General features: G+C 41.6%; 71 protein-coding genes and 5 pseudogenes (2 of these 76 only partly in view). 66 read left to right on the top strand and 10 right to left on the bottom strand.

Annotated features, from left to right (window positions below; translation table 11 throughout):
* The 5 genes from rpsL to BM049_RS03575 form a co-directional block, all read left to right on the top strand.
* Positions 1-394, top strand: the 3' portion of a protein-coding gene (rpsL, locus tag BM049_RS03595; RefSeq protein WP_091528689.1) for a 30S ribosomal protein S12. Its footprint begins 17 nt before the window's first position; 394 of the gene's 411 nt are visible here — the last part of the coding sequence; its start codon lies beyond the left edge, outside the window; its stop codon occupies positions 392-394.
* A 282-nt stretch (positions 395-676) separates the two neighbouring features.
* Positions 677-1,147, top strand: a complete 471-nt coding sequence (rpsG, locus tag BM049_RS03590) for a 30S ribosomal protein S7 (protein ID WP_091528687.1) — start codon at positions 677-679, stop codon at positions 1,145-1,147.
* 118 nt (positions 1,148-1,265) lie between these two features.
* The gene (fusA, locus tag BM049_RS03585) at positions 1,266-3,353 is read left to right on the top strand and encodes an elongation factor G (RefSeq protein ID WP_091528685.1); all 2,088 of its coding nucleotides are present in this window, start codon (positions 1,266-1,268) and stop codon (positions 3,351-3,353) included.
* 191 nt (positions 3,354-3,544) lie between these two features.
* Positions 3,545-4,729 (top strand): elongation factor Tu, encoded by a 1,185-nt coding sequence (gene tuf, locus BM049_RS03580; protein WP_091528684.1) that lies wholly within the window; start codon positions 3,545-3,547, stop codon positions 4,727-4,729.
* 188 nt (positions 4,730-4,917) lie between these two features.
* Positions 4,918-5,793, top strand: coding sequence for a DMT family transporter (locus tag BM049_RS03575; RefSeq protein ID WP_091528682.1), 876 nt, complete (start codon positions 4,918-4,920; stop codon positions 5,791-5,793).
* A 289-nt stretch (positions 5,794-6,082) separates the two neighbouring features.
* Here the strand turns inward: BM049_RS03575 and BM049_RS03570 are convergent, their stop codons facing one another.
* Genes BM049_RS03570 through BM049_RS03560 form a run of 3 tightly spaced genes read right to left on the bottom strand, consistent with a single transcriptional unit; the run spans position 6,083 to position 10,465 of the window.
* Positions 6,083-8,479 carry a transglutaminase domain-containing protein gene (locus tag BM049_RS03570; protein ID WP_143079445.1) on the bottom strand — a complete coding sequence of 799 codons (2,397 nt, stop codon included), beginning with the start codon at positions 8,477-8,479 and terminating at the stop codon, positions 6,083-6,085.
* Positions 8,439-9,503, bottom strand: coding sequence for a DUF58 domain-containing protein (locus BM049_RS03565; protein ID WP_091528681.1), 1,065 nt, complete (start codon positions 9,501-9,503; stop codon positions 8,439-8,441). The genes BM049_RS03570 and BM049_RS03565 overlap by 41 nt, the downstream gene beginning before the upstream one ends.
* Positions 9,500-10,465 carry an AAA family ATPase gene (locus BM049_RS03560; protein ID WP_091528679.1) on the bottom strand — a complete coding sequence of 322 codons (966 nt, stop codon included), beginning with the start codon at positions 10,463-10,465 and terminating at the stop codon, positions 9,500-9,502. Before BM049_RS03560 ends, BM049_RS03565 begins: the two co-directional genes overlap by 4 nt.
* 597 nt (positions 10,466-11,062) lie before the next feature.
* Here BM049_RS03560 and rpsJ point away from each other — a divergent pair.
* From rpsJ to BM049_RS03320, 48 genes and pseudogenes are all read left to right on the top strand, one after another.
* The gene (gene rpsJ, locus BM049_RS03555) at positions 11,063-11,371 is read left to right on the top strand and encodes a 30S ribosomal protein S10 (protein WP_091488850.1); all 309 of its coding nucleotides are present in this window, start codon (positions 11,063-11,065) and stop codon (positions 11,369-11,371) included.
* Between the two features lie 39 nt (positions 11,372-11,410).
* Positions 11,411-12,046: a 50S ribosomal protein L3 gene (gene rplC, locus BM049_RS03550; protein ID WP_091528678.1), complete on the top strand. Its 636-nt coding sequence runs from the start codon at positions 11,411-11,413 to the stop codon at positions 12,044-12,046.
* Positions 12,047-12,072: 26 nt separating this feature from the next.
* On the top strand, positions 12,073-12,696 hold the full coding sequence (gene rplD, locus BM049_RS03545) for a 50S ribosomal protein L4 (protein WP_091528676.1): 624 nt from the start codon (positions 12,073-12,075) through the stop codon (positions 12,694-12,696).
* The gene (gene rplW, locus BM049_RS03540; protein WP_091528675.1) at positions 12,696-12,986 is read left to right on the top strand and encodes a 50S ribosomal protein L23; all 291 of its coding nucleotides are present in this window, start codon (positions 12,696-12,698) and stop codon (positions 12,984-12,986) included. The genes rplD and rplW overlap by 1 nt, the downstream gene beginning before the upstream one ends.
* 54 nt (positions 12,987-13,040) lie before the next feature.
* Positions 13,041-13,880, top strand: a complete 840-nt coding sequence (gene rplB / locus BM049_RS03535) for a 50S ribosomal protein L2 (protein ID WP_091528673.1) — start codon at positions 13,041-13,043, stop codon at positions 13,878-13,880.
* A 61-nt stretch (positions 13,881-13,941) separates the two neighbouring features.
* Entirely contained in the window at positions 13,942-14,217 is a 276-nt protein-coding gene (rpsS, locus tag BM049_RS03530) for a 30S ribosomal protein S19 (protein WP_091488859.1), read from the top strand.
* 21 nt (positions 14,218-14,238) lie between these two features.
* The gene (gene rplV / locus BM049_RS03525) at positions 14,239-14,595 is read left to right on the top strand and encodes a 50S ribosomal protein L22 (protein ID WP_091528672.1); all 357 of its coding nucleotides are present in this window, start codon (positions 14,239-14,241) and stop codon (positions 14,593-14,595) included.
* A gap of 3 nt (positions 14,596-14,598) precedes the next feature.
* Positions 14,599-15,255: a 30S ribosomal protein S3 gene (gene rpsC / locus BM049_RS03520; protein ID WP_091528670.1), complete on the top strand. Its 657-nt coding sequence runs from the start codon at positions 14,599-14,601 to the stop codon at positions 15,253-15,255.
* Between the two features lie 3 nt (positions 15,256-15,258).
* Positions 15,259-15,690: a 50S ribosomal protein L16 gene (gene rplP, locus BM049_RS03515; RefSeq protein WP_091488864.1), complete on the top strand. Its 432-nt coding sequence runs from the start codon at positions 15,259-15,261 to the stop codon at positions 15,688-15,690.
* Entirely contained in the window at positions 15,680-15,871 is a 192-nt protein-coding gene (gene rpmC, locus BM049_RS03510; RefSeq protein WP_091488866.1) for a 50S ribosomal protein L29, read from the top strand. The genes rplP and rpmC overlap by 11 nt, the downstream gene beginning before the upstream one ends.
* 41 nt (positions 15,872-15,912) lie before the next feature.
* Positions 15,913-16,176, top strand: a complete 264-nt coding sequence (rpsQ, locus tag BM049_RS03505; RefSeq protein ID WP_091528668.1) for a 30S ribosomal protein S17 — start codon at positions 15,913-15,915, stop codon at positions 16,174-16,176.
* A gap of 75 nt (positions 16,177-16,251) precedes the next feature.
* Positions 16,252-16,620, top strand: a complete 369-nt coding sequence (gene rplN, locus BM049_RS03500) for a 50S ribosomal protein L14 (RefSeq protein WP_091488870.1) — start codon at positions 16,252-16,254, stop codon at positions 16,618-16,620.
* Positions 16,621-16,654: 34 nt separating this feature from the next.
* Complete coding sequence (rplX, locus tag BM049_RS03495; protein WP_091528666.1) at positions 16,655-16,960, top strand: 50S ribosomal protein L24; 306 nt, start codon at positions 16,655-16,657, stop codon at positions 16,958-16,960.
* Between the two features lie 29 nt (positions 16,961-16,989).
* On the top strand, positions 16,990-17,529 hold the full coding sequence (gene rplE, locus BM049_RS03490; RefSeq protein WP_091528665.1) for a 50S ribosomal protein L5: 540 nt from the start codon (positions 16,990-16,992) through the stop codon (positions 17,527-17,529).
* Positions 17,530-17,562: 33 nt separating this feature from the next.
* Positions 17,563-17,748, top strand: a complete 186-nt coding sequence (locus BM049_RS03485) for a type Z 30S ribosomal protein S14 (protein WP_091528663.1) — start codon at positions 17,563-17,565, stop codon at positions 17,746-17,748.
* A 37-nt stretch (positions 17,749-17,785) separates the two neighbouring features.
* Complete coding sequence (gene rpsH, locus BM049_RS03480) at positions 17,786-18,184, top strand: 30S ribosomal protein S8 (protein ID WP_091488877.1); 399 nt, start codon at positions 17,786-17,788, stop codon at positions 18,182-18,184.
* A gap of 32 nt (positions 18,185-18,216) precedes the next feature.
* Entirely contained in the window at positions 18,217-18,753 is a 537-nt protein-coding gene (rplF, locus tag BM049_RS03475) for a 50S ribosomal protein L6 (RefSeq protein WP_091528662.1), read from the top strand.
* A 101-nt stretch (positions 18,754-18,854) separates the two neighbouring features.
* Complete coding sequence (rplR, locus tag BM049_RS03470; protein ID WP_091528734.1) at positions 18,855-19,220, top strand: 50S ribosomal protein L18; 366 nt, start codon at positions 18,855-18,857, stop codon at positions 19,218-19,220.
* 22 nt (positions 19,221-19,242) lie between these two features.
* A complete protein-coding gene (rpsE, locus tag BM049_RS03465) occupies positions 19,243-19,746 on the top strand; it encodes a 30S ribosomal protein S5 (protein WP_091528660.1) in 504 nt (167 codons plus the stop codon).
* Between the two features lie 14 nt (positions 19,747-19,760).
* Complete coding sequence (gene rpmD, locus BM049_RS03460) at positions 19,761-19,940, top strand: 50S ribosomal protein L30 (protein ID WP_091528658.1); 180 nt, start codon at positions 19,761-19,763, stop codon at positions 19,938-19,940.
* 37 nt (positions 19,941-19,977) lie between these two features.
* The gene (gene rplO / locus BM049_RS03455; protein WP_091488884.1) at positions 19,978-20,418 is read left to right on the top strand and encodes a 50S ribosomal protein L15; all 441 of its coding nucleotides are present in this window, start codon (positions 19,978-19,980) and stop codon (positions 20,416-20,418) included.
* A gap of 2 nt (positions 20,419-20,420) precedes the next feature.
* The gene (gene secY, locus BM049_RS03450) at positions 20,421-21,719 is read left to right on the top strand and encodes a preprotein translocase subunit SecY (protein WP_091528657.1); all 1,299 of its coding nucleotides are present in this window, start codon (positions 20,421-20,423) and stop codon (positions 21,717-21,719) included.
* A 121-nt stretch (positions 21,720-21,840) separates the two neighbouring features.
* Complete coding sequence (locus BM049_RS03445) at positions 21,841-22,485, top strand: adenylate kinase (protein WP_091528655.1); 645 nt, start codon at positions 21,841-21,843, stop codon at positions 22,483-22,485.
* 174 nt (positions 22,486-22,659) lie between these two features.
* On the top strand, positions 22,660-22,878 hold the full coding sequence (gene infA, locus BM049_RS03440) for a translation initiation factor IF-1 (RefSeq protein WP_034299926.1): 219 nt from the start codon (positions 22,660-22,662) through the stop codon (positions 22,876-22,878).
* A 36-nt stretch (positions 22,879-22,914) separates the two neighbouring features.
* The gene (rpmJ, locus tag BM049_RS03435) at positions 22,915-23,028 is read left to right on the top strand and encodes a 50S ribosomal protein L36 (RefSeq protein WP_034299928.1); all 114 of its coding nucleotides are present in this window, start codon (positions 22,915-22,917) and stop codon (positions 23,026-23,028) included.
* A 25-nt stretch (positions 23,029-23,053) separates the two neighbouring features.
* Positions 23,054-23,419 carry a 30S ribosomal protein S13 gene (rpsM, locus tag BM049_RS03430; RefSeq protein WP_091488895.1) on the top strand — a complete coding sequence of 122 codons (366 nt, stop codon included), beginning with the start codon at positions 23,054-23,056 and terminating at the stop codon, positions 23,417-23,419.
* Between the two features lie 29 nt (positions 23,420-23,448).
* Positions 23,449-23,847 (top strand): 30S ribosomal protein S11, encoded by a 399-nt coding sequence (rpsK, locus tag BM049_RS03425; protein WP_091488897.1) that lies wholly within the window; start codon positions 23,449-23,451, stop codon positions 23,845-23,847.
* Positions 23,848-23,916: 69 nt separating this feature from the next.
* Positions 23,917-24,861: a DNA-directed RNA polymerase subunit alpha gene (locus BM049_RS03420; protein WP_091528653.1), complete on the top strand. Its 945-nt coding sequence runs from the start codon at positions 23,917-23,919 to the stop codon at positions 24,859-24,861.
* Between the two features lie 27 nt (positions 24,862-24,888).
* Entirely contained in the window at positions 24,889-25,305 is a 417-nt protein-coding gene (rplQ, locus tag BM049_RS03415; RefSeq protein ID WP_091488900.1) for a 50S ribosomal protein L17, read from the top strand.
* Positions 25,306-25,674: 369 nt separating this feature from the next.
* Positions 25,675-26,514 (top strand): energy-coupling factor ABC transporter ATP-binding protein, encoded by an 840-nt coding sequence (locus tag BM049_RS03410; RefSeq protein ID WP_091528652.1) that lies wholly within the window; start codon positions 25,675-25,677, stop codon positions 26,512-26,514.
* On the top strand, positions 26,490-27,365 hold the full coding sequence (locus BM049_RS03405; protein WP_091528650.1) for an energy-coupling factor ABC transporter ATP-binding protein: 876 nt from the start codon (positions 26,490-26,492) through the stop codon (positions 27,363-27,365). Before BM049_RS03410 ends, BM049_RS03405 begins: the two co-directional genes overlap by 25 nt.
* Complete coding sequence (locus BM049_RS03400; protein ID WP_091528649.1) at positions 27,362-28,159, top strand: energy-coupling factor transporter transmembrane component T family protein; 798 nt, start codon at positions 27,362-27,364, stop codon at positions 28,157-28,159. Before BM049_RS03405 ends, BM049_RS03400 begins: the two co-directional genes overlap by 4 nt.
* A gap of 154 nt (positions 28,160-28,313) precedes the next feature.
* Positions 28,314-28,745 (top strand): hypothetical protein, encoded by a 432-nt coding sequence (locus tag BM049_RS03395; protein WP_091528647.1) that lies wholly within the window; start codon positions 28,314-28,316, stop codon positions 28,743-28,745.
* A 99-nt stretch (positions 28,746-28,844) separates the two neighbouring features.
* Complete coding sequence (gene truA, locus BM049_RS03390; RefSeq protein ID WP_091528645.1) at positions 28,845-29,630, top strand: tRNA pseudouridine(38-40) synthase TruA; 786 nt, start codon at positions 28,845-28,847, stop codon at positions 29,628-29,630.
* 3 nt (positions 29,631-29,633) lie between these two features.
* On the top strand, positions 29,634-30,377 hold the full coding sequence (locus BM049_RS03385; RefSeq protein WP_091528643.1) for a nucleoside/nucleotide kinase family protein: 744 nt from the start codon (positions 29,634-29,636) through the stop codon (positions 30,375-30,377).
* A 218-nt stretch (positions 30,378-30,595) separates the two neighbouring features.
* The gene (locus BM049_RS03380) at positions 30,596-31,213 is read left to right on the top strand and encodes a class I SAM-dependent methyltransferase (RefSeq protein WP_091528642.1); all 618 of its coding nucleotides are present in this window, start codon (positions 30,596-30,598) and stop codon (positions 31,211-31,213) included.
* A gap of 336 nt (positions 31,214-31,549) precedes the next feature.
* Entirely contained in the window at positions 31,550-32,818 is a 1,269-nt protein-coding gene (locus BM049_RS03375) for a M23 family metallopeptidase (protein ID WP_091528640.1), read from the top strand.
* Between the two features lie 334 nt (positions 32,819-33,152).
* Complete coding sequence (locus tag BM049_RS03370) at positions 33,153-33,494, top strand: hypothetical protein (protein ID WP_091528638.1); 342 nt, start codon at positions 33,153-33,155, stop codon at positions 33,492-33,494.
* Positions 33,495-33,791: 297 nt separating this feature from the next.
* Positions 33,792-35,168: a peptidoglycan DD-metalloendopeptidase family protein gene (locus BM049_RS03365; protein ID WP_177188576.1), complete on the top strand. Its 1,377-nt coding sequence runs from the start codon at positions 33,792-33,794 to the stop codon at positions 35,166-35,168.
* A 183-nt stretch (positions 35,169-35,351) separates the two neighbouring features.
* Complete coding sequence (locus tag BM049_RS03360) at positions 35,352-35,900, top strand: hypothetical protein (RefSeq protein ID WP_091528635.1); 549 nt, start codon at positions 35,352-35,354, stop codon at positions 35,898-35,900.
* An 89-nt stretch (positions 35,901-35,989) separates the two neighbouring features.
* Positions 35,990-36,835 (top strand): prolipoprotein diacylglyceryl transferase, encoded by an 846-nt coding sequence (gene lgt, locus BM049_RS03355; protein WP_091528633.1) that lies wholly within the window; start codon positions 35,990-35,992, stop codon positions 36,833-36,835.
* A gap of 16 nt (positions 36,836-36,851) precedes the next feature.
* A complete protein-coding gene (locus tag BM049_RS03350; protein ID WP_091528632.1) occupies positions 36,852-37,061 on the top strand; it encodes an adhesion protein in 210 nt (69 codons plus the stop codon).
* Positions 37,062-37,108: 47 nt separating this feature from the next.
* Positions 37,109-37,684, top strand: a pseudogene (locus BM049_RS03345) (TIGR01906 family membrane protein); the annotation flags it as partial.
* A gap of 166 nt (positions 37,685-37,850) precedes the next feature.
* Positions 37,851-37,982 carry a glyceraldehyde 3-phosphate dehydrogenase NAD-binding domain-containing protein gene (locus BM049_RS12015; protein ID WP_245750960.1) on the top strand — a complete coding sequence of 44 codons (132 nt, stop codon included), beginning with the start codon at positions 37,851-37,853 and terminating at the stop codon, positions 37,980-37,982.
* Between the two features lie 391 nt (positions 37,983-38,373).
* Positions 38,374-38,735, top strand: a pseudogene (locus BM049_RS12150) (hypothetical protein).
* A gap of 276 nt (positions 38,736-39,011) precedes the next feature.
* Positions 39,012-39,548: pseudogene (locus BM049_RS12000) on the top strand (adenylate kinase family protein).
* 69 nt (positions 39,549-39,617) lie between these two features.
* Positions 39,618-40,316 carry a response regulator transcription factor gene (locus BM049_RS03325; RefSeq protein WP_072695689.1) on the top strand — a complete coding sequence of 233 codons (699 nt, stop codon included), beginning with the start codon at positions 39,618-39,620 and terminating at the stop codon, positions 40,314-40,316.
* Positions 40,317-40,353: 37 nt separating this feature from the next.
* Entirely contained in the window at positions 40,354-41,673 is a 1,320-nt protein-coding gene (locus BM049_RS03320; protein WP_177188575.1) for a sensor histidine kinase, read from the top strand.
* Between the two features lie 922 nt (positions 41,674-42,595).
* On the opposite strand, the gene BM049_RS12170 is transcribed toward BM049_RS03320, so the two are convergent.
* The 6 genes and pseudogenes from BM049_RS12170 to BM049_RS03290 form a co-directional block, all read right to left on the bottom strand.
* A complete protein-coding gene (locus BM049_RS12170; RefSeq protein ID WP_425426033.1) occupies positions 42,596-42,742 on the bottom strand; it encodes a transposase domain-containing protein in 147 nt (48 codons plus the stop codon).
* A 27-nt stretch (positions 42,743-42,769) separates the two neighbouring features.
* Positions 42,770-44,146 (bottom strand): annotated as a pseudogene (gene tnpC, locus BM049_RS03310) (IS66 family transposase); the annotation flags it as partial.
* Positions 44,147-44,244: 98 nt separating this feature from the next.
* Positions 44,245-44,604 carry an IS66 family insertion sequence element accessory protein TnpB gene (gene tnpB, locus BM049_RS03305; RefSeq protein WP_091528626.1) on the bottom strand — a complete coding sequence of 120 codons (360 nt, stop codon included), beginning with the start codon at positions 44,602-44,604 and terminating at the stop codon, positions 44,245-44,247.
* Entirely contained in the window at positions 44,591-44,791 is a 201-nt protein-coding gene (locus tag BM049_RS03300) for a hypothetical protein (RefSeq protein WP_072695681.1), read from the bottom strand. The genes tnpB and BM049_RS03300 overlap by 14 nt, the downstream gene beginning before the upstream one ends.
* A gap of 97 nt (positions 44,792-44,888) precedes the next feature.
* Positions 44,889-45,380: a DUF305 domain-containing protein gene (locus BM049_RS03295; RefSeq protein WP_091528624.1), complete on the bottom strand. Its 492-nt coding sequence runs from the start codon at positions 45,378-45,380 to the stop codon at positions 44,889-44,891.
* Positions 45,381-45,905, bottom strand: a complete 525-nt coding sequence (locus tag BM049_RS03290) for an O-acetyl-ADP-ribose deacetylase (RefSeq protein WP_091528623.1) — start codon at positions 45,903-45,905, stop codon at positions 45,381-45,383. It lies immediately after the preceding gene.
* Positions 45,906-46,702: 797 nt separating this feature from the next.
* On the opposite strand from BM049_RS03290, the pseudogene BM049_RS03280 reads away from it, so the two are divergent.
* The 8 genes and pseudogenes from BM049_RS03280 to BM049_RS12145 all read left to right on the top strand — a co-directional run bounded on the left by BM049_RS03280 (position 46,703) and on the right by BM049_RS12145 (position 51,786).
* Positions 46,703-47,781, top strand: a pseudogene (locus BM049_RS03280) (IS30 family transposase).
* A gap of 279 nt (positions 47,782-48,060) precedes the next feature.
* Positions 48,061-48,243 carry an SHOCT domain-containing protein gene (locus BM049_RS03275; RefSeq protein ID WP_010620812.1) on the top strand — a complete coding sequence of 61 codons (183 nt, stop codon included), beginning with the start codon at positions 48,061-48,063 and terminating at the stop codon, positions 48,241-48,243.
* A gap of 11 nt (positions 48,244-48,254) precedes the next feature.
* The gene (locus tag BM049_RS03270; protein WP_017866944.1) at positions 48,255-48,518 is read left to right on the top strand and encodes an SHOCT domain-containing protein; all 264 of its coding nucleotides are present in this window, start codon (positions 48,255-48,257) and stop codon (positions 48,516-48,518) included.
* Positions 48,519-48,546: 28 nt separating this feature from the next.
* Complete coding sequence (locus BM049_RS03265) at positions 48,547-48,933, top strand: DUF302 domain-containing protein (RefSeq protein ID WP_010620814.1); 387 nt, start codon at positions 48,547-48,549, stop codon at positions 48,931-48,933.
* 97 nt (positions 48,934-49,030) lie between these two features.
* Positions 49,031-50,515 (top strand): multicopper oxidase family protein, encoded by a 1,485-nt coding sequence (locus tag BM049_RS03260; RefSeq protein ID WP_091528619.1) that lies wholly within the window; start codon positions 49,031-49,033, stop codon positions 50,513-50,515.
* A gap of 29 nt (positions 50,516-50,544) precedes the next feature.
* Positions 50,545-50,772: an SHOCT domain-containing protein gene (locus BM049_RS03255; RefSeq protein WP_068710713.1), complete on the top strand. Its 228-nt coding sequence runs from the start codon at positions 50,545-50,547 to the stop codon at positions 50,770-50,772.
* Positions 50,773-50,864: 92 nt separating this feature from the next.
* Positions 50,865-51,491, top strand: a complete 627-nt coding sequence (locus BM049_RS03250) for a class I SAM-dependent methyltransferase (RefSeq protein WP_068710712.1) — start codon at positions 50,865-50,867, stop codon at positions 51,489-51,491.
* A 103-nt stretch (positions 51,492-51,594) separates the two neighbouring features.
* The gene (locus BM049_RS12145; RefSeq protein WP_091528731.1) at positions 51,595-51,786 is read left to right on the top strand and encodes a hypothetical protein; all 192 of its coding nucleotides are present in this window, start codon (positions 51,595-51,597) and stop codon (positions 51,784-51,786) included.
* Between the two features lie 113 nt (positions 51,787-51,899).
* On the opposite strand, the gene BM049_RS03240 is transcribed toward BM049_RS12145, so the two are convergent.
* Positions 51,900-52,340: an FAD/NAD(P)-binding protein gene (locus tag BM049_RS03240; protein WP_091528618.1), complete on the bottom strand. Its 441-nt coding sequence runs from the start codon at positions 52,338-52,340 to the stop codon at positions 51,900-51,902.
* Positions 52,341-52,726: 386 nt separating this feature from the next.
* On the opposite strand from BM049_RS03240, the gene BM049_RS03235 reads away from it, so the two are divergent.
* From BM049_RS03235 to BM049_RS03215, 5 genes are all read left to right on the top strand, one after another.
* Positions 52,727-52,891, top strand: a complete 165-nt coding sequence (locus BM049_RS03235) for a YdhK family protein (RefSeq protein ID WP_307723344.1) — start codon at positions 52,727-52,729, stop codon at positions 52,889-52,891.
* Positions 52,892-53,308: 417 nt separating this feature from the next.
* Entirely contained in the window at positions 53,309-54,316 is a 1,008-nt protein-coding gene (gap, locus tag BM049_RS03230) for a type I glyceraldehyde-3-phosphate dehydrogenase (protein WP_091489688.1), read from the top strand.
* A 118-nt stretch (positions 54,317-54,434) separates the two neighbouring features.
* Positions 54,435-55,325, top strand: a complete 891-nt coding sequence (locus BM049_RS03225) for a fructose bisphosphate aldolase (RefSeq protein WP_091489687.1) — start codon at positions 54,435-54,437, stop codon at positions 55,323-55,325.
* 561 nt (positions 55,326-55,886) lie between these two features.
* Positions 55,887-56,342: a CopY/TcrY family copper transport repressor gene (locus BM049_RS03220; protein WP_091489684.1), complete on the top strand. Its 456-nt coding sequence runs from the start codon at positions 55,887-55,889 to the stop codon at positions 56,340-56,342.
* Between the two features lie 12 nt (positions 56,343-56,354).
* Positions 56,355-56,821: the beginning of a heavy metal translocating P-type ATPase gene (locus tag BM049_RS03215; RefSeq protein WP_091489681.1), read on the top strand. The gene runs 2,002 nt beyond the window's last position; only the first 467 of its 2,469 coding nucleotides appear in the window; the start codon lies at positions 56,355-56,357; its stop codon lies off the right edge, out of view.

The raw sequence follows: 56,821 nt of genomic DNA, 5'->3' as shown, positions 1-56,821 counted from the left end.
ATTGATCCGTAAACCTCGTAAATCAAAAGTAAGTAAATCTGAATCACCAGCTTTGAATAAAGGTTACAACACTCAAAAACGTAAACAGACAACGGTATATTCTCCACAAAAACGTGGTGTATGTACACGTGTTGGGACAATGACTCCTAAAAAACCTAACTCAGCGTTACGTAAATACGCTCGTGTTCGTTTATCTAACATGATCGAAGTCACTGCGTACATTCCGGGTGAAGGACATAACTTACAAGAACACAGCGTGGTACTTATCCGTGGAGGTCGAGTTAAAGACTTACCGGGTGTACGTTACCATATCGTTCGTGGTGCTCTTGATACTGCTGGAGTATCTGACCGTAAGCAAAGCCGTTCTAAATACGGAACAAAACGCCCAAAATAATATAAAAAGTGAAGTGAGGCGTTTAATTCAACCCGACATTATCGCTTTAAAGCGAGGTCGATGAAATAAATCGACATAACTTATCTGTAATCAGCTGAAGCTGAAACAGCTAAGTCAAATGAGCAGGCTGCAAGCCGCGCAATGGCTTTAAAAGTTAATGGAGCGGTGAATTGCCGAACGAAACTGGATTAAAAAAGTGAAGTGAGGCGTTTAGTCGCCTGATGAAACTGAACTGAAAAATAAAATCTATGAAACTAATATCTCTCGGAAGGAGGAATTTGAATGCCTCGTAAAGGTCCTGTTGCAAAACGTGATGTCTTGCCAGATCCAATGTACAATAGTAAATTGGTTTCCCGTTTGATCAACCGCTTGATGGTTGACGGTAAACGTGGGAAAGCATCTTCGATTTTGTATGATGCATTTGATCAAATTAAAGAACAGACTGGTAATGATCCAATCGAAGTGTTTGAACAAGCACTTAAGAACATCATGCCTGTATTAGAAGTTAAAGCTCGTCGTGTCGGAGGTTCTAACTACCAAGTACCTGTAGAAGTACGTCCTGACCGTCGTACGACTCTAGCACTGCGCTGGTTAGTCAACTATGCCCGTCTTCGTGGTGAAAACACCATGGTCGACCGTTTAGCTAAAGAAATCATGGACGCAGCCAACAACACTGGTGCTGCTGTTCGTAAACGTGAAGAAGTCCACCGTATGGCTGAAGCAAACAAAGCGTTTGCTCACTACCGCTGGTAAGATGATCACTTCTGACTTTCTATCTGATAGGGAGTCAGACAATGATCGTCATTTTGATGTATTATCCGTCTTCATCATCAGGATGAAGTGAATTTATTTAAGAGAGGTGTAATGATTAGTGGCCAAGAGAAAATTTCCTCTAAGACAGACACGTAATATCGGAATCATGGCGCACATCGATGCTGGTAAAACAACAACGACTGAGCGTATCCTTTATTACACTGGCCGAATCCACAAAATTGGTGAAACTCACGAAGGTGCGTCACAAATGGACTGGATGGAGCAAGAACAAGAACGTGGAATCACCATCACGTCAGCTGCGACAACAGCTCAGTGGAATGGCAACCGCGTTAACATCATCGATACACCTGGACACGTAGACTTCACCGTTGAAGTTGAACGTTCACTCCGTGTATTAGATGGTGCCGTTGCTGTACTGGACGCACAGTCTGGTGTAGAACCGCAAACTGAAACAGTATGGCGTCAGGCAACAACTTACGGCGTACCCCGTATTGTTTTTGTAAACAAAATGGATAAAATCGGTGCTGACTTCCTGCATTCAAATGCAACGCTGCATGACCGTCTGCAAGCCAATGCACATCCGATTCAATTGCCTATCGGCGCTGAAGATGACTTCAAAGGAATCATCGACTTAGTAGAAATGAAAGCTTTCATGTACGGAAACGACTTGGGAACTGAAATCAACGAAGTTGAAATCCCGGAAGACTATAAAGAGCTTGCTGATGAATGGCACACAAAACTAGTTGAAGCTGTTGCTGAAATGGACGAAGAGCTCATGATGCAATATCTTGAAGGCGAAGAACTTTCAGTACAACAATTGAAAGACGGAATCCGTAAAGCGACATTGAGTGTAGAATTCTACCCAGTGCTTGTTGGGTCAGCTTTCAAAAACAAAGGTGTTCAATTACTTCTTGACGCTGTTGTTGACTACCTGCCTTCACCACTAGACGTTCGTGCGATCGTTGGTCACGAACAAAGAAACCCTGAAGCTGAAGTTAAAGTCGAAGCCGGCGATGATCAACCATTTGCTGCTTTAGCCTTTAAAGTTATGACTGACCCTTATGTTGGTCGTCTGACATTCTTCCGTGTGTACTCAGGTACATTGGAATCAGGTTCTTATATCCTTAACGCAACAAAAGACTCCCGTGAACGTGTCGGACGTATCCTGCAAATGCACGCGAACTCTCGTCAAGAGATCCCGGAAGTATTCTCTGGTGATATCGCTGCAGCTGTTGGTTTGAAAGATACATCAACAGGGGACACTTTGTGTGATCTGGACCATCCAGTGATCTTAGAATCAATGGAATTCCCTGAACCGGTTATCCAAGTTGCTATCGAACCTAAATCTAAAGCTGACCAGGATAAAATGGGTCTGGCTCTCCAGAAGCTTGCTGAAGAAGATCCAACGTTCCGTGCTGAAACAGACCACGAAACAGGAGAAGTCATCATCGCAGGTATGGGTGAACTGCACTTGGACATCATCGTTGACCGCTTGAAGCGTGAATTCAAGGTTGAAGCTAACGTGGGTGCCCCACAAGTTTCTTACCGTGAAACATTCACGAAGCAAGTCGAGTCTGAAGGTAAGTTCGTTCGTCAGTCCGGTGGTAAAGGTCAATACGGTCACGTATGGATCGAATTCACACCGAACGAAGAAGGAGCAGGCTTTGAATTCGAAGATGCTATCGTTGGTGGTGTTGTTCCACGTGAATACATCCCTGCAGTTAAAGCTGGTTTGGAAGCGTCACTTGACAATGGTGTCTTAGCGGGCTATCCATTAGTTGACGTGAAAGCTAAACTTTATGACGGATCTTACCACGATGTCGACTCAAATGAGACGGCGTTTAAAGTGGCTGCGTCACTGGCACTTAAAAATGCTGCTAAAAAAGCCGGTGCTGTTATCCTTGAACCTCTAATGGCTGTAGAAATCACAGTTCCAGAAGACTACATGGGTGATATCATGGGCCACATCTCAGCTCGTCGCGGTAACATCGAAGGTTCTACTCAACGTGGTAACACAACGATCGTTAAAGGATTCATTCCTTTATCAGAAATGTTCGGTTACGCAACAGCATTACGTTCTGCCACTCAAGGTCGCGGAACATTCACGATGCAGTTCGACCACTATGAGCAAGTGCCTAAGAGCATTGCTGAAGAAATCATCAAGAAAAATGGTGGAGAAGCTTAATTCAGGTTTAGTCCTGAAAGCCGCACTCATACAGAAGGGTTTAACTGGCGGTTTTGTCTGAGTGTGCCTCTGCTATATATATTGATTTTATACTTGTCTATCGGTATAATGAATGAGTGAAAATAGGAATAGAAAAATCTCTTTCTATTTTAAAAAAATTAGAACAAAACCCTAAGGAGGAAATGTTTAAAATGGCTAAACAAAAATTTGACCGTTCAAAACAACACATGAACATTGGTACCATCGGACACGTTGACCATGGTAAAACTACTTTAACAGCTGCTATCACTACTGTATTATCTAAAAAAGGTTATGCAGAAGCAACAGCATACGACAAAATCGACGGAGCTGCAGAAGAAAAAGAACGTGGAATCACGATCTCAACTTCTCACGTAGAGTACGAAACAGATACGCGTCACTACGCACACGTTGACTGCCCAGGTCACGCGGACTACGTTAAAAACATGATCACTGGTGCTGCACAAATGGACGGAGCTATCTTGGTAGTTTCTGCTGCTGACGGCCCAATGCCACAAACACGTGAGCACATCCTGTTATCTCGTCAGGTTGGCGTACCTTACATCGTTGTTTTCTTAAACAAAGTTGATATGGTCGACGACGAAGAGTTACTAGAATTAGTTGAAATGGAAGTTCGTGACTTATTGTCAGAATACGACTTCCCAGGCGACGACATTCCTGTAGTTGCTGGTTCTGCGCTTAAAGCTCTTGAAGGCGACGAAGAATACGAAAACAAAATTCTTGAGTTAATGGAAGAAGTAGACAACTACATTCCTGCTCCAGAACGTGACGCTGACAGACCATTCATGATGCCAGTTGAGGACGTATTCTCAATCACTGGCCGTGGTACAGTTGCAACAGGTCGTGTAGAATCCGGACAAGTTTCTGTCGGTGACGAAGTTGAAGTTGTCGGTATCAAAGATACTGCTAAAACAACTGTTACTGGTGTAGAAATGTTCCGTAAACTGTTAGACTACGCTGAAGCTGGAGACAACATCGGTGCATTATTACGTGGTATGTCACGTGACGATGTTGAACGTGGACAAGTATTAGCTAAACCAGGTTCTATCACACCGCATACAAAATTCAACGCTGAAGTTTATGTTCTTTCTAAAGAAGAGGGCGGACGTCACACTCCATTCTTCTCAAACTATCGTCCACAATTCTTTTTCCGTACAACTGACGTAACTGGTGTTATCGAGTTACCAGAAGGTACAGAAATGGTTATGCCTGGCGACAACACAGAAATGACAGTTTCACTGATCGCTCCTATCGCTGTTGAAGACGGTACTAAGTTCACTATCCGTGAAGGCGGACGTACTGTTGGCGCTGGAGTTGTAACAAACATCATCGAATAATTTCGATCCTGTTTAAGCAATTTAAGCTGAAAGAGCCTGGAAGTTTTCTTCCGGGCTCTTTTTTTACATAAAAAGTGCTTTATTTGGGAGGTCTGTCATTTTGAGTTTTTTCTTATCACAGGCATAATAGTAGTAGAGTATAGTCTTGAAAGAATGTCGATTTATCTGAATATATCTGGAGGGGCATTATGAGAAAGCATGCAGGTGTCAGTTTAGTGATTCTGGCTGGTATATTATGGGGGATCAGCGGTGGACTCGCTGATATTTTAATGACTAGAGGCTGGAGCCCGGTCACGGTCTCTTTTTACAGAGGTGCTGTTGGCTGGTTTTGCTTTGTTATCTGGTTTTTATTTAGGTTTAAGAAGAATATCACTTCTTCTGTAACATTTTATCTATGGTCATTGCTGGCGGGTATTGGTGTGGCCGGTAATTTCTCATTATATTTTGTCAGTATCCAGCACGCAAGTGTACCGGTTGCCGCGACGCTGATGTATACAGCACCCGTATTCGTCCTGACAACCTCGATCATACTGAAGATCGAACGGTCACGCTGGTATAAGTGGGCGGGGATTGCTGTGGTTCTGTTAGGCATCGTATTACTTACTGGGGCTTATGATCTGGAGTCGATCTCGATGAGTCTTGTCGGGACATCCGCCGGGCTAGGCGCGGGGCTTTCTTATGCGCTGTTTATATTCGGATTTAAAAAAGCATCCTCAATCGGTAAGCGTCCGGCTGTTCTGACGTCTGCTTTTCTTACGTTCTCTCTGATTCTCTTTCTATTCATGGATAGAGGAGAAGCGTTCAGTGTTTTGTCATCCAGTGACTTTGGCTGGTTCCTGCTGCTTGGGATCATTGGCGCGGGGCTTTCTTTTACTGTCTATGTGATTGGTCTTCAAAAGACAGCTCCGACGACTGCCTCGATGGTGGCCATGGTCGAACCCGTGACCGCTTCGTTATTTGGCGTCCTGTTTCTGAATAATGCACTCACTATGATTCAAGTGACTGGGATGGCACTTATACTGGTCACCATCACCTTACTCAGTGCAAAGAAATCCAGGGAATGAAGTGCAAAGGGATCAGTCTCAGAAGTCTGCTGAGTTCGCATTAAAGTCAGGGGCTGTTTTATGGAAAGATTTTAAAAGGAAACATACTTTTCTTAGTATGTTTCCTTTTAAAATCTTATGCTAGAAATAGACTGATGATCGACTGCATCGTATTGCAACCACTTCCTGGAGAATTGTTGTCTGAACTGGTCACTAAACAGATATTGGAGCTACTTCCTGAAGTTTGCAGGAGAAGAGCGCGATCATTTTGTTCCACATTCATTCTTTAACGCAGTCAGCTGGTGTCCGCTCATATTTGATGAGAAACTTTGACATCCACGTTGGGAAGTGACGGGTAAATATTCAACAAGTTCACAAGCACTTTTCGTTCGTTATCTGTAAATTGCTGCTGGGAGTTTACGGGGCCATAAAAAGCCCGGTCGGCCAGTTGGCTGAAATCGTCAAGTGTCTGTTTATGACTGGAGGCAAAAGGTTTCCAGTCATTCATATACATTTGAACAGTTTGACCAGGTTCAGGCTTGTGTTTCAAGTAATACAGTCGAAGAATGAGCTGTGAAGCCTGTTTGAGGGAAAGCGTGTTTGTCCTGATCAACAATCTCGGCAGCCAGAGCAGCAGGTGCCATCTGAAGACGGCAATCACACTGCCCGAAATGCCAATAAACAGAAGTGCCGGATATAATATAGCTGACCATCCCTCAGTCAATGACTGATCCGCGGAAGAAGCGGTCTCTTCAGATTCCCTGTTATCCGATTCTGCTTCTGACTCCGTCGATGCTCCATCTGAGCCATCTCCGTTCGGGTCGTCTGTATTCGAGGGGGCGGTATCTGTATCGTCGATTACGAGTATATCTGCGTCATCGTCGAATGAATAGGTTTCCCCTCTGATGCTTGCCACGTCTTCCTGGTTAGTCACTGGATTTGCAAAAGATGGACTGGGTTCAAAAGGGACCCAGCCGTAACTCGGAAAAAAGACTTCCGGCCAGGAGTGGGCATTGCTGTTGTCTACTAAAAAGTAAGGGGCATCATTGTCAGTTTCAATGAGGGATCCGGGGGTGAATCCTTTCGTCCAGCGCGCGGGTATGCCGAGTGAACGCAGCATCACAGTCATTGATGTGGAAAAGTTGTCGCAATAGCCGACCTGAGATTCAAATAAAAAGTGATCCACGTAATCCCCGTCTTCAGGCGTCCTCTCCACATCGAGCAGACTATAGCGGTAACCCCCGTCTTCTTTGAGATACGTTTCGACTGCGCGGACGATCTCATATTCAGAATTGAGGCCGGCAGTTATTTCCTCCGCCAGATCATACACGCGCGATGGCAGGGAGGGAGGAAGCTGCAGTTCGTCTTCGAACCAGTAAGCTATGATTTCGTTGTTTTCCATTGCCTGGACAGATTCATCCTCAGACGATAATTCTTTATAGGTGGCCGCCAGTTCCTCCCGCCAGCCGTCATCCTCACGGAGAGCTTTCTCATCGAACCGGGTAGGAAAGCTTCTGTCGTATCGTAGGAGATAGTCACCGGAGACACCTTCTTCATTTTGAACAGTAAAGTAGTCATTTTTGTCATCTAGTCTTACTGTAAACTCATCTTCTGATGCTGAGTCATAATCGAGTTCAAGCCAGCCATAAGTGTAGGCAAGATAGGACAGGTCATCGATCCATTCCAGTCTTATGGAAGAAATGTCTTCCCGTTCGGGCATATTCTGTCGCTGGGCTGCAGTCAGGCTGCCATTTTCCCAGGCGGTATAAGGGAAGGTGACGGTCTTTTGAGTATCCGCTGCTTCGCTGTCCCAGCCAAAACCGTTATAGGTCGTCCGATGCATCACTTTCCAGTAATTTGGACGTTGAGTGAACGCGCGGAAAACAGGCGAAAAGTCCTGATGCAGTCGTCCCCCAAGTTTGTCTGTACGGATCCCCATGCCCGTACGTCGAAAACCAAGTCCCATTGCATTATTATTGATCCAGTCGAAAAAACCGCGTTGATCCAGTTCTTTCTGATAAGCGTTGGATTTCGTTTCGACCCATTCCTGGCTTGATTTTAGCTGATCAAGACTAAAGTAGGACAAACCGATCAATACCAGGAGCGAAGCAAAGGTAAACAGAAGCGTGTTAGAGACTGTCTGCCAGTGCGAAGCTATATCTATTTGTGATATGGCCACCAGTGAAAAAGCACTACCGACGAGTAAAATCAGATAGGGCAGGATATTCCGGGACGTAAAGGTATGAAGCGTCAGTAAATAGACAAGACCGGTAAAAAAAGCGGGCAGCGGCAAGTTGAAATGGAAAAGCAGGAACGTCAGGGCAGAAATCAGAAAAAAGAGTCCAGTCATCAAAAGGAGTGCTGGCACCTCAGTCAAGTTGGCTGCCAGAAGCGTCTGCCACTGCCTGACGCCAAGTTCCCACTTTTCCGGCAGCCATTCGCTTAAAAGAACACGATCAGTTGTGGGGGGGAAGAGAGAATAGATGAATACAAAAAACAGACCAGTCTGTATAAGGAGATAGAGCCATACCTTTTTTATAAAGACTGAAGACAGGACTGTAAGGACGAAAAATAAGAAGAGGATGTATCTGCCGGCAAGGGCATTGATCGTCATCAGCAGATTCAGTATAGGCAGCAGCATCAAACTGTAAAAAACGGCGATCAGGCTATAACGGATGTACAGGGCTCTGTCCCAGGTCATCTTCATCAGTCTCGCCTCCTTTTATCATAAGCACGGCTTCTTCGTCGATGTATAGGGCTGTTTCGGAAGGAAGGTCAGGAACATGGATGAGACTTGATTTGATGATGATTTTTTTGGAGGGCGTATTCAGTGTGCGCTGCGACAATTGGATGAGCTGCTGGGTATGTTGGGTCGGTTCGATTGTCAGAAAGCCGGCTTCATCCTGGACTGCAGTCAGGGTATTGCTGAATTCACCCACCAGAAAGAGGTTCACATCCTGACTTTCTTTCATTTCTTTTAAAAGGCTGTAACCAACGCTGAGTAATGTTTCGAAACTTTCGGTGTCGAAACCTAAAAAACACAGATCAACAGGGGTTTCTTCTTCCTTCTCGTATTCTTTCACCATCCACTGTCCCCGCTTGAGACTGGTTTTCCAGTCGATGCCCGCGAGCGTATCACGGTTCTGGAAGGAACGGATATCCGTCATATAGTAGTCGTGATGCAGTGAATGCGCTGTTTCTGTCAGATAGGGTGTTAAATGATGCATAAGTCGCTGGCGTTCGGATTTCTTTAAAAGATCCGGATAGACATCGATGTTTATGGGGACGACAAGCGTTGAATGCTTTCTCCATACGCCGAACAACCCGGTTCCCACGATATCCAGTGTCAAAGTTTCATGATGCCCTCTGGGTAGTGAGAGGGACTGAAACTGACTTTTTATTTTTCTGGAAAAGAAGACGGCTGTGGAAGAAGGCCGACGGATATCGTTGAATACCAAGGTGATGTCTATGGAAGATAACAGGAATGGCTGACGGCGTTTATTTTCAATGATAAAGGTGAAGGTGTAAGTATTGTCATCTCTTTTCTTTTTAGTGGTCCGGGTCAAATGATAGGATTGGCGAGTCGAAAGAAAGGAGACGACGAGCCAAAGAGTGAAGGCATAGAAAATAAACCAGGAAGCGGTCGTTGGAAAAACCAGGGTGTAGAGAACGATCAGGCTATAGAGGGATAAGATCGATAAAAGGCGAAAATACTTGTGTCGTTTGTTCATCTCTTTTGCCTGCCTTGTTTGGGAATGACCAGTTCCCTGGTCAGCTGATCGATGAACGCATCGATTTCCTCTTTACTGAGATGGTTTTCAAATAACAGGCGGTGACGGTAGAGAGGCTTCAATATATCTAAGATATCTTGAGGGATGACGTAATCCCTGCCTGCCAGCAGGGCATGTGCCCGGGCCGATGCCAGAGCAAACTGGTTGCCCCTTGGGCTGATGCCCAGGCGGATGGCTGGATGGTTTCGGGTCAGTAAAGCGAGAGAAACGATATATTGCAGCAGGCTTTCATCGACGTATACATGAGTGGCAACTTCCTTCAAGGTGAGAAACTCATCCAGGGTCATCACGGGTTCAAGTTTTTCAACAGCTTTCTGCTGATCCGGGGCGGCAAGCATCTGAACTTCCTGCTCTGTATCGGGGTAACCCAGCGACAGCTGGAAGAGAAAGCGATCCAGTTGGGCTTCAGGCAGGGGGTAGGTCCCTTTATATTCGATCGGATTCTGAGTGGCAAGAACAAAAAATGGCTCAGGTAGAGTATGCGTTTCACCATCTAAGGTGACCTGCTTTTCAGACATGGCTTCAAGCATCGCTGCCTGAGTTCGGGGCGAGGTTCGATTAATTTCATCGGCTAACAAGAGCTGATTGAAGATCGGACCCTTTCTGAAATTGAAAGCTGTCCCCTCGGCATTCGGTACAGAGAAACCGATGATGTCAGAAGGGATCAGATCTGGTGTAAACTGTATACGGGCAAAATCAGCATCCAGACACTTTGCAATCGTACGGATCAGCAGGGTTTTGCCCACGCCGGGTATGTCCTCGAATAAGATGTGGCCGCCTGCCAGCATAGCGACAATGGTCAGACGGGTGACGTCCTTCTTGCCGATGATGATGCTGTCGACGGTATCGATAAGCCTATGCAGCTTTTCGATAGAGAGATGCGTTTTCTGAAATAAAGCCATGTCAGTCCCTCCTTTGAATGAATTTGATTAGCCAATGTCCCGGTGTAATAACAGGACAGTCTTTGTATAGGTTAATTTAATTGTATATAGATTCTGGAAATAACTCAACGATTTAGCAAGACACAGTCGTGGTCCTTAGTGAAATAAAGATGCTAAAGGGTAGTAAAACGGAAAAGAGTCATATCAGGTAGAGTGAGTAAGGAGGAAGGAATATATATAGAAGAAACAGAAAAATAAGAATGGAAACGGAGTATTTTCTGTACGGATACGCGGCACTTGCCGGTGAAAAAGAAGTAAGGTGCTTTTGAAAGTCTAAGAAAGAAAAAGTTGTAGAATTATTTTAAAAAAGAAAGAAAAAGGCTTGATTATGTTTGTTATTGTCTGTATACTTGTAAAGGTGTCTGTGAGTGACGCTCTTTTTTTGAAAAAACGCATGCCGTCAAGGTTTTGCTGGAAATTCAGAAGGCGGTGAAACTCGCGGAGCCGAGGCTAGGAAGCGAGAGGTTGCGACACACCCGGGTGCATTGCCATGGAGGGTGGTTGGATAATTTTCGTGGAGCTAGGTTTATTTCTTAAATAAGCGAAGGAGGGAAAATCATGGCAAAACAAAAAATTCGTATTCGTTTGAAAGCTTACGAACATCGCGTACTTGATCAATCAGCAGACAAAATTGTGGAAACAGCAAAGAGAACTGGGGCAAACGTATCTGGTCCAATCCCATTGCCGACTGAACGTAAATTATTCACTGTGATCCGTTCACCACATAAATATAAAGATTCACGCGAACAATTCGAAATGCGTACACACAAACGTCTGGTGGACATTTTAAACCCAACAGCGAAAACTGTGGATGCATTAACTAAACTTGACTTACCGTCAGGCGTAGACATTGAAATCAAACTATAATAAACGAAAATAAAAAATCATAATAACGGAGGTGTACTCATGACCAAGGGAATCTTAGGAAGAAAAGTTGGAATGACTCAAATTTTCAGCGAAACAGGAGAATTACTACCTGTAACAGTGATCGAAGTTCAGCCTAACGTGGTATTACAAGTTAAAACGACTGAAACGGATGGTTACAACGCTGTTCAATTAGGGTATGAAGATAAACGCGAAGTATTATCTAACAAACCAGCACAAGGTCATGTTAAAAAAGCTAACACGGCTCCTAAGCGCTTCATTAAGGAATTACGAGATGCTGAGCTAGGGGACGTCGAAGTTGGAAACGAAATTAAAGTAGATACATTTGCAGAAGGCGACATCGTTGATGTCACAGGAACGTCTAAAGGTAAAGGATTCCAAGGGGTTATCAAACGTCACGGCCAAAGCCGCGGACCTGAAACTCACGGATCTCGTTATCACCGTCGTCCTGGTTCAATGGGTATGGCTACTCATCCTGGACGCGTATTCAAAGGCAAAAAATTAGCTGGCCGTATGGGTGGAGATCAAGTCACTGTACAAAACCTTGAAATCGTTCGTGTCGATACAGACCGTAACGTATTGTTGATCAAAGGTAATGTACCAGGTGCCAAAAAATCACTTATCCAAATACGAACTGCAGAAAAAATCAACAAGTAATAGAGTAGGAAGGGAGGACTAGCAGAATGCCAACTGTAACGTTATTTAAACAAGACGGAACGCAAAATGGTGATGTAACATTGAACGATGCGATTTTTGGGATCGAACCAAATGAAGCTGTTGTTTTTGATGCCATCACAATGCAGCGTGCGTCATTAAGACAAGGAACACATGCAGTAAAAAACCGTAGTGCAGTACGCGGCGGAGGACGCAAACCATGGCGTCAAAAGGGAACTGGACGTGCGCGTCAAGGTTCTATCCGTTCACCACAATGGCGTGGAGGTGGAACAGTCTTCGGACCGACACCACGTTCATACTCATACAAATTACCAAGAAAAGTACGTCGTTTAGCAATCAAATCTGTCTTGTCTGCAAAAGCAGCAAGCGAGGACATCATCGTATTAGATGGTTTAAGCTTCGACGCACCAAAAACTAAAGAATTCAGAGCTGTGCTTAACAACATCGATGCAAGTAAAAAAGCATTAGTTGTTTTAGAAGATGACAATGAATTTGCAAAACTGTCTGCACGTAATATTCCAGGAGTTAAAGTCGTAGCTCCTAATAATGTATCCGTGCTAGACGTTGTTGCACATGACACACTCATCTTGACGAAGGCTGCTCTGGACAAAGTAGAGGAGGCTCTTCAATAATGGATGCACGAGACGTCATTTTACGCCCGATCATTACCGAAGCTTCTATGTATGCTATGGATGACAAAAAGTACACATTCGAAGTGAATGTTCGCGCTAAGAAAACGCATATCAAAAAGTCTGTCGAAGAACTATTCGATGTAAAAGTCGACAAGGTCAATGTCATCAATACAGCGCCTAAACCAAAGCGTATGGGTCGTTATGAAGGTCACACGAAGAAACGCAAAAAAGCGATCGTGACACTTTCAGCTGATTCAAATGATATTGCATTGTTCGGAGACGAAGAATAAGCATACGTTTAAAATATGATTCATGAAAACTAGTTTAACAAGGAGGGGAATCACGTGGCAATTAAGACATACAAAGCTACCACAAATGGACGTCGTAACATGACAGGGTCTGATTTCGCTGAAATCACAACCAACAAGCCAGAAAAGAGCTTGCTGAGACCAAACCCTAAACGTGCCGGACGTAACAATGCTGGTAAAATCACTGTCCGTCATCAAGGCGGAGGCCACAAGCACAAATATCGTGTGATCGACTTCAAACGTCAAAAAGACGGCGTTCGCGGTATTGTCAAAACTGTTGAATATGATCCAAACCGTTCCGCAAATATCTCATTGGTACAATATGAAGATGGAACAAAAACTTACATTTTATCTCCAAAAGGAATCGAAGTAGGTTCAAGCATCTACTCAGGCCCTGAAGTTGATATCAAAGTAGGTAACGCCTTACCACTGACTAATATCCCTGTTGGTACGTTCGTACACAACATTGAAATGAAACCTGGCAAAGGCGGACAATTAGTTCGTTCAGCTGGTACTTCAGCTCAAGTATTAGGTAAAGAAGGCAAATACGCACTTGTCCGCTTGAGCTCAGGCGAAACACGTCTGATCCTGTCAAGCTGCCGTGCAACTATCGGTTCTGTAGGTAACGAACAGCACGAACTGATCAACATCGGTAAAGCCGGACGTAACCGCTGGAAGGGCAAACGCCCAACAGTACGTGGTTCTGTAATGAACCCTAACGATCACCCACACGGTGGTGGTGAAGGTAGAGCCCCAATCGGCCGCCCAAGCCCAATGTCACCATGGGGTAAACCAACTCTTGGTAAGAAAACCCGTAAAGGTAAGAATCGTTCAGATAAGCTTATCGTACGTCGTCGTAAAACTAAGAAAAAATAAGCATAACACTTAAAGAGTAAAGAGAAATAATACGGGGCAAACCCGAAGAGGAGGGCAATACATGAGCCGTAGTTTGAAAAAAGGACCTTTCGTCGACGATCACTTGATGAAAAAAGTTCGCGAAATGGATGACAACAACAAACGTGTAATCAAAACATGGTCACGTCGTTCAACTATCTTTCCGAACTTTGTAGGTTATACCATTGCCGTATATGATGGAAGAAAGCATGTGCCAGTCTATGTTCAAGAAGACATGGTCGGACACAAACTAGGTGAATTTGCACCAACAAGAACGTATCGCGGACACGGAAAAGACGACCGCACTACGAAACGTTAATAGCGAAGGGAGGATACATTCATGGCAGAAACAGTAACAGCAGCAAAAGCAACTGCTCGCATGGTTCGCATCGCACCACGTAAAACACGTTTGGTCGTCGATACCATCAGAGGGAAAAGTGCTGCAGAAGCTATTTCTATCCTTCGCTTCACTAACAGAGGAGCAGCAGAAGCGGTAGAAAAAGTTTTGATGTCAGCAATTGCAAATGCTGAACACAATTACGATATGGATATCGAAGAATTAGTCGTAAGCGAAGCCTATGTAAATGAAGGAGCAACCTTAAAAAGGTTCCGTCCTCGTGCGAAAGGTGCAGCTTCACGTATAAACAAACGAACAAGCCACATCACAGTCGTGGTATCAGAGAAGAAGGAGGGGTAATCAGTGGGACAAAAAGTAAATCCTCATGGTATGCGTGTCGGTGTCATCCAAGATTGGGACGCTAAATGGTACGCAGAAAAAGATTTTGCAGATAAATTACATGAAGACCTTGCTGTTCGTGAGTACATTGCTGAAAAACTAAGTGATGCCTCTGTTTCTCGTGTAGAAATCGAACGTGCAGCAAACAGAATCAACGTGTCTATTCACACTGCTAAACCAGGAATGGTCATTGGTAAAGGTGGATCAGAGGTTGATGCTTTAAGAAACGGATTAAACAACTTAACTGGCAAGCGAGTTCACGTGAACATCGTCGAGATCAAACGTCCAGATATGGATGCTACATTAGTGGCAAAGAGTATTGCTGAGCAGTTAGAAAACCGTATTTCATTCCGTCGTGCACAAAAACAAGCGATCCAGCGCACAATGCGTTCAGGTGCTAAAGGTGTACGTACAATGGTAGCCGGACGTCTAAACGGTGCAGATATTGCCCGCAGCGAAAGCTTTGCTGAAGGATCAGTTCCTTTGCACACCATCCGTGCCGATATCGATTACGCTAACGAAGAAGCCGATACAACTTACGGTAAAATCGGAGTTAAAGTATGGATCTACAAAGGAGAAGTTCTTCCTGAAGTTAAGGAAGATAAGAAAGGAGGGAAATAATCAATGTTAGTACCAAAACGTGTAAAACACCGTCGCGAATTCCGTGGTAAAATGCGTGGAGAAGCAAAAGGCGGCAAAGAAATAGCTTACGGTCAATACGGATTGCAGGCAATTGACTCTGTATGGATCACAAGCAGACAAATCGAATCAGCTCGTATAGCGATGACTCGTTATATGAAACGTGGTGGGAAAGTATGGATCAAAATTTTCCCTCACAAACCAGTGTCAGCTAAAGCAATTGGTGTTCGTATGGGTTCTGGTAAAGGAGCTCCTGAGAGCTGGGTAGCCCCTGTCAAACGTGGTAAGATCATGTTTGAAATCGGCGGCGTATCTGAAGAAGTCGCTCGCGAAGCCTTGCGTTTAGCTTCACACAAACTACCGGTTAGAACTAGAGTAGTAACTCGTGAAGAAAGTGGTGACTCAAATGAAGGCTAATGAATTAAAAAGCTTATCCACTACTGAATTGATTGAAAAAGAAGCAGAATTCAAAGAAGAGCTATTTAACTTACGCTTTCAATTAGCTACTGGACAATTAGAAAACACCGCTCGTATCGGTGAGGTACGTAAAAACATCGCGCGTGTTAAAACTGTTTTGCGCCAAGCTGAAATGGCATAGTAACTAGATAGTGTAATAGCTTATTCAAAGGAGGCTAGAAAATGGCTGAACGTAATGAACGTAAAGTATATCAGGGCAGAGTGACTTCAGACAAAATGGATAAAACCATCGTTGTTGAGATCGCTACGCAGAAACAGCACCCTAAATACAAAAAACGTATTAAATACTCAACTAAATTTAAAGCACATGATGAAAACAATACTGCTAAAACTGGTGACATTGTTAAAATCATGGAAACTCGACCATTATCTAAAGATAAACGTTTCCGTTTATTAGAAGTGGTTGAAGAATCAGTAGTTTTATAATCTAACATCCGGGGAACCGGGAGCTACACAACGATGAAGTAAACTTTATCGTGAGTTTGAAAGGAGGATCCTAACGTGATTCAAACAGAAAGTCGTATGAAAGTCGCTGACAACTCTGGGGCACGTGAAGTGCTTGTCATTAAAGTTTTAGGTGGATCAGGAGCCAAAACTGCCAACATTGGTGATGAAGTAGTTGTTACTGTAAAACATGCTACACCAGGCGGCGTTGTTAAAAAAGGGGACGTTGCTCGTGCAGTAATCGTTCGTACAAAATCTGGCGCTAGACGTCCAGATGGTTCTTATATTAAATTCGATGAAAATGCTTGTGTAATTATTCGTGAAGACAAAGCACCACGTGGAACACGTATCTTCGGACCAGTTGCTCGTGAATTACGTGAGAATGACTTTATGAGAATTGTTTCGTTAGCTCCGGAAGTTCTATAATTCCGATAAACGTCATAAGGAGGTGCGCTAGAGAATGTTTGTAAAAACTGGAGACAAAGTCAAAGTAATCGCAGGTAAAGATAAAGGCAAAGAAGGCACGATATTAGCTGCTATGCCTAAACAGAACAAAGTTATTGTTGAAGGACTCAATATCATGAAAAAACATACCCGTCCTACAGGTATGGGACAAGAAGGCGGAATTGTTGAGAAAGAAGCACCAATTCACGTATCTAATGTTCAATTGATCGATCCGAAAACAAATGAATCTACTCGAGTAGGTTATAAAGTTGAAGAAGGTAAAAAAGTTCGCTACGCTAAAAAATCTGGCGAAGCACTTTAATCTAAAGTAGGGAAGGAGGGCATTCATTTATGACACGCCTTAAAGAAAAATATAACAGTGATGTACGACCATCATTGGTTGAGAAATTCGAATACAGCTCAGTCATGGAAGCACCAAAAGTTGAAAAGATCGTTATCAACATGGGTGTGGGTGAAGCTGTTTCAAACACTAAGAACTTAGATAAAGCAGTAGAAGAATTAACACTTATTTCTGGACAAAAACCAGTTATCACACGTGCGAAGAAATCTATCGCTGCATTCCGTTTACGTGAAGGTATGCCAATCGGTACGAAAGTAACTCTCCGTGGCGATCGCATGTATGACTTCTTGGATAAATTAGTGACTGTTTCATTACCTCGTGTACGTGATTTCCGTGGAGTAAGCAAAAACGCTTTTGACGGACGTGGAAACTACACGCTAGGTGTTAAAGAGCAGCTGATTTTCCCTGAAGTTAATTACGATGATGTAGACAAAGTCCGCGGTATGGACATTGTTATTGTTACATCAGCTAACACTGACGAAGAAGCACGTGAATTACTTGGACAAATGGGAATGCCGTTCCAGAAATAACCTAAACTACCTATTAGGAGGGTAATTGTAAAAATGGCTAAAAAATCAATGATTGCTAAAAACAAAAAACCAGCCAAGTTTTCGACACGTGAGTATACCCGCTGTGAACGTTGTGGACGCCCACATGCTGTATACCAAAAATTCAGATTATGCCGTATTTGCTTGCGTGAGCTAGCTTATAAAGGTGAAATTCCTGGCTTGAAAAAAGCAAGCTGGTAAACAAAACGAAAACTTGCCGTAAAGGAGGCTACAACGAATGGTCATGACAGATCCTATCGCAGATTTCTTAACTCGTATCCGTAACGCTAATAACGCACGTCATACGAAAGTTGAGATCCCTGCTTCTAACTTGAAAAAAGGTATGGCCGATATCCTGAAATCAGAAGGTTTCATCAAGGATGTTGAATTTGTGGAAGATGACAAACAAGGCATCGTCCGCGTGTTCTTGAAATATGGTCAAAACAACGAACGTGTTATCACCGGTTTGAAACGTATTTCAAAACCAGGTTTACGTGTTTACGTTAACGCAGAAGAAATGCCTAAAGTGTTGAACGGACTAGGTATCGCTCTAGTTTCTACATCCGAAGGTGTTGTAACAGACAAAACAGCTCGTGCTAAAAATATCGGAGGAGAAGTCCTCGCGTACGTTTGGTAATAAGCTGAGAGAGATGAAGGAGGTGCCGGACTTTGAGCCGTATCGGAAAAATGCCGATCACGATTCCTGAAGGTGTGGAAGTGAACATCGACGGAAACGTGATTACAGTTAAAGGGAAAAACGGAGAATTGAGCCGTGAAATCAGCCCTGTTATTGATGTTAAAGTTGAAGATAATCAAATGACATTTGAACGACCTGATGAAACAAAATCTAGTCGTACGATCCACGGAACAACTCGTGCTATTGTGAACAACATGGTCGAAGGTGTTACTGTCGGTTTTGAAAAAGTTCTAGAATTGAATGGTGTTGGTTACCGTGCACAGAAACAAGGTAACAAATTAGTCGTAAACGTCGGACTATCACACCCAGTCGAATTCGAAGAAGTTGAAGGATTAACAGTTGAAGTGCCATCTAACACGGTTGTTTCTATTAAAGGTGCAAGCAAAGAAAAGGTTGGCGCATTAGCTGCTAACATTCGTGCCGTACGCCCACCAGAGCCTTACAAAGGTAAAGGGATTCGCTATAGAGGCGAAAACGTACGTCGTAAAGAAGGTAAAACAGGTAAATAATAAAATGAAAGAGAACTCTATGACGCTCTGTTATAACGTTCTGCTTTCCTTTTGTCAGATGACCTGACTATCTCATAAATATGAGAATTTTGAATAAAGAGGTGACAATTGTGATTACAAAACCAGATAAAAACAAATTACGTAAAAAAAGACATAAACGCATCCGCAGAAATCTTTCTGGTACTGCTGAGCGCCCGCGTTTGAGTGTGTTCCGTTCGAACACAAACATCTACGCTCAATTAATTGATGATGTAGAGGGTGTAACGCTCGCAAGTGCATCTTCCTTAGATACTGACGTTTCAGGCGATTCGAAAGTTGAAGAAGCTGCTGCAGTAGGAACATTGATTGCTGAACGCGCTAAAAACAAAGACATTTCAGTCGTTGTTTTTGACCGTGGCGGATATCAATACCACGGACGTGTCAAAGCATTAGCAGACGCAGCTCGTGAAAACGGACTATCATTCTAAAGAAAAGGAGGAATAACAGTATATGACAACTCATATTGATGCATCTAAATTAGATATTGAAGATCGCGTAGTTGAAATCAACCGTGTAACTAAAGTTGTTAAAGGTGGACGTCGTTTACGTTTTGCTGCTCTAGTCGTAGTAGGAGACAGAAACGGACACGTTGGTTTTGGTACAGGTAAAGCACAAGAAGTGCCAGAAGCGATCCGTAAAGCGATCGAAGCTGCTAAAACCAATTTAGTAGAAGTACCGATCGTTGGTACAACACTGCCACATCGAGTGATCGGACGTCACGGTGGCGGCAACATCATCTTGAAACCAGCTACAGCCGGTTCTGGAGTTTCTGCTGGTGGTCCAGTACGTGCGATTTTAGAATTAGCCGGCGTACAAGACGTTTCTTCTAAATCTGTCGGATCTAGTTCGCCGATCAACATGATCCGTGCAACGATCGACGGAATCAGTCAATTGAAACGTGCAGAAGACGTAGCAAAACTTCGCGGAAAATCTGTAGAAGAATTACTTGGATAAGGAGAGATGACACAATGGCAAACTTGGAAATAACATTAAAACGCAGTTTAATTGGTCGTCCTCAAAAACAACATCAAGTAGTTAAATCATTAGGTCTTAGAAAAACCAACTCTTCAGTTGTGAGACCTGATAATGAAGCAGTCCGAGGAGCAATTAAACACATCGCTCATTTAGTAGACGTTAAAGAAGTCTAATGAGCAAAGAGTCTAACTAAAGGAGGTGCCAAGATTTATGAAACTTCATGAATTAAAACCCGCAGAAGGGTCACGTAAATCACGTAACCGTGTAGGCCGTGGATCTTCTTCTGGTAACGGAAAAACATCCGGTCGTGGACAAAAAGGACAAAAAGCGCGTTCGGGTGGTGGAACACGTTTAGGTTTTGAAGGTGGACAAACACCATTATTCCAAACTTTACCAAAACGTGGATTTACAAACTACAACCGTAAAGAATTCGACATTGTCAATTTAGACACACTAAACCGATTTGAAGAAGGTACAGAAGTTACTCCAGACGTACTTGTCAAAGCAGGAGTAATTAAAAACAAAAAATCCGGTGTTAAGGTTTTGGCGAAAGGAAACATCGATCACAAACTTACTGTGAAAGCTAACAAGTTTTCTTCAGCAGCTAAAGAAGCGATCGAAGCTGCCGGTGGATCAGTAGAGGTGATCTAAGGATGATCGAGCTGATTAAAGGTGTGATCAAAGAAAAAGATGTGCGTAGTCGTGTGCTGTTCACTCTTGGGATCCTGATCGTTTTCCGTCTGGGTACACATTTAACTGTGCCTGGCGTCAACGCGGACTCTCTGGGTGATCTGTCCAGTTCTGGATTATTCAATTTATTAGATACGTTTGGTGGTGGGGCCCTGAGCAGTTATTCAGTCTTTGCTTTAGGTGTTTCACCTTACATTACGGCTTCTATCGTCATTCAGCTTTTGCAGATGGATGTCATTCCTAAATTCAAGGAATGGGCAGACCAGGGCGAAGTCGGGCGACGCAAGTTGAATCAGGCCACACGCTATTTAACGATTTTCTTAGCATTTTTCCAGGCTATCGGTATTTCTTATGGATTCAACGCATTAACAGGTTTAGGACTGGTCCGTAATCCCGGACCGGCAACATATATTACGATTGCGATCATACTGACAGCAGGGACAATGCTTGTCATGTGGCTGGGTGAAATGATCACTGTTCACGGTTTTGGGAACGGCGTATCATTCATCATCTTCTCCGGTATCATCGCACGTTTTCCTCAGGACATTGGACAGTTTTATAACACACAGATCAGAAATGCGGGCGATGAAATCGTCAGTGCATGGGCTCTGGCAATCACCATAATCATTGTGTTTATTTTACTTGTACTACTTGTCACTTATGTCGAAAACGCTAAACGTAATATCCCTGTTCGCTACTCTAAACGTGCCAGCACAACGAAAGACAGTGCTGTTTTACCATTAAAAGTGAACTCGGCTGGCGTTATTCCAGTTATTTTCGCTAGTTCGTTCCTTATGACTCCGCAGATCATCCTCGGCTATTTTGCCCAGGGTAATCAGAATGAAAGCTGGTACCAGGTATTGAACAGTGTGTTCAACCTTCAGGAACCTATGGGTGCTGTGCTTTATACAGTACTGATCGTCTTGTTCACGTATTTCTACGCATTCATTCAGGTCAATCCTGAAAAGGCTGCGGAGAATTTACAGAAACAAAACGGCTACATTCCAAGCATTCGTCCGGGACGGGCCACCGAAGAATATATTGGTTACATGCTTATTCGTTTAAGTACAGTGGGAGCCATTTATTTAGGAACCATTTCATTGCTTCCGATTATAGCTTCTGCTTTATACAATCTGCCAGGTTCTCTAGCATTGGGTGGTACAAGCTTACTCATCGTAGTTGGTGTGGCGCTTGACTCTATGCGACAACTGGAAGGATTGCTGAGCAAGAAGAGTTACCAAGGCTTCATTCAGCGCTCATAAGCGACTTTTAAAAATTGAATTAAGACGATTTGCCCGGATGTCACTATGACAGACGTGGGTAAATCGATCTTTTTTCCATTTATGCTGATGAAGTAAGTGAAGGAATTAAGGAGGAAGCATGATGAATTTGATCCTATTAGGTCTTCCCGGGGCAGGAAAAGGGACGCAGGCTTCACGTATTTCGGAAAGATACAATATTCCGCATATCTCGACCGGAGATATGTTCCGTGCAGCGATGAAAAACAAAACCGCTCTTGGCTTAAAAGCGAAACAGTATATGGATGAAGGCGAACTGGTTCCTGACGATGTAACAAACGGAATAGTTAAGGAACGTCTTCAGCAGGATGATGCAAAAAGAGGTTTTTTACTTGATGGTTATCCGCGTACATTGAATCAGGCTCAAGCACTTCAGCAGGCTCTGGCTTCTACAAACAGAAGACTGGATCACGTGCTGTACATCAAAGTACCGAAAGATATTCTGATGGAACGTTTGACCGGAAGATTCATGTGCTCGAATTGTGGTGCGACCTATCATAAAGTGTATTCTCCACCTAAAGTGGAAGGCACCTGCGATAAGTGCGGCTCACATGATTTCTATCAAAGAGAAGATGACAAACCGGAAACGGTTGAGACTCGTATCAACGTGAATGAAGAGCAAACGGAAAAACTTGCCAAACACTACAGTGATTTAGGTCTCGTTCGAGAAATCGACGGGGAACAAAGTCCGAAACAAGTTTTCCAGGACATTGTGGACATACTAAACTAAGAAGTCCGATGTTTTATGATGAATCCTTGCAATGATCATGTATGCATGATATAATAGTACGAGCGTCAAAAAGTAACAAACCAAGCGATTATTATAGCATAAAATAAAGTGAGGCTTAAGGTCATCACTCTATTCATGCGTACTGAAGTGAGATATCAAAGGAGGAAACCAGGCGTGGCAAAAGACGATGTTATAGAGATTGAAGGAACCGTCCTAGAAACGTTACCAAACGCAATGTTTAAAGTAGAACTTGAAAATGGTCACGAAATTCTAGCACACGTTTCTGGCAAAATTCGTATGAATTACATCCGGATTCTGCCTGGGGATAAGGTAACGGTTGAAATGTCTCCATATGATTTAACACGTGGACGCATTACGTATCGATTTAAATAAACTTAGGACTCCGAAGAAATCAAGGAGGGAAAGTTCATGAAGGTAAGACCATCAGTCAAAAAAATGTGTGACAAGTGTAAAGTGATCCGTCGTAATGGCCGTGTAATGGTTATATGCGAAAATCCTAAACACAAACAACGTCAAGGCTAATTTTTAAAATAGGAGGTGCATAGACATGGCTCGTATAGCAGGTGTAGATATTCCACGTGACAAACATATCGTCATTTCATTAACTTATATTTATGGAATCGGTAAAACTACAGCTCAAGAAATTTTAGCAGCTGCAGGAGTTCCAGAAGAAACTCGTGTCCGTGAATTAACAAACGATCAATTAGATGCAGTCCGTGCTGAAGTAGATAAACGTAAAATCGAAGGAGATCTTCGTCGTGAAGTTCGTCAGAACATCAAACGTTTAATCGAAATTGGATCATACCGTGGCATCCGTCACCGTCGTGGTTTACCAGTACGTGGACAAAACACGAAAAACAACGCGCGTACGCGTAAAGGCAAAGCAGTCGCTATTGCCGGCAAGAAAAAATAATTACCTAAAGTTAGGAGGTCAATCTTCGAATGGCTAAAGTAAAAAGACCCGCTCGTAATCGTAAACGTAGAGTGAAAAAGAATATTGAACATGGAGTAGCACATATCCGTTCAACATTCAACAATACAATCGTAATGATAACAGACGCACACGGGAATGCGATTTCCTGGTCTTCTGCAGGCTCACTAGGTTTCAGAGGATCTCGTAAATCAACTCCTTTTGCTGCTCAAATGGCTGCTGAAGCTGCTGCAAAAGGCGGAATGGAAAACGGTATGAAGACTGTCGAGGTTTCTGTTAAAGGACCTGGATCTGGTCGTGAAGCTGCGATCCGTTCACTACAGGCTACAGGATTAGAAGTCACTGCAATTCGTGACGTAACACCGGTACCACATAACGGTTGCCGTCCTCCAAAACGTCGTCGCGTATAATAGTTACTATTAACGAGATCGTTTTTGGGATAGCGTGGATTAACGTTTTGAAAGGGGTAAACGGATTATATGATCGAAATTGAAAAGCCGGTAATAGAAACAGTTGAGATCAGTGAAGATGGAAAATTCGGTAAGTTTGTCGTCGAACCGCTTGAACGTGGTTACGGGACAACTTTAGGAAATTCCCTGCGTCGAATTCTTTTGTCATCTTTGCCAGGTGCTGCCGTCACAACTTTACAGATCGATGGTGTTCTGCATGAATTCACTGCGATTGATGGTGTGGTTGAAGACGTCACTGCCATCATTTTAAACTTGAAAAAGCTCGCACTTAAATTGTATTCTGAAGAAACAAAAACCATTGAGATCGATATTGAAGGGCCAGCTACTGTTACAGCGGCAGATATTATCTTTGACAGTGATGTTGAGATAATGAACCCTGATTTATATATTTGTACAGTCTCTGAAGGCGGACACTTACATGCTCGCATGGAAGCGCAAAAAGGCAGAGGTTATGTACGTGCTGAACACAACAAACACGATGATATGCCGATTGGTGTAATGCCGGTTGATTCGATATATACCCCGGTCAGCCGAGTAAACTACCACGTCGAAAATACACGTGTTGGAGAAAAAGAACAATATGACAAGTTAACGCTTGACGTCTGGACAGACGGATCGATTTCTCCAGAAGACGGTGTCAGTCTTGCTGCAAAAATCATGACTGAACACTTGAACATTTTTGTTAACCTGACAGAAGAAGCGCGTGAAGCAGAGATAATGGTCGAAAAAGAAGAAACACAAATGGAAAAAATGCTTGAGATGACAATCGAAGAGCTGGATCTGTCTGTGCGCTCTTATAACTGCTTGAAACGTGCCGGAATAAACACTGTTCAGGAATTAACGAATAAAACAGAACCAGAAATGATGAAGGTCCGCAACTTAGGACGTAAATCACTGGAAGAAGTAAAACTAAAACTTGGCGAGCTGGATCTAGGCTTACGCGAAGAAGAATAATTTGTAGTTAAGGGAGGATTTCGACCAATGGCTTATCGTAAATTAGGACGTGTCAGTTCTCAACGTAAAGCAATGCTTCGTGATTTAACATCTGATTTGTTGATCAACGAACGTATTATTACAACTGTGACTCGTGCAAAAGAAGTTTCTTCAATTGCAGACAAAATGATCACATTAGGTAAACGTGGAGATTTACACGCTCGTCGTCAAGCTGCTGCTTTTGTACGTAACGAACTGGCAACTGTATCAGAAACTGAAGACGAAATCGTAGTACAAACGGTATTACAAAAATTATTTAACGACATTGCTCCTCGTTTTGCAGAACGCAATGGAGGATACACTCGTGTCTTGAAAATGGGACCTCGTCGTGGTGACGGTGCTCCAATGGCTGTTTTGGAATTAGTAGAAAAAACAGCAGTTTCAAGCGATGAAGACGCTGAATAATTAGAGTTTAATAGACTATAACCAAAACCACTTTTGGATGTATGATGAGCGTTATGATGATGGAAGAGTTTTTTCCAAGTGTCTAGCTCAGTTTCTCCTGGGGATATCCTCAGGAGGAACACCATATATCGTAAAGTGTTTTTTTATTAGCACGATGTTTCATTACATAGAAGGACCACTCGAACGTATTCATAAAATTTCTGACTGTCTGAATCTAAAAGTTTCATAATTGTAAAGGGATACAAGCCGTTTTACTATTGTTATGCCAGGGTGTTTTTGGTAATCTTGTACTGTTGAGTAACTGTCAAGACACCTTGATGACTACTTAAAAATAAGGCTTGAGACTGAATAAAAAAGTTGAGGTAAATCATGACTGAAATCATACGTTTAGATAATATAACTTATAAATATGATGATGAAGATCAGCGTCCTGCTTTACAGGATGTTTCTTTTTCTGTAAACCGGGGCGAATGGGTCGCTATCATTGGTCCCAACGGTTCCGGAAAATCCACGCTGGCAAAAACCATCAATGGCCTGATCGAACCGGACAGCGGTGAAGTCGAAGTCGGCGGCCTGATGCTCAATGAGAAGAACGTCTGGTCCATCCGTGAAATGGTCGGGATGGTTTTTCAGAATCCCGATAACCAGTTTGTCGGGTCGACGGTCCAGGATGACGTGGCCTTCGGTCTGGAAAATCTTGGTATACCACGAGATGAGATGATCGAACGTGTCAGGAATGCACTGGAAAAAGTTAATATGCTGGAATTCGCTGAACGGGAACCCGCCCGTCTTTCCGGTGGCCAGAAGCAGCGTGTGGCCATAGCCGGTATCGTGGCTTTGCGTCCGGCTATCATGATCCTTGACGAAGCGACGAGTATGCTTGATCCGCAGGGCCGTGAAGAAGTCCTGCGCACGGTCAAGGAAGTAAAAGAAGAAGAGAACCTCTCTGTCTTATCTATCACGCATGATATCGATGAAGCAGCCGCTGCGACACGCATCTTAGTGATGAGGGACGGACAGATGATCCAGGAAGGCTCACCCGAAACGATCTTTTCATACGGCGAGGAACTGGTCGAGATGGGACTGGATCTGCCTTTTCCTGAGCGTCTGAAAGCTTCGCTGAAAAAGCAGGGTCTTGATGTCCCGCACGATTATTTAACTGAAGAAGGGATGGTGGACTGGTTATGGACATCCGTTTCCAAGATGTAGGGTATACCTACCAGAAAGGTACACCATTTGAAAGTAAAGCGATCTATGACATCGACCTGTCCATCAAGGACGGGTCATTTACTGCGATCGTCGGCCATACCGGCAGCGGCAAGTCAACGGTGCTTCAGCATCTGAATGCCTTGAAGAAACCGACTGAAGGCACGGTGACAATCGGCGACCGTGTGATCACGAATCTATCGGATAACAAAGGACTGAAGTCGCTGCGCAAAAAAGTGGGGATCGTTTTTCAGTTTCCTGAAGCTCAGCTGTTTGAAGAAACAGTCGGCAAAGACATTGCTTTTGGACCCAAGAACTTTGGCATGACTGAAGAAGAAGGCCTTGAAAAAGCACGCGAACTGCTGCCTCTGGTCGGTCTGGACGAATCCTTTATGGAACGTTCGCCCTTCGATCTGTCTGGAGGCCAGATGAGACGTGTCGCGATCGCGGGCGTTCTAGCTCTGGAACCTGAGGTGCTGGTTTTAGATGAACCGACAGCCGGGCTGGATCCGCAGGGACGTAAAGAGGTCATGAATATGTTCCACAGTTTATATAAAAACAAAGGTCTGACGATCGTACTGGTCACGCACCAGATGGATGATGTCGCTGAATATGCGGATCACATGATCGTGCTGGAAAAAGGCACGGTCATGAAAGAAGGCCATCCCAGAGAAATCTTCAAAGAAGCCGGTTGGCTGGCAAGCATGCAGCTTGGTGTTCCGTCTACTGTAAAATTCGCTCATGAACTGGAAGAGAAATTCGAGTGGACATTCGATCCACTGCCTCTGACGACGGATGAACTGGCTGCACAGATCATCGAGAAGCTCCCGACTAAAGGGGGTGCATCAGTATGATGGATAAACTGATTTTCGGACGCTACATTCCCGGCGATTCTCTGATCCACAGACTGGATCCGCGGACGAAACTTTTAGGCGCTATCTGGTTCATTATTATCATCTTTCTGGCGAACAACTGGGTATCCTATGTTGTGCTGATCGCTTTTGTGCTGACAGCTGTCAAGCTGTCTGAGATCAATCCGAAGTTCTTTATCAACGGAGTGAAACCGCTGATCTGGCTGATCCTGTTTACGGTCGTCCTCCAGATCCTGTTTACGAGCGGACAGACGATCTGGTTCCGATTCGGACCGGTCGTTATCTCGCAGGAAGGTGTGCTGAACGGGGTCTTCATCTTCTTCCGTTTCGTCCTCATCATTTTCATGTCGACGATCCTGACACTGACGACGATGCCGCTGTCTCTGACAGATGCGATAGAATTCCTGCTGCGTCCGTTTGCAGCCGTCAAAGTACCGGTGCATGAAATCGCACTGATGCTGTCGATCGCTCTGCGATTTGTCCCGACGTTGATGGATGAGACCGAGAAGATCATGAACGCCCAGCGTGCCCGAGGGATCGATTTCGGTGAAGGTAACATTTATGAACAGATGAAATCAATCGTTCCACTGCTGATCCCGCTGTTCGTCAGTTCCTTTAACCGTGCTGAAGAACTCGCTACCGCTATGGAAGCCCGAGGCTACAAAGGCGGCGAAGGACGGACGAAATTCCGTAAACTGGCCTGGGAAGGCCGGGATACAACAGTAATGATTGCTTTTGCTGTACTTTCCGTTGTATTATTTGTATTAAGAACATAAATGAAAGGATAAAGATGAGAATCTTTATCCTTTTTCCGTTATATTGGAAGGGAGATACTCGTCTTTTGACGAGTATCAGCATGATGAAGGGCTTGTTTGGCGCTTAGCGTTTAGCATAATGTCTTGATTAGGCGTGCTCGCCTAATCATTCATCTTGAGTGATGCCTACGCTGCGTTCATTGGACGTACTCAGAAGAGAATTGGTCTGAGTGATGCCAATGATGATCACATTGCGCGTGCTCAGGCAGAAAGCGATTTGAGCGATGCCAATGAGCCCCTCAATGGACGTACTCAGATAGAAAGAGATTTGAGCAATGCCAATGATGCTCTCATTCAGCGTACCCAGGCCACAAACAGCCTGAGTGATGCCAATGATGATCACATTGCGCGTGCTCAGGCAGAAAGAGATTTGAGTAATGCCAATGAGACCCTCAATGAACGTACTCAGATAGAAAGAGATTTGAGCAATGCCAATGATGCTCTCATTCAGCGTACCCAGGCCACAAACAGCCTGAGTGATGCTAATGATGCACTCATTGGACGTGCCCAAAGAATAATCAGCTCGATTAAGCTCAATAAGGTCTAATAAGGTCTGGATTCGGCTTCAGCCGAATCCCACCTATCTAAAAGAACATACTCTACATACATTAAAAGCATCTTTAGCTAACAGAAAAGGAAGATAACGATGACGGGTTTGAGGTACAAGGCAAAAATCATATACGACGGCACCCACTTTTCCGGCTACCAGATACAGCCGGACGAGCGAACGGTCCAGGGGGATCTGGAAAAAGTGCTCACTAAAATCGCTAAAGGAGAAAACGTCCGGGTACACGGCGCGGGTCGGACAGATGCCGGCGTTCATGCTAGAGGACAGATCATTCACTTTGATTTCCCTTTCGACATAGATCCGGTGGGATTAATGACAGGCATGAATTCTGGAACGACGTCGGAAATCACCATTCTGGACATGGAACGTGTCGATGATTCCTTTCATGCACGCTACCTGGCCAAAGGGAAAAAATATACGTATCGCGTCGATAACAACCGGTTTCGCGATCCGTTTTTGAGACACTACAGCCACCATCACCGCTACCCGATGACAAGGGAAAAAGTTGAGCAGGCGCTCAAACAGCTGGTCGGGAGACATGACTTCACCAGTTTCGCCTCCACGCATTCAGACAAAGAAGATAAAGTCCGGACCATCTACCAGGCATCAGTAAAAGTGGACGAAGACACGAACGAGTGGGTGTTTACTTTCGTAGGGAATGGCTTTTTGTACAACATGATCCGTATCCTGATGGGGACACTGCTGCAGGTCGCAGACGGACGACGCGAGCCGGAAGAGATAAAAGAAATCATTGCCGCCAGAGACAGAGAAGCGGCCGGGCCGACATTATCACCTTCAGGCCTGTGTATGGAAACCGTCTACTATGATACAGAAGATATTCCCGGATACCACAAGGAGGGGTAAGCAATGATCCATAGACAATACAACGTCACAGGTCATCTGATCGATGTCTCATTTTCAGAAAAAGAAGTGGACGAGATATTCATCCCACTGCTGGAGAAGCTGGTCGAACTGAAACTGGATAAAAAGGAGCGCGTGATCGTTTATCTGGCTGCACCGCCGGGAGCTGGAAAAACAGCCCTGTCCTTATTCCTCGAAGATCTTTACAAAGAACTGGATCATCTATTCAGTTTTCAGTCGATTGCCATGGATGGCTTTCATCATTATAATGCTTATCTGGAAAACCATACCGTCACAAGAGACGGCCACGAGGAACGTTTGAAGGATTTCAAGGGTATACCTGAATCTTTTGACTTAGCTGCCTTAAAAGAGAAAATAGAGGGTCTCAGAGAGAAGGAATCAGTTGACTGGCCGACATACGACCGGGCACTTCATGACGTCTCAGAGGAAACGATAACCGTGGATGCAGATATCGTCCTCATCGAAGGGAATTATCTGCTGCTGGATAGAGAAGGATGGCATGAGCTGAAAGAGTATGCTGAATATACGGTCTTTATCGATACGACGCTGGATAGACTTGAAAAACGTCTGATCGACAGAAAACAGTTGGGGGGCACAAGTCTGGAAAAAGCCGTCGACCATTACAATAAGACAGATAAAGTCAACGCGGAACTTGTGCTGACTCAGTCGATGGAAGCGGATCTCAATATCTATCTGACTTCTGAAGGCTTCTCCAGATCAGCTGAATAGAGAACAGAATAAAGCGGCGAACGGTGCTTACGTAAACCGGACATCAAAAGGACGTATACGACGGCTAGTGGTCATTCACTTCGTTGTGTACGTTCTTTTCGTTTGATCAGAGATATTTGGGTTATGGGCTGTCAGATCACGTCGTATGTTTTGTAACTGGACGCTGTTTGTATTTAAATAAGAGTAAGAAGACACCGAATCAAAAGGAGGGGCCCTTTATGGGAGCAAAAAACCTGAATGACAAGATAAAAAAGCGCTATGACCGGGTATCCCGTGTCTATGACTCGATGGACAAGATGATGAAAGACAGCTGGCGAAAGGATATGCTGCAGGAAGTTGAAGGAAAGGTTCTGGAAGCAGGGATCGGAACAGGTGCAAATCTGCCGTTTTATCCTCCAGGCATTGAATTGACCGGCATCGATTTCAGCCCGAAAATGCTGCAGCATGCCAGAAACAAACTGGATACACTGACTTTGCCTTATACAGTGACACTCAAAGAAATGGATATCCAGCAGCTGGACTTTCCGGATGATACCTTTGATTATGTCGTCACCACCTGTGTTTTCTGCTCGGTCCCGGACCCGGTGAAAGGCTTGAAAGAGCTGGGCAGAGTCTGCAAACCCGATGGGAAGATTCTGATGCTGGAACATATGCGCAGTGAAAATGAAGCCGTCGGCAAGGCGATGGATCTCTTTAACCCGCTGGCGGTCAATACCTGGGGAGCGAACATCAACAGGAAAACACTGGAAAATATCAGCAAGGCAGGCCTGCGAATCGAACAGAAAGAGAATCTGTTCTCAACCATTGTAAGAAAGATCGTGGTGAAACCAGAGTAGTGAAGTCTGAAAATAAACAAGTCAAGGGCACTCAATCTCTAAAAAAGACTGATGAACTAGCCTTTTTATGAAAACACCGTCCCGGATTTAGATGAGGGGATGGAAGCAAAGGTTTTGAAACCGATTTTTATATACTAACTGTCATGATGATACAATCTTGTAACATCCATTGTTTGTTTTGTTACAGAAACTAAATAAAGTTTCACCCATGTTTATGCTATACTCATACGAGTGGAGAAAATAAAGGTATGAATAACAATGTTTCATATCTGCACCGGTAAGAATATTAGCATAAAATTAACTTAAATCACTTTTATAGAATGGGGAGCTTTCTTTTTGAACAAAAAATTTGTTGTATCATTAATGACGTCGTTAGTGCTGGCAGGACCTTTGTTACGTTTAACAGTAGTGGATGCATCACAAAACTCAGAAGATGCCGTGAGTCAGGAAGATAAGTCTTTTGAAAAGGAAAAAGCAGAGCTTGAAGAAACTATTTCAGACGCCCAGGCAACCATCGATGACCTTGTTATAGATATCAGCAGTCAAGAAGAAGACATTGAAAGTGTCAAAACAGAAATCGAACAGACTCAAAAGGAAATCGCTCAGTTAGAAGAGCAGATGAAACTGCGCAATGAAAAGTTAATGACCAAGGCAAGTTCTAATAAGAATGAAGTCAAGAACTCAACGAATCCGTTCGAACGAATGAAAGATGAGAATAACTCAGCTTCTTCTGATCAGTATATCAAGCTGGCTCAATTAGGAGACCAGAAGATGCTGGATAAAGCTGAAGAACAAGCAAAACGCCAGGAAGAAGAACTGAAGAGCGCCGAAGCGGAACTGAAAGTCAACCGGGACGACATCGTCAGCCAGCGTACGGAGCTGGAAGACAGGATCGTTAAGGTCGCTGAAAAGTTTGACATGTCGGATGATGAAAAAGAGTCATTCGTCAACGAACAGACCATCATAGCTGAACGAACAAGCAGCTTGAATGAAGAGCTGAAAAATGAACAGCAGCGTATTCTCGAAGAAGAACGTGAAAAAGAAGAAGCCGAGCGTTTAGCTGAAGAAAAACGCAAAAAAGAAAAAGAAGCGGAAGAAAAAGCAAAAGCCGAAGCAGAAAAGAAAGCAGAAAAAGAGAAAGCGGCAAAAGAAAAAGCTAAAGTAGAAGTAAAGGCGGAGGTCTCAACGTCTTCATCTGAAGCGGCGAAAGAACCAAAAAGCAGTGGATGGACCCGTCCGGCAAGCGGCAATATGACATCACCTTTTGGCTATCGCACCCATCCGGTAACGGGTGAACGCGATTCCTTCCATGCGGGTATCGATATTGCAGGCAGCGGTTCTGTTGTTGCTTCACGTGCCGGAACAGTGACCCAAGCATCATACTCTGACACGTATGGTTATACAGTGATCGTTGATCATGGTGACGGGTACTCTACCTTATATGCGCACTTGAAAAAAGGTTTAAGTGTGTCGAATGGCCAGAGCGTCTCGCAGGGTCAGCAGGTTGGCATCATGGGAACGACCGGACGTTCAACAGGCGTTCACCTGCACTTTGAAGTCCGCAAAGGCGGAGAAGCTGTCAACCCGATGAACTATTTAAACTAAAGGGACGATAAGCTCTCTCAGTAAACCAATTGAATAGGACTGAAAGAGGAAGAAAACGACCACGTTTTCTTCCTCTTTTTTAATCGCTTTAGAAAATGGAAGTATCTGATTGCCGAATAACTGAAAAGGTGGTTGAGTCCATATTTATTCCTTAGCTTCAAGTCTTATTGTATAGCGGAAAAATAGTGGCTTTTGATTAGGGGTTCCTGTTCAAGAACCATAACAGTCTCTTCTTCAGCATCTGTTTAAAAGTTGTCAGAAATCCATAAAATATCCATAACTAATGGTTATTATTAAACTAGCAAGAAGAGATAACTATAAGGAGATGGGTCAAATGAATATGATTAGTGGAATTCTAGCAGGGGCTTTAGCTTTTTCAGGTGGACTGGGTTTCTCAGATATTGTTAAAGAAGATATGACAAACCAAGAAATAGTCAGTGTAGAGAACAATGTCAGTTATAACCATATGTCAGATGTGATGGATGCGGAAGATTTTAAAGATATGGAAAGATTAATGGAAGACGAGATTATCAACTTCGGACAAATGAAGCCGCATTTGAATGAAGTGCATCCTGAGTTAACTAATCAGCAGCTTAGGGAGCATTACAAGGATATGCATGGAACAGGTGGATCTTCTCAAAGTAATAATTTCAAAGGTATGGACAGCATGCATTAAAGGTTAAATTATAAAAGAAGCCACAAGCAATACTTAGTGGCTTCTTTATATTTGGGAACAGTTGATAAATTTTTACGTATTACTGTTGCATATATATCACACATGTGTTTTTTACAATAATTAATTAATTTTAAAATAATAAGTTAATTTTGTCATATAAATAGCATAAAACTTTGGTAATTTTTATGCTATACTATTTTTTGACAAAGAAAAAAGTAGAAATCACTTAGCCGTAAAGAAAATATAAAAATGTACTATCAACCTAAACAGATATCAAAGGACAAGGAGCTACATATCGTGAAAAAAAAATACATTTTAACATTTATAGCATCAGTAATTCTCGCAGGACCTTTAATGCAGCCGATAGAGGTTGAAGCCTCTCAAAAATTAGAAGAACTGGAAATTCAGCAGCAGGAACTGGAAAGTGAATCACAAAAAATAGGTACTGAGGTCCAGAGCCGTGAAGAAAAAATGGCATCACTTGAAAAAGAAAAAGCTCAACTGGAAAAAGAAGTGACCGCCCTTCAAGCAGATATCGATACTCTAGTTCTGGAAATCAATGAACAGGAAAATGAAATCCAGCGCATCAAAGAAGAAATCGAACGTCTGCAGAAAGAAATCGTTCAACTGCAACAGCAGATCGATAACCGTAATGAACAACTGGAATCACAAGCACGTTCTGTACAGACAAACGCCAGCGCTTCAGACATCGTTGACTTGTTGATGTCAGCGGAAAGCTTATCTGATTTAGTTGGACGCATCAACGTCGTCAATAAACTGGTTACTGCAAATCAGGATATTATGGGAGAACAGATCGCTGACCAGAATGCTTTAGAAGAAAACGAAAAACAAGTTAAAGCTGAACAGGAAGAGATGGAAAAAGTTAAAGCTCAACTGGAAGTCAGCCGAAATAATTTAGTCAACCAGCGTGTTGAGTTAGATGATAAAATCGTTCAGATCGCAGAAAAATATGAGATGAATGCTGAAGAAAGAGAATCATTCATCAATGAACAGGCGATCCTTGCAGAACGTACCAGCACATTAAATGAAGAAATGAAAGCTGAGAAACAGCGCATCATTGAAGAAGAACGTGCTAGACAAGAAGCGATCCGTATCGCTCAGGAAAAAGCACAGAGAGAAGCAGAAGCAAAGGCTAAAGCAGAAGCGGCAGCAAGAGCTAAGGCAGAGGCAAAAACAGCTGCCGCCGCCAAAGCCAACGATAAACCACAAGCTGCAACGTCTTCAAATAATGCAAGTTCGACTGAGGCTTCATCGAATGTGGCTCCAACAAGTAATGGATGGACAAGACCCGCTAGAGGGAGAATATCGTCACCCTATGGCTGGCGAACTCATCCGATTTTTGGCGATCGCCGATTCCATACAGGTGTTGATATCGCAGGAAGTGGCCCGATCATAGCTGCCCGTGCCGGTACTGTAACTACAGCCGGGTATAATGGCGCCCTAGGCTATTACGTCAAGGTAGACCACGGTGATGGCTATACATCAGTGTATTCGCATATGCAGCCTAATCTAAGTGTTGCGCGTGGTCAACGAGTGTCACAAGGTCAACAGCTCGGCATCATGGGGACTACTGGAGATTCTACGGGTGTGCACCTGGATTTCAAAGTGTATAGGAATGGAGAAACCGTTGATCCGATGAACTATATCAATTAGTAATTTCAAAATTTAGTACGTGTCAGTGTAAAATTATGACGTCAGTGGATGAACAGTCGCTGACGTCTTTTTTTGAACAATTAACCAGTGAATAAACAAAAAAATAATATAAACTGCAATCTCCATTTTTTCTCCATAATTCTTTTTTATACTAAAGGTATAGAATAAGAAGAGGTGGAGAAAATGAAAAAAGGAAAAAAATATATCGCAAGTTTACTGGTTATTGGAGGAGTATCTAGTGTTAGTCTATATAACAGTGAACTGAGCAATGTTGCAGCCCATGGGAATCAGGAACAGTCGCCAGATCCATATTGGGACGATCGTGATGAGACAATATGGGATCATATGGAAGGCATGCATGGAAATTCTTTCCGAAACAGAGAGAACAGCATTCCAGATGAGAATGGCAGTGAAAACAACACTAATAAAAGTTACGATACAGAAACCGATAGCTGGAATAACTGGCACAATAGAATGTGGGGATTTAGCGATGAAAATCTAGATAGTAGCGAGGAGAATCGGTCGGAGAATCCCGAGTCATTTTTTGGTGATATGGGAAATCACATGAGAGGTTTTAGTGACTTTTCCTTTAATGGTATGTTCGATTGGATGGAAGAGATGCATAATTCATTTAACTTCAATAGAGGAATCATGGACTGGGATGAGCGGGAGTTAAATAACAATGAAGACAGAGAATTTATGAAGAGATTTAATTTCTTCAATTCAAAATAGTTAGATTAAGTTAAAATGCGAATACAACAAGGATCGATGACTCATCCTGTTGTATTCGTTTCTTTTAAATAGAATAGGAGAATGTTTATATGATAGAATTGTTCAGTATCGGACATTTTAGTATTTCTTTATTGGGCGTGACCAGTGCCCTGGGTATGATTATTGGATTATTGCTTATTCAAAAAGAAGGTGAACGTAAACGGCTGGATAAAGATATGCTGATGGATCTGGGGCTGTATACTGCTTTACTTGGGATTATAGGTGCCAGATTAGGATACATACTGTTCTTTAACCTAGACCATTATCTGGCAAATCCCTTGGACATCTTTAAGATCTCTCAAGGTGGTTTATCGATTCAAGGAGCCATTCTGGTTGCCGGATCGTTTGCATTCTGGTTTATGAAAAAGAAGAAAATGGCTGTCTGGAAAACAGCAGATGCAATCGTTCCAGGGGTTATATTAGGTCAGGCGATAGGCCGTGTCGGCTGTGACGTTTTCGGTGTGCCGATGAGCAGAAACTGGCCATGGGGAGTCATGGTAGGTGGCGAACTGCTGCACCCGGCCCAGCTCTATGAAGTAGCGTTAAACTTTATATTGTTTCTGATCATATGGAGAAGAAGACAGACGGCCAAATTTGACGGCGAATTGTTCTTCATATATGTCATCGGTTTTGCTTTCAACAGGTTTATTGTAGAGTTCTTCAGATCTAACCCTCAGGCAATCGGCAGTTTAAGTATTGCACATGTCTTGAGTTTGCTGATTATTGTTTTAGGCTTGCTGTTATTAATGTTCATGAGAAACAAGCAGGTCAGTCAAATTGAATATACCAGCGAAGCGGGTACATTGAAAAATGCGATAGTCTATGGAATTATAGTGTTAGGCTTTATTGTATCAGTAGTATTCTATTACGGGATTCATTTTATATACAGTCGATAACAAAGGAGAAAAATACATGGAAACAATACTATTTATCGTTGTTATGATTATTGGCCACGTGCTTATGATGTATTTGATGCCTGGTATGCACGGGGGCCATTCTCACAAAAAAGTTAGTGATGCTGATAATACCTTATTAGAAAAAGAGATACTGGAAGAAAAAAATAGAAAGTTAAAAGAAGAATTACATGAGCTGAGATCTAGAGTTGGACATAAGGAAAGGTGAGAAGCATCGTGTTGAGGCAAAGAATTATAAAATCATTGGGATATATCGTGATTTCGCTATTCATTATGTCCGTATCAATAGCTTTTACAATTAATTTTACTCCTTTATATATAGTTGATATTGATTATTTGAACATCACAGATTATGTAAATGTATCTAAAGAACAAATTATATTAAATTATCGAATCTTAATGGATTACTTGAATATGCCTTGGATAACAGATTTGGCAATGCCTGACTTTCCAAGTTCCGAAAGGGGACTGTTTCATTTCTATGAAGTGAAAAGATTATTCATGTTTAATTACCTTATTCTTGCTGCTGCGGGATCAGGGACGTATTTTTTTATGAGGTATATAAAAAGCAGAAATTTATACAAAAGTTTGCTTATATATTTTAAAAATGGGATTTTTCTATCTTTAACAGTTATAGTGGGTATTCTGATTAGCTTTGATAGCTTATTTCTATTATTTCATCAGTCATTTTTCAACAATGATGCGTGGTTGTTCAATCCTGCTACAGATCCCATAATTCTGATTTTACCGGCTGAGTTCTTTATGCACAATTTTTTGTTAGCTTTTGGATTAGTTGAAATCTTACTGATAACTGGCTACGTTTTGACAAAGAGAAAAACAAGAGACATAAGTCTATTGTCGAAAAAGAAAGAGGTAGGAAAACAGGTAGGCTTTGAGAAGGAGATTTCTACTAAAATAAATTGAGTAGGAGATAATTGTAAATAACATAATGTTCAAGATAAGATTATAATAACAATAAAATAATGGAGGAATTAAAATGTCTACAAAAATCGCAGTCAATGGATTTGGACGAGTTGGGAGAACAGTACTGAGAAGATTGTTAGATACAGATTCAGATTTGGAAGTTGTGGCTGTTAATGATTTAAGTGATATTGAAAACTTAGATTAACTGATGGAATTTGACACAACATACGGACGTTTAAAGCATGATGTCCAGGTTCGGGAGAATACTTTGGTTATAAAATGGGCATGAAATCAACTACTATCAGGAATCAGAAGAAGGGAATTTACTGTAGGAAGATTTAGGGGTCGACATAGTAATAGAAGCGACGGGAGTGAATGCAACGGCTGAAAATTCGCAGGAACACATCAAAGCTGGTGCGAAAAAAGTTATACTTACGACTCCGGCTGATAAGGAAACGAAAATCATTGTCTTAGGAGTCATTGAGGATGTCATTACACAAGACGACAAACTCCTTTCTTTCGGTTCGTGTACATCAAATGATTTGGCGCCTGTTACAAAAGTTCTGAATGATAAACTTGGAATCGAAACTGTTTATATGAAGGCGGTTAAGGCATACACGCCTTCGCAGTCATTACACGATAGCCCCGGCTCTAAGGATATGCGCCGGGGTAGAGTAGGAGCCATAAATGCTATTCCTACTTCTACCGGGCGCCCAAGGCGGTCGGGAAGGTCATTCCTTCTATAGAAAACAGTATCGATGGATCAGCAACTCGAGTGCCATTTCCTGATGCTGCAATAGTGGAGTTTTATACTACTCTTAAAAAGAAAGTGATGATTGAAGAAGTGAATAAAGCAATGAACGAAGCCGCCAATTCTTCATTCGAATATTCTGAAAACCGATTGTATCTTCGGACGTTATTGGTACTTCTGCAGGAGGAATATTTGACGCCACGTTAACGGATATTATAAAAAATAAAGATACTCAACTTATTAAAACAGTTTCATGGTATGACATTAAGTATGGTTTTGTTTCCAATCTTGTTCGTTTGATAGAATATGTAGCTGAATTATAGAGAAGCAGACGAAAAAAGAGTTGATGAAAAATATCGGCTCTTTTTAAATCTATTATCATAAAATCCAAAGAGATTTCGGTATTACGGTAAAAAATTAAACTACTGGTGGTTCTATTGCAGGAATATTCAATGTATAATAAGTTTACAAAAGGAGTTCGATATGATTATTATTTTAGTTGGCGCCCCGGGATCGGGTAAAGGGACAGTGGCAGAACGCATTCAAAACAAGTATGAATTTCCCATTGTATCCTCGGGGGAAATATTGCGTAACGAAATGAAACAGGAGACGGCAATTGGAAAACAAGTCTTAAGTTATGTATCTTCAGGGAAATTAGTGCCGGATAGAATAATCACCGCACTTATTAAACAAAAAATAAGCAAACATCAGCATAAATGCTCGGTTGTCTTAGATGGTTATCCTCGCAATTTAAACCAGTCATTAGCTTTGGAGGATATAACCCAGACAAAATAGAGAGTATTCTATCTGGATGTTCCAAAGGATATCTTAAAAGAGCGGCTTATAAATCGTGGAAGAACAGACGACACCGAAAAGGTAATCGAACAGCGTTTTGAAGTTTTCTTAAACGAGACCCGACCGATTTTAGATTACTACAAAAGAAGAGACACATTAGTTAGAATAAGTGGAACATCGTCAGATGAAATCTTTCGAAAAATCGATGCACTTTTATCGAAGTAGAGCAGTGCAGTATAATGTATTGCGGATACATTTCTTTCTGATGAATAGTGGATAAAGGAGACCAGGTGAATGAACATATTAGTTGTTGATGACGAGCAGTCGATTCTGGAAATCGTCCAGGCTTATTTAAATGCTGACGGCCATGATGTTTATATAGCATCTACTGGTGAAAAAGCATTTGAAACATTTTATAATCACAGCATTGACTTTATCATCTTAGATATTATGCTGCCGGATTATACTGGCTGGGAGATTTGTGAGAAAATTAGAGAATCGTCGGATGTACCTATTATCTTGCTGACCGCTAAATCGAATGAATCAGACGTTATCAAGGGACTGAAACTTGGGGCAGATGATTACGTCACGAAGCCTTTTAGTCCTAAAGAACTGCTTGCCAGAATCGTAACAGTAATGAGAAGGATGAAAACAGTCAATAATGAGGATAAACTGACTTTTAATAAAGGTGATCTGGTCATCTTCCCTAATACAATGGAAGTAGTTGCGCATGGAGACAATGTGTTATTAACTCACACAGAATTTGAACTTCTGGAGATCATGGCAAGAGAACCGCGTCACGTCTTTTCTCGTGATCAATTGCTTGAAAAGGTAAAAGGACTGGAAGCCACGGCAATGGACAGAGTGATCGACTCCCATATAAAAAATTTGAGAGCAAAAATCGAGAGAGACCCTAAAATACCGATGTATATTGAAACTGTACACGGCAGCGGTTACCGTTTTGGAGTGAATTATGAAGAGAACCTTATTTAGTCATTTATTCATTTATATTCTAAGTGGAAGTATACTCATGATTTCTTTATTCAGTTTTTTGACCTTTCAACTTACTGAAAACAGATTTGATGATTACTTGAGTGACCGTTTTATAAATGAAAGAGAAACAGTCATCGAAACCATCGAAACAGCATATGACGGTGAAAGTCAGTGGGACCGGGAAATACTTTCTGGCGCTATTCAGAATGCCATGCATTCGCATATGTTTGTGCGGATCGTGGATGCAGACGGTAATGAAATAATCAGTCAGTCCTCACCGATGGGACAGCATATGCGGGGCATGCAAATGATTGAAGTGCTGCCTGGGGAAGACTGGTTTGAAGAAGAAGTAGACTTGTTTTCAGGTGAGAATAATATCGGGACAGCATTTATCACTTACCCGGGTTTTCAGGACTATACTTCTGAAGAAGAAGAGTTCATTGAAGATCTGATCCTTTTGATTGCATTGATGGGTCTGCTAACTTTTGTTATTGCCGGGGTTATGGCCTACCTCATATCCAGACGTTTGAGCAGGCCAATTGCAGCGACCAGCGAACGGACACAGCAAATCGCTCAAGGACGGGATATTGGAGAAGCTGAAACCAAAGATGAAAAAATCAGCGAGCTCTTCCAGCTGCAGCAGAGCGTCAATGTTCTAGCCGCTCGGTTAGCCGAGCAGAAAAGAATTCGGAATCAGATGGTTTCGGATCTGGCTCATGAGGTGAGGACGCCTTTGACTACGCTGCAGGGGAATGTTGAGGCCATGCTGGACGGTGTCTGGGAGGTCACGCCTGAACGGCTAAATAGCCTGAATCGTCAGGTCATACGTCTCGCTCATTTAGTCCAGCTGATTGATCAGCTGGACGATACAGAAAACACAAATAAGCAATTGAATCTCGAAACGTTTGATATCAAAGAACTGCTATCTAATATCTCCATCTCATTTGAACCGCAGGTTAATGAAAAGCAGGTGACTCTAAATCTAAAAGCACAGTCGGAAATGATTGAAGCGGATAGAAATAAGCTGGAACAGGTGATAACAAATCTATTAGCCAATGCAGTTAAATTCACACCCGAAGATGGGGAAATCAGTTTAATATCCAAACGCATCAAGAATGAAATTATAATAATGATTCAGGATAACGGGAAGGGGATACCAGAAGATAAGTTAGACTACATTTTTGAGCGCTTTTATCAAGTAGAACCTTCACGGAACAGTAAACTGCAGGGTCAAGGAATCGGTCTGGCAGTTGTAAAAAGCATTATAGATGCACATCAAGGGGATATTAGAGTTGAGAGTGATGAAGGAAGAGGAACTACCTTTACGGTCGTCCTTCCCGAAAGTCAGAAAATATAAAAAGATTGAACTGATATAGAAAAAGGAAGTAGTTTAAAAAACAAACAGTTCTAGGACAAAGTATACTGTTTATACTGATGGGATGTACAGGTAATACGAATCTAACGGGTTCAAAAGTTAAGATAGATATATTAGAAAAAGACGGTAATGAAGTTATTCTGGATGTGGAACAGGACAAGGCATGCCGGAAGCGGTTGTAGTAATAGAAGAAGTTTATACTATAACGGTTGACGCCGTCGACTGTACATCAAATACTGATGTTGGAAGAGTAACTAATCTTATGCTGGTCATAGAAGTCGAACTAAAAACACCTAAGGATCGAGATCTAACGATCATCGTACAATAGTTGTTGGAATAAAAAGAACTCAATGAGTGCTGATTTCCGGCGTATTAATTTATGTATCTATCTAACTTGTAAAGTAACTATTTAAAGTTGCCAGGATAATAAATTTCTATCTTACCTCTTAAGTATGCAATACCGCATTTTATTGCAAACAGTTCGATAATCAACTAGTAGTTGAGAAGGAGCTATTGTGAAGGTATCTGTTTACTCAAGGCACGTAATGTTCGAGTGTGCTGATAAAACCACTGTAGGGATCTTCAACTAATTTTTTCATCGTAGCTATCTTTGAATAATCCATAGATTTATTCTACCTTCTTTATCATCGATTTTTCAAACGATATCCAGGACGCTACCCTCAACGACAATGATAATTGAACCTGACAGTTCATACTTTCTGTAATATTTAAAACGATCCGGAGGGCGACGTGATGTAAACGTTGCCCTCCGGATCGGTTTTCATTTTTTTTAAAGATGAGAAGTCTTTATTACAAAGTAAGCGATGAATAGCTGAGTACCTACAAATAAAAATCGGACACCTCTATAATGAGAAATGTCCGAAGAGTATAATAGACTGAATGTCTAGCGACATTCCACCTGTACCTTTGGATTCCATGGCAAATAAGCCTCCAAGGGTGTATTTTGTCGATTTGGAAGGTAAGTTAAGAGGTAGTCCAGATATTTTCGTGGATGTAATCCGTTGGATTTGGCCGTCTCGACGAGGCTCAAAATAGTCGCAACGGCATGAGCACCCTCAAAAGATTTTGAAAACAGCCAGTTCTTTCTGCCCATAACGAGTGACTTGATGCCACGTTCGGCTAGATTGTTGGATAGCACGAGACGGCCGTCCTTCAGAACGTTCATCATTCGCTCTTTCTGATTCAGCGCTTAGTTGATCGCTGTGCCAAGTTTGCCATGCGCAGTTAGGGATTCACACCAGTCAAAAAACGCCTCAAGCTTCGGCTTCACTAGTTCTAAGCGCTGATCATACCGTTCGCTAACAGATAAGTCCTTGAGGGACTTATCCAACGCAAATAACTCGTTACACAGCGTGACTCCCTTATGAGCGACACTCTTACTGGAATAGTTCTTTGGACGGGCGTCATAGAACTTCCGTCTGATATGCGCCAGACAGGCAATCATCGTCATCCCTGGAAGATTGTTGTACCCGGAGAACCCATCACTATGTAGATAGCCAGTGTACTCCTCTAAGAAATCTCTAGGGACAGAGCCGCTGCGTGATGGACCAAGCTTGTAGATATGTATGGCACGTTCGCTGTATTTGCCGGTACTGAATAACCACATATAGGACTTTTGTCGGTCTTTGTCATTCAGTACTTTGAATGTCGTTTCGTCAGCGTGTAGAACCTTCTGGTTCAACAGTTCTTGTCGCATTACAGCCACCAGCGCTTCGAAATAATACTGGGACGTTTTAATGTGCCAGTTCGCAATGGTATGCCGAGGGATCGGATAGCCAAGCAGATTCCAAAAAGCCTCTTGGCGATAGCCCGGGACTTTTTGCTCGAATTTTTGATACATGGTTTCCGCTATCGATGACGCAGAAGCGACTGTATTATTTAAAGGAAGTCTGGGGATTTCAGATTTCGCAAACGGCGTGCGCGTTCCGCTTTTCTCACAGTTCGCGCAGGCATATGTTTTCTGGAAATGTCTGTGGTTTTCAACTCTCGCCGGGATAAATTTAACTTCCTGACGAATAAGTTGCGTGCTGATTTCTTTCATTGCTTCCTTGCATGTTGGACACGTACAAGATTCAAGTTCATGAATGTGGTCAACAGTAGGAAGAGATGACAACTGCTGGTCTTTTAATCCTTTACGTTTCTTGCGGCGACGTTCTGTTGTAATAATGACTTCATCTTCGTCGCTTTGGTCACCAGTCTGCTCTGGTTCGCTAAAAAGGCGATCGTTGAAGAGGTTGCCCTGGTTAGGATCATCCTTCAATGTTTCCTTCTTTGAGCCGTACAATTTCTGAGTTAAAAATTCGATTTGTTCTTTCTGTAAGGAAAGCTCATCATCTTTCTGAGCGAGTAGGGTCTTCAGTTGTTTGTTTTCTTCTAACAGCTGGTCCAACTTTTCTATAATCACTTCAAACTGTTTTTCACTCTTGATAGACATGTCTGCTACTCCTCACATAAATAATACTTAAATTTTACACTAATCAGGAAAAGAAAACGAGAGAGTCATTGATTTTTTATCAATTTCTCTCTCATTTCTTAAGCTATACTCCCTTTAACCGCAGGTTTTATAGAAACTTTTTGATTAACAGATAATCCTTCAAGCAACCAACGCAGCTGTTGCGCACTTAACTTTTGAATCTCGTTCTGGTTACGCGGCCAATTCAATTTCCCATTCTCTAAACGCTTGTATAAGAGAAGGAAGCCGTCGCCTTCCCAATAAAGTGCTTTGAACCGATCCTTCTTTCCACCACAGAAGAGAAAAAGGGCCTCTTGATACACATCCATATCATATTCTTCTGTAATCGTCGCAGCTAATCCGTCAATTTGACGGCGCATATCCGTCTTTCCACACACAATAAAAATATTCTCTACTTGAGTAAAGTCAACGAGTTTCATTGAATGGCATCTCCGCGAGGAGAACTCTCAATGTCGAGGGTTTGATCCCCTCGTAAATAAGTAGCTCTGTCTGACTATTTTTTAAATGTGCCACCATCTTCTGTGAAAGGACCTTCGAAATGTGTTGGCGATCAGTTTGATCGTCATGCAGGGTTACCGGTATGATAGACTGTTCATTCTTTTCCAAAATAAAACCTCCTGTGTACTTAAGATATCTCAAGTTTAACAGGAGGCCGCGAGGACTCACAGGTACCTAGCTATTCATCGCTTACAATACAAATATCTCAATTTCCTCTTAATTCATCTAAAGGTTGCAGTTCTTCCTCGTCGTCATCTTCTAATTCTTCGATATATTGAGTCATTATAGCGATCTCTTCTCTTTGAGCTTTAATGATTTCATCAGCTAAAGCTCGTACCTCCGGATCCCTGATTTCTGCTCGTGTACTCGTTAAAATAGCTATAGAGTGATGTGGGATCATGGCTTTCATGTAATTGACATCCTGAACGGTCGTCTGGCTTCTTTCCAGATACAATCCTAAACTGAATACGAGGACCGCCGTTCCTAAAATAGCATAATTCACTTTTTTATTCTCGTACATTTTCCACATGAACAGGAGCATAACGACCGCCATCCAGGCCCCCATGAACAGTGCCATGTAGAGTTTGGATTCACTGTACCAGAAATGGTCGATCTCAAGAATATTGAAGTACATTAAAAAGTACATCCCGACGGTTGAAGTCAATATCATAAGTCCAAAGCGTATATAATTTTTCATTTAGTCATTTTCCTCTCTGTGTATTTTTTCTAATTTATCACTTAATACCGATTCTGTCTTATCATCAAAGGCAACGAAGAGGACCTTATCGATCGTGTCATCGTCCTTTGTTAGTTCATAAACCGTACGGATGGCGATCTCACTGGCTTCTTCAAGCGGGTAGCCGTAAATGCCGGTACTAATGGCCGGAAAAGCGATGGAACTTATGCCTTTTTCCTTAGCGATTTCGATGCTGTTCCGGTAGCAATTTTCCAATTCTTCTGCTTCGCCGTGTTTACCATCCCGATAAACCCGGCCCACCGCATGGATGACGTAATCAGCTGGCAGATCGAAGCCTTCGGTCAGTTTGGCTTCACCGGTCTCTGCACCACCCAGCTTTCTGCATGCCTCTTTCAACTCCGGTCCGGCCGCGCGGTGGATGGCTCCGTCAACACCTCCACCACCCAATAATGATTTATTGGCGGCGTTGACGATCGCGTCGACTTCCAACTCTGTGATGTCGCCTCTATGCACGTTCCACTTCATAGACGTCCTCCTTTAGATAAATATGATAACTCGGTCTGCTCCATGATCGTCAGCTGGTCTCCCATTCAAATTTTGGGTCCGGTTAATGCCCGCTGAAAACGATCACGCCTGTTTCTTTGTGACCCTCTTATCAATATGGTATACCTCAGGTTAATTTCAGGCAAATAAAAAGCTTAGTCCACATAGCTACGTGTAGAAAGCCGGGAATCGGCATTCACACTATACTATAGGACTAAGCTATATTAACTGTTATTCGTTTTCTGTGATGTTGTCTGTGGTGTCGATTTTCTTGCCAAAGATATAAATGACAGCAACGACGGCTATCAAGGCTGCAGAAGCCCGAAAAGTCCGGCCAAAGCAGAGGGTGAGCTCAGTTGATTGGATTCTTTTTTCATTGTAACTCTCCGTTCTATTTATTTTATTAAAAATACAAAGGTCAAATTTCATTTCCACTTTTAATGATGTATACAGTTTATCGCAAAGGCAAGACGCGCATTCAGGTTTGCATAGAAGTTCGAAAAAAACCACGATATCTCAGCCACTTTTACAGTTCGATATGGCTGTATGTTAAGGTATCACTTTCCCACATGGTCAAGTTTTTTAAAATAGGAATAGAGTGCAAACAACGCTGTATATCTAAACTCTAGTTACAGTAGAGTTATTAAGGACCAATGTCCTAAAAAAAAAGCTGGATTTTATAATGAAGTTAGCCACCCAGGCTAATATAAAAAAACGCCATGTGAATTTCATGTTATATTGAAGTTACCGCTAACTCTCAATAGACAGGATGAATTCACATGACGCACTCTAACGATAACACATTAGCACGTAAAGGAAAACACTTATCATACGCAGAGAGGGTTCAAATAGCTGTGTTGAAGCAGGAAGACTACTCCAATCGTCGCATTGCTGATATCATCGGTCGGGTACCTCAGACTATCAATAATGAGATCCATCGCGGAAAAATCACTCAGCTCAAACGTCAAAAGCAAAACGGTAAGATTTATGATTACTACATCAAAGTCTATGATGCCGACGCTGCTCAAGCCAACTATGATAAACAACGACTGAACTGTGGCCGGCGGCCAAAATGGGCAGATACAGATGCGTTCATTGAATGGGCTGATGAGAAAATGCTGGATGATAAATGGTCCCCTGATACAGTGGTCGGTTTTGCTAAAAGACATGAATTATTTGATGCTTCAATTATCCCTTGTACAACCACGCTTTATGGCTGGATAGATAGAGGGATTATGAGAACTAAAAACATTAATTTGCTGGAAAAGTTATCTCGGAAACCAAAGGTTTCTGCTCAAAAGAAACGGCCAAATAAGCGCGTTCTCGGCCCATCGATTGATCGTCGACCAAAAGAAATTGATACCCGTGAATCGTTTGGTCACTGGGAAATTGATACAGTAGTAGGTAATAAAGAAAAGACCGATGCTGTACTGCTCACTTTGGCTGAACGACAGACCCGATTTGAAATCATCTTAAAAGTAAATGGAAAAGATCAGGAATCGGTTAATCAGGCGATTCGTGACCTTCAAAAACGATCAGGTCATACATTCTCTACACTATTTAAAACGATAACTTCTGATAATGGTTCAGAGTTTGCGGGACTTTAAGAGGCCTTAAAGGATACTTTAGACATCTATTTTAGTCATCCCTATGCATCGTTTGAACGGGAACAAGTGAGAACTAGCATAAATTCATTCGTCGTTTCATTCCCAAAGGGAAGCCGATTGGTCGAGTCTCAGAAGCACGATGCTTGCGTATACAACAATGGATGAATGATTATCCTAGAAAAATATTGAATTACAGAACGCCACATGAAAGCTTCGTCAATGCACTACGATTAGAGCGTCAGGCTGCTTAACCCGTGAGGGCTTGACAACGAGCCTCCTTCGGCATGACTTGAAAGCTGTGAAGCTGGCCTAGGCCAGCTTGTCAAAAAAACTATCATGCCTCAGCTCATTATCAAGCCCTCACTATATGAGTTGATAGTCGTAAAAAATCACATGAAATATATTTTTAACAAGTGGCTAACTTAAACTTGAAATTTACAAAAAATATATAATATATTCGTGAATCCATAAAATCTCCATAAATTGTCAGTAAAGTTAAGGAAGCGGAAATAGAAAAAGGAGGAGACTGCTTGGGACTCATATTATTTGTTATAGTTGGTTATTTCATTTATAAATACTTGGAAGATAAACAGAATGGAACAAGTATTTTTAGAGAGCAGAATAGTGCGTTGGATATTTTAAATGAACGATATGCCAAAGGTGAAATAGATGAGGAAACATATAGAATAAAAAAAGAAACATTAAATGAATAAGGAGTGATTCAATGCACGGCTATTGGTATAACGGTTTTGATAACATGATGAATTTTGGTTATGAGAATAGTTGGTGGTTTATGATATATGATGGATTGAAATTGTTAGTTATTATTGGGGCAGTCATCTTTATCGCAAAAATGCTGATGAATCGTTCGAATAATGACCATGCATCAAACTCAAATCGTGCCATTAATATATTAAAAGAGAGATACGCTAGAGGAGAAATATCAGAGGAAGAGTATAGAGATAAACTAAACAAGTTGAGAGAGTAATCAAAAATATAACGAGGAGAAGAAACCAATGCATATCGTATATGAAAAAAAGACAAACAAGAAACTTGGCGAGGCTATTGATTCGTTAACTGAACAATTAAAAGAAAATGGGTTTGGTGTATTGTGGCAACTTAACTTTAAAGACAAACTTAAGGAAAAAGGATTAGACTTTGAAGAGGATTTTGTTGTAATGGAAGTATGTAATCCTAAAAAAGCAAAAGAAGTTATGGGAAAAAATATCCATATCGGCTATGTTCTACCGTGTAAAATGGTTGTTAGAGAAAAAAATAATCAGACATATATTGGTATGACACGTCCGGAAGCCTTAATCGATTTATTCGATGATTTCAATTTGAATGAAATTGCCAAAGAAGTTGAGGGGACACTTAGACAATCAATAGAATCGACTGTTTAAAAAAAGTAATTACAGCTGTCTTAAATTGTATTTAGGATGGCTTTTTAGTTGAGTACTAGATGAATAAATATAGTCTGAGAACGATAAGGATGATCAAATGAATAAAAACAGAAAATGGTATACAATTATAATCATTTCTATGCTCCTGCTTATAGTGTATATTGGTTACTTTTTCATAAATTCAGGAAGGGGGCTTGAAAGGGTGGATAATCCCAACAGACAAGCAGTTGATTCGGGAATAATGAATAATACAAAAGATGAAAAAAAAAATAAGTTGCCTATTCCGCCCCTACTAGAGGATAAAAACCCTGAAGAAGGAAAAGCAGAATTTGATTTGAATGTACAATATGGAAAAAAGGAATTCATTGAAGGACAGGAAACTGAAACGTTAGGTTACAATGGTGATTATTTAGGCCCTATTATAAGAGTGGATAAAGGTGACGACGTAAAAATCAATGTAGCGAATACACTGGATGAGCCGACAACGGTTCACTGGCATGGATTAGAAGTCCCTGGAGAGATGGATGGTGGCCCCCATCAAGTCGTAGACCCGAAGTCAAGCTGGCAGCCTTACTTTACAATTGATCAACCGGCTGCAACGCTTTGGTATCATCCACATCTGCTGCATAAAACAGGTGAACAAGTGTACAAAGGATTAGCTGGCCTTTTCTATATAGAAGATGAAAAATCTAAAGAATTGAACATACCTAAAGAACATGGCGTCAATGATATTCCTCTTGTCGTACAGGATAAACGGTTTACACAGGATGGACAGATTCCCTATGAGTTAGGTATGAGAGATGTGATGGATGGATTTAAGGGAGACACTGTACTGGTCAATGGAGCAATCGCACCTGAACTGGATGTGAAAAGTGAAGTTGTTCGACTCAGACTTTTAAATGGTTCGAATGCACGTGCTTACGACTTTAATTTCAGCGATAATCTTGCGTTTTATCAGATTGCTTCTGACGGAGGCTTTTTAGAAAACAGTATAGAAATGCATGAGGTATCCCTGGCGCCAGCTGAAAGAGCCGAGATACTCGTAGATTTTTCAGATTACAACACAGGTGATAAAGTCGTTTTGAGAGATGGCAGCTATGAAGTGATGACGATAACTATTACAGAAGAATCTGACAGCTCCAGCAGTATACCTGAAGAACTGGTCGACATCGTTCAATATGACAGAGATGACGTCGTGACGACCCGTGACTTTGTCATGAGTGGTATGGGACCCATGGTGGCTATAAACGGTAAGCAAATGGATATGGATAGAATAGATGAATACCTGAATTTAAATGAACTGGAAGAGTGGGTCGTTACTAATGAGTCTGCTGGAATGGGAATGATGAGCGGCGAGACGCCACATCCTCTTCACGTCCATGGCGTACAGTTTCAAGTGATTGAAAGAAATGGAGGAGAACCGCCTTTAAATGAACAAGGATGGAAAGATACGGTGATGGTAGAAAGTGGAGAAGAAGTAAGGCTTTTAGTTAAGTTCAAGCAGAAAGGTTTGTTCATGTATCATTGTCACATATTGGAACATGAAGACGCGGGTATGATGGGTCAATTTTTAGTTGAATAAATAGATAAGAGAGTAATGGAGATGGCAAAATGTACGATGGAGTTTGTTCTGGAATAATAGGCAGTGGATTTTTATGGCCGATACCAGTGGTGCTTGTGTTTTTGATTGGTTTGTCCATGATCATGATAGCCAAAAATAATAGACAGAAAAAACGACCGATAGAGAGTTCTTCGCTAGAAATTTTAAATGAAAGATATGCCAGGGGAGAAATCGATGATCAAGAATATAGTCGGCGTAAAAAGAATTTGGACCTGTAAACTAGATAAAAGTAGTTACTTCTAAATATTTTAAATGATATAAAAGTTAGCTGTAAAATATGTCCATGCAACCGCTTTGAGGAGGTGAAAGATTGGCTGGTGATAACAACAAAATAAAAAATAGATACAATCGCGTATCAAAAATATATGACCTCATGGAAAAACCGATGGAATCTATGCTGATGGATGATTGGAGAAAAGAATTATTCGAAAAAATAGAAGGGAAAAAAATATTGGAAGTCGGTGTGGGCACAGGTAAAAATTTAGAGTTTTATTCGACAGATAAAGAAGTCACCGGAATAGACTTCAGCGAAAAGATGTTAGAAAAGGCTAAAAATAAGAGTAAAGATAAGGATCATGTCACGTTAATGGAAATGGATGCAGAAAACATGACTTTCGAAGATAATACATTCGATACAGTGGTCACCTCCTGCGTGTTTTGCTCTGTTCCTGATCCTGTTAAAGGATTAAAAGAAATACGAAGAGTCTGCAAGAATGGCGGCAAGGTTATTATGTTGGAACATATGCGAAGCAACAAGCCAGTTGTTGGAAAAATTATGGATCGTATCAATTTTATCCCCCTGCATATTTGGGGCGCAAATATCAATAGACAAACCTTGAAAAATTTACAAGAAGCAGGCTTCAATAAAGAGGATACTACCTATAAGAATGTATGGAGCGACGTTGTAAAAATTATAGAAATAAGGAATAAAAAATAATGATATTTTTAATATCGTTTGTTGAAGAACCGCAGACCATTTGTGATCAAGTTAACACCAACAACAATTAGCAGTGATCCCTAGTTTTATGCAACACTGGTGGGTGTACGAGAATATATGGGAAGAATATTATAGAAATGATACAAAAAATGAAAGCATACATATTAGTGACAACAAATTAATTTTTCAATGTGAAGCAGGAATTGCTTTATCCACACACAAAAATGAATTTGAAGTAATTTTTCATGCATTTACACTCAAATTGCTATTAGTAGACACAAGTTCATTTGATTAGAAAAAAGATCATCATTGCTTTAAAGAAGCCCATAAAAAAGGAGAAAAACAAAAAAGGAAGTGATGAGCGGGGGAAAATCGTCTAATAACTGTCTTACAAGTGGCATTTCCTCTTCATGTAAAGACACGTTTTTCTTTTGTCCGGCAGCATTGATAACATAGCCCACTTGAATTGACGTTAACATCGTTTTCCAGCTCGGTACTGATTGACTCATTTTCTTTTATAATATCTTTTTTACGTCCGGTTAAATTGAGCTTTCCTTTGTCGTAAAAATTAATTAATTTATGAGCGGTCTTCTTTGGTACCGGACTCCTGAATTTTTCCCATTTCCGTCCATACTTGGTCAAGAACTGTTCTTTGTCCGTCTCTCTTAAAGTTTCCCATAATTCGGGCAGTACATCGTCGAGCTGATGAATGATCGATTGGCATTGTCCAATTTTATTCAGGCTCTCCATGTCACGTTTTAATCTTTCAATGGTTCCTTCTCCGTAAGTGTGCCACATTTTTTTGAGCGCAATGCCATGCAGTTTCACTTCTTTCTTAGACCAGTCCACCATTGTTTCCAGAGGAATAAATCCATAGTATTTTACACAAGATTATGGGCTTGACTGAACTTGTAAAAGAAGCCCTCTAAAACAATTAAAATAAAACTTAGTGAGATTAATAAACGATTTAAAGACGATCTAACGAATAATTACTCTGTTTTTAATTTCTAGGACGGTCTACTTCTTTATTGTAGAACCGCTTCTCAACTATTGAAAAAATGGTAAACAGACATAAGTCTTTACTTGTAATTAATAAAAAATCGAAATGTTTGACAATGTAGATAGACAGCCATAAACTAAGAACATAGTCTATATCTACATCTGTAGACGAAACTTATTATTGGAGGAGATAAATTGCTGAGTCAACTGAAAGTGCTGTTGAACCCGGAGAAGAAGTGACATTAGAAGCTAGACATATGGAAGGTATGGAAGGAGCAACTGCAACAATTGATGATGCTGTTACATCAACTGTATATATGGTAGATTATCAACCAACCGACGGCGGAGAAGTAGTTCGTAACCATAAGTGGCTGACTGAAGAGGAACTAGGTCAAGAATAATAATCCAAAAAATGTGCGATCAATTAAATATAGAAAAAATCCCTGTATATGAGAAGACTTAGTGATACCTTCTTATGTATAGGGATTTTATGTTCCTTATTAAATTAAAATAATAGGTAATAAATCAATAACAATATCAGAAGGAATTATTATAATTGGCTTGTTCATTTTTATAACCTCTATAAGATATTTTAAGAATCTCGAAAACTTGTCAGAGTAAGATCACAAAAAAATGCTATTTCAAAAAAACTCTTGACAATAAGCGTTTACTAATGTAAACTCAAATCAACTTATGGTTTACACGTGTAGACGTAGAGGAGGAGTTAATGTTAAAACTTTGGCTGCTAATTAAGGATAACCAGCACATATTCATCAAGAAAAATAGTACATAATTAAAAAATTAAATGGAGGAATATAATGACTACTAAAATAGCAATTAATGGATTTGGTCGTGTTGGGCGAACGGTTTTAAGAAGGTTAATTGATTCCAAATCGGACTTAAAAGTCGTAGCTATTAATGATTTGGCTGATATAGACACACTGACTTACCTTTACAAATATGATACAACCTATGGCCGTGCACCTTATAAAGTTGAAGCAATAAAGGATAGCTTAATTATCGATGATCAGGCCATTGAGATGTACCAAGAACAAGACGCAAAGGAACTTCCTTGGTCTGAACTAGGTGTAGATATCGTCATTGAGTCAACTGGTATGTATACATCAGCCGAAAAGGCACAGGCACACCTTGACGCCGGGGCGAATAAAGTCATCATTACTGCACCAGCAAAAGATGAAACAACTAAAACCATTGTTTTTGGCGTAAACGAAACAGACCTCTCAAAAGAAGATGTAATTCTATCAGCTGCGTCTTGTACTACAAATTGTTTGGCGCCTCTCGCGAACGCACTTCATCAAAACTTTGGGATTGCGACTGGTTTGATGACAACAGTTAAAGCATACACCCCTTCGCAGAAATTACACGACAGTCCAAATGATGATCTTAGAAGAGGACGTGCGGCAGCAATGAATGCTATACCGACGACTACTGGAGCGGCACAAGCGGTTGGTAACGTCATTCCTGAATTAGATGGTGTTATTGATGGAACGGCTGTGAGGGTACCTCTTTTAGGTGGCGCATTAGTGGAATTCTATACGAATTTAAACCAAAAAGTAACAATCGATCAAGTCAATCAAGTCATGTTTGAGGTAGCAAATGAATCATTTGAGTACACAGACGACCCGATTGTTTCGTCAGATATTCTGGGCAGTGTTGCTGGATCAATTTTTGATGCTACCCAAACAGAAGTCATAGAGCATGAAGATAGTCAATTAGTAAAAACAGTCGCATGGTACGACAGTGAATATGGTTTTGTTTCTAATTTGGTGCGTTTAACAGAATATGTTTCTCGATTAAATAAATAATTAAAAAATATGCATAAGGAGAAGATAAATCAGTGGTATAGGATGAAAATTTTTAATAAACTAATTAGTGAAGGATAACTATGGGAATTTCAGAAAATCTATGGAGGGGAATTTATCAATGAATCAAGAACATTTTGATACTATAAAGAATAAAGACGGCTTTATCGCGGCACTTGATCAAAGCGGTGGTAGTACACCAAAAGCTCTGAATGCTTATGGGGTCAGTGAAGACCAGTATTCAAATGACAATGAAATGTTTGATCTTGTTCACAAAATGCGTACACGAATCATCACATCTCCATCTTTTACTCCGGATAAAATTATTGGCGCGATTTTATTTGAACATACGATGAATAATAGGATAGAAGGTCAGTATACTGGAGATTATTTAAGCGATAAAGGAATTGTTCCGTTTATTAAAATAGATCAAGGACTTGCAGATGAAGAGTATGGTGTACAATTAATGAAGCCAATTCCAGGACTTAATAATTTACTTAAACAAGCAAAAGAACAAAATATGTTTGGTACAAAAATGCGTTCAAACATTCTTTCATATAATGAAAAAGGCATCGATGATGTAGTCACCCAGCAGTTTCAAGTTGCTCAAGAAATAATTGATGCTGGCTTAGTTCCTATCGTTGAACCTGAAGTGAATATTCATTCTGAAGATAAAGAACAAATTGAGGAATATTTAAACCAATCCATTAAAAAACATTTAGATGCATTAGCTACTGATGATTATGTGATGTTGAAATTAACTATCCCAACGAAAGCTAATTTATATCAAGAATTAGCCGATCATTCACAAGTTTTACGTGTTGTTGCTTTATCAGGTGGTTATGAAACAGACGAAGCGAACGAAATACTTAGTCAAAATGACAATGTTATAGCAAGTTTTTCACGGGCGCTTACGCAGGACTTGTCTGTTAATCAAAGTGATGCAGACTTTGATGCAAAACTAAAAGAAGCAGTGGATTCTATTTATGAAGCTTCTGTTGTAAAAAACTAAATCTTTGCAAAAAAACTTACAATATTCATATACCAGAACTTACATTCGAGTTATAGTATAGACAGAGAGTAGCATATCATTCTCCTAGATTTTAAGATGGTACTCCCCAATGAGCTACTCATACAATTATAGTCCGATAAAGACGCAAAAAGGCAGGGCTCTCACCTTGCTTTTTTTGTGTTTAAAGCTGAAATAGTTTGTAGATGAATAATTTGCGATGCTGTGACCCCTTGAGCCTGTTAGGCTCAAATTTGTAATCAAAATGAAATCGGGGGATAGAAAACCCGTACAGTGGGATGTCTATCCGCCGACATTCTGAAAAAGCTTATTTTCGGTGTTTTTTTTAAAAAGAAGTGTCCGACGAACCAATCCCTAATTAACGAACTAAAACACAAGCCATATTTTCGTCAGGCGTGTCGCATCGAAACGAAAGTTAAAAAGTTATAAAAAATAATACATCACAAATTATTCATTTACATAAACTCTTGACAATAATCGTTTACTAATGTAAACTCTATTTAACGTTAATGTTTACGCGCGTAAACGAAAGAGGGAGAGAATATGAGTACTATAGCTGTAGACCTTCATATAACCGATGCTGAATGGGAAGTCATGCGTGTAGTCTGGGCGAATACCCAAGTGACTAGTAAAGAAGTCATTTCTACATTGGAAGGGAAAATGGACTGGAAACAAGCGACAACCAAAACGCTCTTAGGTCGACTCGTGGAAAAAGGCGCACTGAATACAGAGCAAGAAGGTAGAAAATATATTTATTCGGCAAATATCGAAGAGAAAGAAGCGGTAAGAAGTTTTTCAAACGATATTTTCGATCGTATTTGTCGGAAGAATGTCGGGAATGTAATAGAGAGTATCATTAAGGATCATACTTTAAGTTTCGATGATATCCAACGGCTAGAAGAAATATTAGAGATGAAAAAAGCTTTCGCAGTAGAAGAAGTTGATTGTCAGTGTGCAGAAGGGCAATGCGATTGCCATTTACATCATCATGGAGAATAAGGAGCGAAAAAATTGGAGAATAAATCATTTGCCATAGAAGGTATGACCTGTGCGTCTTGTGCACAGACAGTAGAAAAAGCAGCAAAAAAGGTGCATGGGGTCACAAAGGCTTCTGTGAACCTAGCAACAGAAAAGTTGAGTATAGAATACAATGAACCAACTTTTTCGGTAGAAAATCTACAAAAAGCGGTGGATAATTCAGGGTATGAACTGATTGCCCAAGAGGGAAAGACGCAAACCTTTGCAATTGAAGGTATGACCTGTGCATCCTGTGCACAGACAATTGAAAAAGCCGTCGGAAAGTTGTCGGGCGTAGATAAAGCTTCCGTCAATTTAGCGACAGAAAAAATGCAAGTTTCCTATAACCCGTCGGCAATTTCAGTATCTGATGTGACTGGTGCTGTATCCAATAGTGGTTATGCAGCCGTATTAGAGACTACGGATACTCAAGATAATTCACGAGCAGAGAAGCGTGAGAA

Source organism: Alkalibacterium subtropicum (assembly GCF_900112455.1).
Lineage (GTDB): Bacteria > Bacillota > Bacilli > Lactobacillales > Carnobacteriaceae_A > Alkalibacterium > Alkalibacterium subtropicum.
Note: the sequence above shows the minus strand (reverse complement) of the source record. Positions and strands in the feature narration are given on the sequence as shown.

Coding starts and splice junctions, on each gene's coding strand:
- tnpB (WP_091528626.1), bottom strand. CDS start 44,604: ATGAAACTCGTTGACTTTACTCAAGTAGAGAATATTTTTATTGTGTGT.
- BM049_RS03570 (WP_143079445.1), bottom strand. CDS start 8,479: ATGAAGATGACCTGGGACAGAGCCCTGTACATCCGTTATAGCCTGATC.
- rplO (WP_091488884.1), top strand. CDS start 19,978: ATGAAACTTCATGAATTAAAACCCGCAGAAGGGTCACGTAAATCACGT.
- rpsE (WP_091528660.1), top strand. CDS start 19,243: ATGACAACTCATATTGATGCATCTAAATTAGATATTGAAGATCGCGTA.
- BM049_RS03400 (WP_091528649.1), top strand. CDS start 27,362: ATGATGGATAAACTGATTTTCGGACGCTACATTCCCGGCGATTCTCTG.
- rplP (WP_091488864.1), top strand. CDS start 15,259: ATGTTAGTACCAAAACGTGTAAAACACCGTCGCGAATTCCGTGGTAAA.
- BM049_RS03320 (WP_177188575.1), top strand. CDS start 40,354: ATGATTTCTTTATTCAGTTTTTTGACCTTTCAACTTACTGAAAACAGA.
- rpmJ (WP_034299928.1), top strand. CDS start 22,915: ATGAAGGTAAGACCATCAGTCAAAAAAATGTGTGACAAGTGTAAAGTG.
- rpsS (WP_091488859.1), top strand. CDS start 13,942: ATGAGCCGTAGTTTGAAAAAAGGACCTTTCGTCGACGATCACTTGATG.
- rplD (WP_091528676.1), top strand. CDS start 12,073: ATGCCAACTGTAACGTTATTTAAACAAGACGGAACGCAAAATGGTGAT.
- rplE (WP_091528665.1), top strand. CDS start 16,990: ATGACACGCCTTAAAGAAAAATATAACAGTGATGTACGACCATCATTG.
- gap (WP_091489688.1), top strand. CDS start 53,309: ATGACTACTAAAATAGCAATTAATGGATTTGGTCGTGTTGGGCGAACG.
- BM049_RS03350 (WP_091528632.1), top strand. CDS start 36,852: ATGGAAACAATACTATTTATCGTTGTTATGATTATTGGCCACGTGCTT.
- BM049_RS03370 (WP_091528638.1), top strand. CDS start 33,153: ATGAATATGATTAGTGGAATTCTAGCAGGGGCTTTAGCTTTTTCAGGT.
- BM049_RS03260 (WP_091528619.1), top strand. CDS start 49,031: ATGAATAAAAACAGAAAATGGTATACAATTATAATCATTTCTATGCTC.
- BM049_RS03270 (WP_017866944.1), top strand. CDS start 48,255: ATGCACGGCTATTGGTATAACGGTTTTGATAACATGATGAATTTTGGT.
- truA (WP_091528645.1), top strand. CDS start 28,845: ATGACGGGTTTGAGGTACAAGGCAAAAATCATATACGACGGCACCCAC.
- rplW (WP_091528675.1), top strand. CDS start 12,696: ATGGATGCACGAGACGTCATTTTACGCCCGATCATTACCGAAGCTTCT.
- rpsH (WP_091488877.1), top strand. CDS start 17,786: ATGGTCATGACAGATCCTATCGCAGATTTCTTAACTCGTATCCGTAAC.
- BM049_RS03295 (WP_091528624.1), bottom strand. CDS start 45,380: ATGAAAAATTATATACGCTTTGGACTTATGATATTGACTTCAACCGTC.
- BM049_RS03575 (WP_091528682.1), top strand. CDS start 4,918: ATGAGAAAGCATGCAGGTGTCAGTTTAGTGATTCTGGCTGGTATATTA.
- rpmD (WP_091528658.1), top strand. CDS start 19,761: ATGGCAAACTTGGAAATAACATTAAAACGCAGTTTAATTGGTCGTCCT.
- tuf (WP_091528684.1), top strand. CDS start 3,545: ATGGCTAAACAAAAATTTGACCGTTCAAAACAACACATGAACATTGGT.
- BM049_RS03560 (WP_091528679.1), bottom strand. CDS start 10,465: ATGGCTTTATTTCAGAAAACGCATCTCTCTATCGAAAAGCTGCATAGG.
- BM049_RS03290 (WP_091528623.1), bottom strand. CDS start 45,905: ATGAAGTGGAACGTGCATAGAGGCGACATCACAGAGTTGGAAGTCGAC.
- BM049_RS03265 (WP_010620814.1), top strand. CDS start 48,547: ATGCATATCGTATATGAAAAAAAGACAAACAAGAAACTTGGCGAGGCT.
- rpsJ (WP_091488850.1), top strand. CDS start 11,063: ATGGCAAAACAAAAAATTCGTATTCGTTTGAAAGCTTACGAACATCGC.
- BM049_RS12015 (WP_245750960.1), top strand. CDS start 37,851: ATGTCTACAAAAATCGCAGTCAATGGATTTGGACGAGTTGGGAGAACA.
- secY (WP_091528657.1), top strand. CDS start 20,421: ATGATCGAGCTGATTAAAGGTGTGATCAAAGAAAAAGATGTGCGTAGT.
- rplC (WP_091528678.1), top strand. CDS start 11,411: ATGACCAAGGGAATCTTAGGAAGAAAAGTTGGAATGACTCAAATTTTC.
- lgt (WP_091528633.1), top strand. CDS start 35,990: ATGATAGAATTGTTCAGTATCGGACATTTTAGTATTTCTTTATTGGGC.
- BM049_RS03420 (WP_091528653.1), top strand. CDS start 23,917: ATGATCGAAATTGAAAAGCCGGTAATAGAAACAGTTGAGATCAGTGAA.
- rpsQ (WP_091528668.1), top strand. CDS start 15,913: ATGGCTGAACGTAATGAACGTAAAGTATATCAGGGCAGAGTGACTTCA.
- BM049_RS03255 (WP_068710713.1), top strand. CDS start 50,545: ATGTACGATGGAGTTTGTTCTGGAATAATAGGCAGTGGATTTTTATGG.
- BM049_RS03385 (WP_091528643.1), top strand. CDS start 29,634: ATGATCCATAGACAATACAACGTCACAGGTCATCTGATCGATGTCTCA.
- BM049_RS03485 (WP_091528663.1), top strand. CDS start 17,563: ATGGCTAAAAAATCAATGATTGCTAAAAACAAAAAACCAGCCAAGTTT.
- rplV (WP_091528672.1), top strand. CDS start 14,239: ATGGCAGAAACAGTAACAGCAGCAAAAGCAACTGCTCGCATGGTTCGC.
- BM049_RS03565 (WP_091528681.1), bottom strand. CDS start 9,503: ATGAACAAACGACACAAGTATTTTCGCCTTTTATCGATCTTATCCCTC.
- rpsM (WP_091488895.1), top strand. CDS start 23,054: ATGGCTCGTATAGCAGGTGTAGATATTCCACGTGACAAACATATCGTC.
- BM049_RS03410 (WP_091528652.1), top strand. CDS start 25,675: ATGACTGAAATCATACGTTTAGATAATATAACTTATAAATATGATGAT.
- rpsK (WP_091488897.1), top strand. CDS start 23,449: ATGGCTAAAGTAAAAAGACCCGCTCGTAATCGTAAACGTAGAGTGAAA.
- BM049_RS03225 (WP_091489687.1), top strand. CDS start 54,435: ATGAATCAAGAACATTTTGATACTATAAAGAATAAAGACGGCTTTATC.
- BM049_RS03220 (WP_091489684.1), top strand. CDS start 55,887: ATGAGTACTATAGCTGTAGACCTTCATATAACCGATGCTGAATGGGAA.
- BM049_RS03405 (WP_091528650.1), top strand. CDS start 26,490: ATGGACATCCGTTTCCAAGATGTAGGGTATACCTACCAGAAAGGTACA.
- BM049_RS03360 (WP_091528635.1), top strand. CDS start 35,352: ATGAAAAAAGGAAAAAAATATATCGCAAGTTTACTGGTTATTGGAGGA.
- BM049_RS03445 (WP_091528655.1), top strand. CDS start 21,841: ATGAATTTGATCCTATTAGGTCTTCCCGGGGCAGGAAAAGGGACGCAG.
- BM049_RS03325 (WP_072695689.1), top strand. CDS start 39,618: ATGAACATATTAGTTGTTGATGACGAGCAGTCGATTCTGGAAATCGTC.
- BM049_RS03380 (WP_091528642.1), top strand. CDS start 30,596: ATGGGAGCAAAAAACCTGAATGACAAGATAAAAAAGCGCTATGACCGG.
- rpmC (WP_091488866.1), top strand. CDS start 15,680: ATGAAGGCTAATGAATTAAAAAGCTTATCCACTACTGAATTGATTGAA.
- rplX (WP_091528666.1), top strand. CDS start 16,655: ATGTTTGTAAAAACTGGAGACAAAGTCAAAGTAATCGCAGGTAAAGAT.
- rpsG (WP_091528687.1), top strand. CDS start 677: ATGCCTCGTAAAGGTCCTGTTGCAAAACGTGATGTCTTGCCAGATCCA.
- rplQ (WP_091488900.1), top strand. CDS start 24,889: ATGGCTTATCGTAAATTAGGACGTGTCAGTTCTCAACGTAAAGCAATG.